Below are 57671 nucleotides of genomic sequence, written 5' to 3'. Positions count from 1 at the left end.
AATGGTAACATTAGATACTTAAAACGTACTAAAGCAGGTGTAACTACTCCAATGGACGAATTGATATATAGCTATACTGCTAACCAACTAAACAAAGTAGATGATAATGGAGATGTCAACCAACTATTTAAAGATAGAGCCTATGCCACTGATTATCTGTATGATGCAGCAGGCAATATGAAACAAGATAAAAATAAAGACTTAACAATACAATATAACCATCTCAACCTACCTGGTGAAATGACCCGTGATGATGGTAGTAGTGGTTTTAGGAAAAGTAATAGTACTGATAATAATGGTAACATAAAGCATTATTATGCAGGTGATGCTAAAGTAAGAATGGAGATTTATTATCTTAATACAGGTGTTATAAAAAAAGCGTACGATTATGTAGCGGGAATGGTATATATACAAGAAGGTCAAATAGGCCCCAAAACACTTGACTTTGTACCAAGCCACGAAGGACGTGCATTACTAACCCGTAAGGTACTGAATACACCAACCGACCCCGAGGAAGGTGATAAATTTAGATACGAATATAGTCTAAAAGACCATTTGGGTAACCTTAGAGTAAGTTGCCGTTGTGGCGAACCAAAACGTAATGCCTCGGGTACAATAATACCCGAAGGCACAGTAGGTGCAGGCATAGAAGCCTTAGCAGTAGTACAAGAAAACCACTATGACCCTTGGGGTTTAAGTTTTGGGGTAAATACAGAAGTACAAGCCAATGAGTTGACAAATAAATATCAATATAATGGAAAAGAAGAAATAAAAGACTTAGATATTGGTTTATATGAATATGGTTATAGATGGTATGATGCAACAATTGCAAGATTTGTACAAGTTGACCCATTAGCTGAAAAATATTCTTATAAAAGTGAATTTGATTATGCTGAAAACAGCCCTATAAGTGGCGTTGATTTAGATGGTTTAGAGTTTTACTATGCCGCCGATGGTAGGTTCTTAAATCAAGGGAGTGATAAAAATAACAAGGATGTATATTCACAAAGAGCAACAGGAGAAAAGAGAACCATTTCAATAACAACATATGCAGAAGGTGGTCAAGAAATAGTAACTGATGTTGAAGCAGATGTTTATGAAAATGTTAAAGTTTCAAGTAATCATGACGAATTTTTGAAATTTGCAGGTTTGGTGTTCAATGAAGACCCATCTACTAAAGAAGCAGCTTTTGCAACAGGTAGTGCAGTAATCAATTATCTTAACTTTAGGAATGAAAATAAAATTAAGACAACACTCGCAGATTTATTAAATGGACGTTTCAGTTCAGCTAAAAAAGATTTTACAGTTGATAATAAAAATGATAAAAAGAAAAATTCTATTGCTGCTGTTATCAATGCATTATCTGGTGGATTTGATTATTCGAATGGTGCTACTCATTGGGATGGATTTGATTTTGCAATGAAAGGCTTTGACCATGTTAAACCTACAAATCAAGGAGTAGATATTGCTGAAGATCACTTTAACCAATTTAAATTAGCTTGGCCAAGTAGTTTATTAAGGGCTTATAGTCAGAATAAAAATGCTACTTTTTCCTCGAACTTAACATCTGGTATTCATGAAGCAACAGGAAGTAATAAAGGTAGGGTTTTATATAAATCAGCTGCTGTAGTAGGAAAAACAATTTTTTGGAAACCAAATAAAGATGCTAAACAAAATGCAGGATATTCGTGGAAATACTATTAAAATTAGACTAATTGTAATTTTAAATCTTTTTTTTTCTATCATTAACTTATATGGTTGTTTTTCACAAAATAACCATATAATTAAAGGAAATGAAAAAATAGATTCAATGAAAAACGTATTAAAAAGTTGCCTTCCAAGAGATACAATAAATGAGAAGATGGGCTTTTTCGTTAAATATATATTATCAGACTCCACTTATAATATTCAAGTAAAAATAAAAAATAAAACTAAATATTTAGGGTATCAATTTGATTGTAATGTCCCCCTGTCAATTGTTCCATATTATGAATGGTCGAATAATAATATTTTATCATTGAGGAGGTCTTGTGGCACATTCTGTTCTATAAACTTATTTTTTCAAATAAAGAATAATGAACTGTATGAGTTTGAAAAACAAAACGTTCTATGTTATGATAAAGATAGAAGCTTAATCGCTTACATTTTAGATGATACTATTGTCATTGAAAATTTGATGAATGGACAAAAGAAAGTACATAGTTTAACTGGTGCAAGTGTTTGTAACTATTCGATTATAGAGTGTATTTCTGAATGCAAATTCATTAAGCACTATTTTAAAATTGAATATTCGGGTTTGAAAAAGAATATAAGGACAAAACTAATAAATAAGATTTTACTACCTCAAGCTTTATTAGATGAAAAGAGACGTTAAACGTACCAATCTATGAAGATAGATTAAATGTAATATTATCATCATAATATAAGAACTTTAACTATTTTAAAATTTGTAATAATCTATGGAACTTAAAAATATTGCAATACTAATATTTATACCATACACACTTTTGGCTCAAAAAGGTAAATGGGAGAACTATAGTGACCGCCAAAACCTGAATAAAAATCAAAACAAAAATGATTTTCTTCCTAATGCCAACAAAATACAAACGGCCGCTTCAATAACAAACCCCACCCCTCGAAATGCCTCTATCAATTGGCAAGATAAACAGGGCAATATCTACATATTTGGAGGTTTAGGAACAGATGATAATCTCAATGAGGGTTCGTTTGCAGATTTATGGCAATTTAGCTCTAAGGATTTAGTATGGAAAAACTTGAGCGGAAGTCGAGAAATTGAAAAGTTCAATAAAGATAATAACAAGAAATTGAATCCTACGGCTACAGCTCCCACAGCACGCCAAGGTGCGGCAACTTGGGCAGACAAGCAAGGAAATTTGTATTTGTTTGGAGGTAACACAGGTATGTTAGATGAATATTTAAGCGATTTTTGGATGTTTGACCTCAAAAAACAAACGTGGAGTAAACTATCAAATACCCAAGAATTTAATAAAAAAAGTCAATCATCAGGCAAAAACAAGAACAATACTACTAATTCACCCGCAGCAAGAGCAAAAGCTACAACTTGGGTAGATAATAAAGGGGATTTTTGGCTTTTTGGTGGCACTGCACACGATTATGCTCAAAGTAGGGATGTTTATTTCAATGATTTGTGGAAGTATGATACAAATAAAAATAATTGGGTATGGGTAAGTGGAAATTTGGATGGTAATACCAGGGTTTTAAAAACCGAAATTTCGCCATCTGCCAGAGCTTCAAGTGCTGCATGGTTCGATGATATAAACAATGTACTATGTTTGTATGGAGGATTTGGCCTAAATGCAGAAGTAACAGCTTATGGTGGTTTGTCTGATATGTGGATATTTGATGTAAAGAAAGAAAAGTGGACATTAAAATCTGGAGATGATAAATTGTTTCAATCTGCAAATATCAAATCCTTTGCCAAAGAAAATAGTGCTAATAATCCAGGATACAGATTTAGTAGCATTACATGGAAAGACAAGAAAGGAAATTTTTGGCTCTTTGGTGGGCAATACGGTTTTAAAAATGACACTTTAAAGTCAGATAGAATGCTTTGGAAATACAATAATAAAACATCTAATTGGAGTGCTATATTTACAAATACCGCTCCTCCAATAATGGCATCAGGTGCTGCAATGATTGATGACCTGAATAATGTTTGGTTATTATGTGGAGAGTTTATTGATAATAGTCTTAACATGAAGTACAGTAATACTATTTGGAAGTTTAATGAAGAATAACAACTTTTATATGAAAAAAATACTACTATTAATAATGTGTGCTATAAACGTGATAGCACAAACACCTAATAAATTTAGTGAAATTCCACCAGCACCTAATGCAGCAAATCTTGGTAAATATGGAGAAATTCCAGTGAATCAAAGTACTGGTGCATTAAACTTAAATATTCCATTGCTTTCAATTTCGGAAGGCGATATTAATTGGCCTATCTCACTCAGCTATAATTATTCAGGCTTTAAGCCAATGGAACACGCTGGATGGGTTGGTAGAGGCTGGGCATTAAATGGGGGAGGTGTAATTACTCGTACCGTTAGAGGCCTTGCCGATGAAACTCAAAATTTTGGTTTTTTAGCAATAGGTGCAGAATTTGCTAATCTACTCTTAGTTAATCCTATAGAATCTACAGTTAGTTCGAGTCCAATTTTCCAAAATAAAGATTTGGGAACTTATGATACCGAACCCGATATCTTTTATTTTAATGCAGGAAGTCTTAGTGGAAAATTCTTTTTTGGACAAGATGGAAATCCTCATGTTGTAACCAATAGAAAAATTAAAATAGAAAAAACTTTGGCTCTCAGTGGAACAAACCCCGACGACCACTCAACAAATGGTATAATTGAATCTTTCACAATTACTGATGAAGCAGGATTTCAATATTTTTTCAATGTAAAGGAATATTCTACAAGTGCCATGGGGTTAGGAAGTAGTTCGCCTTGGGAAATATCAACTTGGCATCTAAAACATGTATTATCTCCAACTGGTAAAAAGCTTGTATTTAACTATACTGTCGGAGGGGAAACAACTATAATATCTCCAAACTTTGTGGAAAAAGGGATATATGGTGGGTGTACTGGTTGCGAGGTGTCAGTTGGAGGTTCTAATTTTGTTAATGATATTTCATATAGTTTTGCAGAAGAAAAGTTTTTAACCTCAATTGAGGTTTCGGATGGTTTGTCTAAGGTTGAATTTAACAGTCAAATAATTTCAGACCAATTTTCTAATCAGACAAGTACAACCCGTAAGCTCAATTCGGTCGTTCTAAAAAGTCAAATAGACAATTCTATAATTATAAAGAAAAATTTCATTTATAACGATACATTTTCCGATTTATTGGCAAGTATCAAAGATGAAAGTAGCCTTGGTACGTTTTTAGAACCTCATAAATTTGAATATTTTGATGGTATTTCGGCCCTTAATCTGTACATGACAAAAGCAATTGACCATTGGGGTTATTACAATGGAAGTAATAACTCAAATACATTAATTCCTGAATTTGGAGCAAACAGAAACCCTAATTTTAATTCTGCAAAAAGAAAAGCTTTAAAGAAAATAACCTATCCAACAGGTGGTTCTTCCTTAATAACTTATGAGCAAAATGAATATAGTTTTACTTCAACTGCTTTTATAACAGGCGATTTGATTGATGTAGAAAATCATTATTTTGCTTATGAGGCAGCAGGAAATACTTTCTTACCAAGTACTCCCATTACTGTTAATTATCCATCAAATTATAACGTTACAGTTTACTGGGAATATATAGATGAAACCTGTTGCCCTAATAATCAATGTAGTGGTTCTTTTCTTCCCAGTTCTGGGGTTTTATCGCCAGGACAAAGTTATTCAGATGGATATTTTATCACTCAATCTCAAATAGCTGATTTAGGTGTTCCATGTAATGCTTCCTTGCATATTTTTGCCTATGTTACACTAAATAATGTAATTGGTTTGAATAAAAAGTATGGACCGGGTATTAGAATTAAAAAAATAGAAAATGTTGAGCCTGTTCGTGGTACAACAGAATCAAAAGAATATTTCTATAATAATAGTACTAATATTGACCTTTCAAGTGGAGGTATTAATCATAGTCCAGTTTATACAGGTGCTACTTATTTAACCGTAGAGAATTCAACTATCCCATTTTCATTTTATAGAAATTCTTCAATTTTACCAATAGGTTCACCAATGGTGATTTATGAAAATGTTGATGAAGTAATAGGTAATAACATCCGAAATAATTATACATTTACAACATATAAAGAACCTTATCTTGATATAAATTCCATGCCTGCAGTTCTCCAATCTAATGTAGAAGTAATAGGAAGCTCAGAGAACTATGACTTTAGTAGAGGGAAACTTTTGAGTTTAAAGAACTATAAAAATTTAAGTACGTTAGTGAGTAAGACTGATTACGTTTATAGCTTCAATAAAGTCACTGGAATTGGATTACAAAATAATTTTGAATACAAAATTCCTTCAATGTATTATGAGTCATTAGTATCAATAACACTTTCTAATGCCTACAATTCTATAAGTAAGAATTTATTTTGGAATAAGTTTTACTATAATGTAGCCAGCTTTTTAGAAAAAACAAAAGAAACTACTACTTTATATAATGATTCAGATAATATTGGAGTAGTAGAAACCAAAGAATATTTTTATGAAAAAGAAAATCATCTTCAATTAACCAAAACCTTAACAACCAAGTCGAATGGAGATAAGGTAGAAATGACCAGTAAGTACCCTCATGATTATCTATCAATCCCGTCGAGAGCAAGTTTTATTAATCAATTAATAGCTGAAAATCGAGTTTCAACACCTATTGAACAATTCACCGTTTTAGAAAAATCACCAACAAATAGAAAGGTGTTAGATGCTTCTGTTACAACATTTAAGTCATTTCCTGGTAATGCTAATAAGGCAACTTTGTTAATGCCCTATAAACAATTTGTATTTAATAGAGAGTTATCAGGAGTTATAAGTAATTCTTATGATGGAACTACTGACGATATTATTTCAAATAGTAGTTACAGAGAAATATTAAGATTTAATGATTATAATAATTTGGGTAAAATAGGGTCCGTTACAACAAATAAAAACGAAAATATTTCATATTTATATGCTTATAAAGGTGTTTATCCAATAGCAGAAATTAAAAACTCTCTTTGGTCAGCGGAATTATCTACTGCCGAAACCTTTATTTTAAATTCAACAAATTCACAAACTATTCAAAGTACTTTAGATGGATTAAGAACTGCACTACCAAATAATTTGATAACAGGATATACTTACAAATCTTTAGTTGGAGTAGAAAAAGTGATTTCTCCCAATGGTTTAATAACTTCTTATAATTATGATTCATTCAATAGGCTGAAAGAAGTTAAAGATACAAATGGTAAAGTTGTAAAATCTTATCAGTATAATTACAAGGCACAATAACCGAAAAAGCCCTCTTTCGAGGGCTTTTTCGGTTTCAATAATACCCAGAAGAAATATTTCGCCAAAAATCCTAAAAGATAAAAACCTAACACTATTTCAACCAGCATTAAGCAAGATAAAATATCCAAAATAAAAAGCAAGACCTTCAAAATTGCATTTGCCGGTTGAGTTCTAAATTTTAATTTGTTTAGTTAGTTCTCTTACAATCTTGAGTATGAAAGCTATTAATTGGCTGAGCAATGATTGTTTTTCTTGGTTTTCCATTTTCTTATTTGTCTATTTTAAGTAATTCACTCGCCAGAATCATTTTACACTCATGTTTGATTTTCTCAGCGATGATTTATACATCAATATCTTGATTGAACACAGGTATTTTTCGGTCAGAAGTATGAAATCTACCTTATTTCAAGATTCCAGACTTACATTTATCAGAAATAGATAGAATTTTGACTCTCAAACAAATAACTATTATGACTAACCATATCGGAGAACCACCCAATTAACGCAGATTAATTAACATTAACCTTGATTAACCTTGATTAACCTCAATTAACCCGAATTAACCTCTAAGTGGTTAATTCGGGTTTCTTATTTTTATATCAACATCAAAAACATAAAATACAATGCAAGAACTCAGAACAGGTAGAGCATTACAGTTGGAAGGACTTGAAAATGCTCGAAACAAAGTAACACTTGGCTTTAAATGCGATGCTGGTACAAAGATTTCGTTGGCACAAGAAGCCCGTCAAAGTGGAATGACTTTGAGCGAATATGTTGATACTATTATCTCAGCTCGACATTACCAAAACCAACAAAGTACAAACTCCTATTTCAACTCGGATTTCAAGTTAAGATTAGAGAAGGCGAAACAAGAAAATCAACAAATTTTGAGAGCATTAGAGTTTTATGAAAACAATACCAATCTTAAAAATCTACTCTTTCAACACCAGGGCAAGCAAATACAATTTCAAGATGCCTATGGAAGAAATCAAGAAATTAGAATCCAATCCGTAGCCGACATTTTCACAGTTATTGTTCATTCATTCAAAACCAATTAAAGCCATGTTAGAGCAAGTTTCATTCCCGTTTTCGGATACTAAACTACCAGTTTTCTCCAATTCTTTTGAAGGAGATAGAGAAAGTAATCCTTTTAAATGGTTAGGTATAATTATTTTCATCATTCTTTTTTTAGCAGGTGGTTTTCTGTACGTATTATATAAACAGAAGCAAAAAGAGCGGGAAGAACTCAAAAAGGCAGAGAGAGAAAAGCAGATAGATTCTAATGACAATGTTTAAACTATGTTTAAACCACTAATTTTAAACGCCAAATTTTAGCAATAAAAAATCCTGATAATCGTTTGATTATCAGGATTTTTAAGAGGTGGGCCCACTTGGAATCGAACCAAGCACCTACTGATTATGAGTCAGTTGCTCTACACATATAGATACTTATCAATACTTATATAACTTACTTATAATCAATTATATAACACATTTAATTTTATGAATTGTTTTGCAAATATATCAATTATTATTAAATTTGTTGTGCAAAATGTTGTGCAACAATATAAATAATAACCTCCAAATATGGGACTCTTAAAACCCACCTTTGCAATAATTCAAGACACAAGAAAAGCTAATATTGAAGGCAAATACCCTTTGAAGCTGAGGGTCATTTTCAATAGGCAAAATAGAACTTATAGTATTGGGATAGATTTGTCAAAAGAACAATTTGAAAAACTATTTTCTTCAAAGCTAAGAGATGAATGGTTGAAAGATGTAAGACTTAACTGTGAAGCCATTAAACAAAAAGCAGAAGAAGTTGGAAGTAAAATTGATGAATTCACTTTTGATAAATTTAAAGACACTTTTTTTGTCAACCCAGAAGAGCAGGTAAAATCAAAAGATGTTTACAAAAATTTTGAAAACTATATTTCTGCATTAAAAAGCCAAAGCAGGGTTTCTACTGCTGATTCTTACACCTGTGCATCAAATTCATTAAAGAAGTTTAAGAAAAAATTGACATTTGAAGATATTACACCAAAATTCTTAAATGATTATGAAAAATCAATGTTAAATGAAGGGAACTCATCTACTACTATTGGTATCTATTTAAGAAGTCTCAGAACAATATATAATCAAGCTATTGAAAATGGGATAATTGCAAAAGAGCTATATCCATTCAAGAAAAACAAATTTCAAATACCAGCCAGCAGAAACATCAAGAAAGCCTTCACAATATCTGAGATTGAGAAGATTTTCAATTATGAAACTATCACAGGAACATCAGAAGATAAAGCCAAAGATTTGTGGTGCTTATCATATTTATGCCAAGGAATTAATCTAAAAGACTTAGCAAGACTCAAAATTAAAAATCTTGAATCTGATAAAATTACATTCATTAGAGCCAAAACCCAACTTTCAACAAAAGCAAATCAAAGTGCCATAACAATTATATTGTCAGATAAAGCCAAAGAAATTATTGATAAGTGGAAGAATAGAAGTAATAATCCTGATGATTATTTATTGCCAATCCTTGAGCCAAAGGTTACTCCAAAAAGAGAAAAAGAGTTAATTCAATATACAAACAAGTTGATAAATACCTACATGAAGAGAATAGGATTAAAACTTGGTTTTGAAAAAATGCCCCTTTTCTACTCTGCAAGGCACTCATTTGCAACTGTACTCAAGAGAAGTGGTGTTTCAACAGAATTTATCTCAGAAGCATTAGGACATAGTAACCTTGCCACAACACAATCCTATCTTGATAGCTTTGAGGATGAAACTAAAAAGCAATATGCCAACCTTCTGACAAAGTTTAATTGATTTTTTTGATATGAAATGTGTCCAATTACATCTAAACAAGTCAAAATAGATGTTTCTTAATTTTTAAATTTGCCCACTCCAAGGGAAGCTATAAATACAATTATTTAAAAAAGCATGGATAAAATAGAAGACATGAATTCATTTTTCACTTTTCTTCAAGAACATATAGAGAAAGGTGGATATGAAAATATGAAGAAAAAGTATTCAATCTTAGATTTTGAATTAAGCACTTATAAAATAGATGAAGATGGCACATACATTTTTGAGCCAAGAAAGTATGATGATTATGTAGGTTATTCTGCACGCGAGGCTGATGGTGGAGAAATTATCTTGCATAAAAATTTCACAGATTACTTAATTATAAATCCTTCAAAACTTACTTACTACAAGAAAACTATTTACAGTGATAATGGTGAAATATTTGAAGAAGTAAAAGACTGTTTCCATGATGATTTAGTTAAGCTGTACAAATCTCAATTAGGATTTTTGAAAAAATGCTTTGCCAACTCCTTAATGAAAGATGTGACTGATGTCAATAGAAATAGCTTTAATGAAGGAATGTTACTAAAACTAAACTATTTTTTAGAATTATCAGAGAACCAAGATTATATAGTTCCAGCACAAGATGGAATTACTAAAAATTTACTCAATTTATTTTTACAAGATTCAGTAAATTGGATAAAGAAACAAAAAACTGGAGAAACACAAACCCAAAAGCCACTTGAAGAAATTATAGACATTGACTTTAATTGCATTGTTAGGTTTAATAATATGCCATTAAAAATGGTTTGGGAACACTTTAAACCCCTAACTACAACTAAAAGTAAGAATGGCAAACCCCATTTAACAGAAGAGCAATTTAAAACTTTTATTATAGAAATCTTTATTAATGATAATTATCCTCTTCCAAATAAAATTGAATTAAATGTAGAGGATGGAGAGAGACAAAGTGTAATATACAAATTTTACCAATTTTATAATAATGCAAAATTTGATTATGAGAGTACAAAAAATTGTAAACCCAAATATGTGAAACTTTTGACAGACAATTTTACAAAGTTTGACTATGATAAGGTTTTTGATAACTTTCATAAAAAGTCATAGATAACTATTTATACTACCACCAATACCACAAAAGTACTTTGTTAGTACTGTTAATATTTTGTTTTTACTGCCAATACTTCTTTAAAAAACACCATTTGTAGCCTACATAATTTTGGTACATAATCATTTATTTAATAAAAGTTATGTATCAGCAAATGGTGTTAATTACCCCCTCAGAACTCCAAACACTCATCCAGAATGCAGTGAATGTAGCAGTTCAACAGTTTAGCCTTCCTCAAAAAATAGACCCTTTGCCTGAATCAAAATATTTGACACTTGACCAGGCATGTACCTACTTAAATGTAGCAAAGCCAACCCTTTATGGATATGTTAGCAATAGATTCATTCCTTACATCAAGAAAGGTAAGAAGCTTTACTTTGAAAGAAAAGAGCTTGAATCTTGGCTACATGAAGGGAGAAAGAGTACAAAAAAGGAACTATTCAATAACTTAAAATTATCAAAATAATGAGTCAAGAGCAACTGCTTTCCACATTGTTGGAAATTGAAAAATTAGTCAAAGCAAGAGCAACACAAGAAATTAGAATTGCCCCTGCATTAATAGAAAGAGATGGGATTGGTATTATCAGAAAAGGAACTATTAATTCTATACAGGGTGGGTTTGGTTCTCACAAATCAAGACTTGGAGAAGGGCTTTGTTCTCTCTTACTTGATAAAGGTTGTAAGTCTGAATTTTTAGGCTTTAAAAAATTAGCCAGTGACCCAATAACTGTCTGCTATTTGGACACTGAAAGAAATACTATAGAAGAATTCCCACAATCAATAAAGAGTATTTTAGCCAATTCTTGTAACACTGATGGTACAAATTTTAGATTTACCAGCCTCAAAAAGGTAGAGAGAAAGGACAGATTAAACGCCCTAAAAGTATTTCTAAGTGATGTTAGAAGAACCACAACTAATCACCTGTTTGTAGTTTTAGATGTAGTAACTGACTGTATAAGCAATTTTAATGACCCATCAGAATCAATGGAGTTGTATGATTATATAGGCAATTTAGCAGAGGATGAAGATGCCACATTTCTCCTAATCATTCATCAAAACCCAGGTTCTGATAAAGCCAGAGGGCATCTTGGAACAGAAGGTACTAATAAAGCCTCAACAGTATTCAGTATTGGTTTTGAAAAGAACAAAAGCAATGAAGATACTGATTTGATTAGGCTGAAATTCATGAAATTGAGAAGTGCCAAGAAGCCTGAAAATATCTATATTAAATATGATGAAACTCAAAAAGGCTTGGTATTAGCAAAAGCTTCTGAAGTTAAAGCTGTATTATCAGATAGAAGACAAAAGGCTGAAAATGAAGAAGTTGCAGATTTCTTGGGTAGTTTCATGGAAGAGTCAAGAGAATACTCTCAACAAGAAATTCTTCAAGCTATCAATACACAATTTAATTGTACAGATAATACTTCAAAAGTTAGATTAAGAGAAATAGAGCAATGTAAATTGGAGTTATTGAATAGTGAAAATATCCCTTGCAGATTGATTAGTAAAACTGTAAATGGCAAACCAACAAGATACAATCTGGCTGCATTGCCACAAGAAGAATTAGAATTAATTTAAAACCAACCCAACCAATATCTTACTATATAGATATTAATGTGTTGGTTGGCTTAAATAATAAAACAAAATGAACTTTATTGGTGAAATCAAAGAAGTCTTTCCAGTAGTTGAAATGACTATAAATGAAGAAGTAAGTAAGAAAGTAGAGTTTTTACTTGAAATTGAATCAGGCAAATTCCCAAGAAGCATTGCAGTGGAAGTTTGGAATGACAAAATAAATAATCCAAATATTGTAGTTGGAAATCATGTATTAGTTGTAGCAAATCTGAAGGCAAGAAGAGTCAAGGATAGGTTTTTTAACAATATCACAGCCAGCAAAATTGATTTAATTAACTAAAAAAAGCCCCTAACCAATATATTTATATTAATATAATCATTGTTTTGGTTGGGTACTTACATCAATCTTTCTAATCTTTTCTTGGAGTTATCTACAAATAACAATTTGAAAATTTTACTTCAAGAGAATATGATGAAAGCACAGTTTAATCATTTAAAAACTCCAAAAACAAGGAGTTGAAAACAATAAATTTTATAAAAAAATGAAAATATTACAAATTCTAAGAAGTAAATTGAAATTTTGGGAGCTTGAAACTTTAATATTAATCACTGCTTCCTATAAAAAACAAAGGGTGCTGGGTGATAAAAATGAAAAAGAGATACATGCAAATTTATATACTCAAGCAGTAATATTCAGAAAAGAAATAGAGTGCCTAATTCAATTTATTGACTTTTTAAAGAAAATGCTTGTAGAGCTAATTAATGGAGAATTAGATATTGATGAATATGATGAGGATGGTAGAACCATTTATGACAATATCATTTATTTTTTTTTAGAGGATACATTTTCACCAATTAAGCACAATGAAGGACTTGTTGAATACATTGAAACTCGATACAAAATGGACTCAATTCAAAATGCAGGAATTAAACAAACCTTTCCAATGCTGAATATTTCTAATGAAGATGAATCAAGTCAAATTACCCAACATGACATTTTCTCTCAGTCAACAGAAGATGATTTATTAAGAATTGAAACTTTAAATCAACTGGAATATTTCAGAACAACTATGGAGGTAGCTTATGAGATGTTCAAAGCCCAGAATTCTCCATTAGAAATTTTAGACTTCCTAAAAGAAGAAGGCATTATAGAAGCTTAAAGTTAAACTCAATATCTTCTCTTGGAGTTGCCTTCAAATTAAATGTAATCCATCTCCAAAGAAAAGTAATAATCAGCCTCAATCAGTCAAATGGTTGGGGCTTTTTTGTACTATAAAATAAACCAATTTTACAAATGGCAGGAGTTTTAGTATATTGCCAATCTATTTAAAATATACTAAATTATACAATGACTAACCACCAAGAAATTTCTTCCTTTATCTGGAATGTGTGTGATGATGTACTCAGAGGACTTTTCAAACAACATGAATATGGAGATGTAATCCTACCTTTTGTAGTATTAAGAAGGCTGGACTGTGTGCTTGAACCTCACAAAGATAAAGTACATGAACTCTACAATACCTACAAAGATAAAATTGAAGACCCAAGCCCAATTATTCAAAATCAGATTGGTTTGAGTTTCTTTAATCATTCACAATATGATTTATCAAGGCTTACTGCCAATAGCCTAAAACTCAATTTTCAAAACTACCTCAATGGCTATTCTAAGAATGTCCTTGAAATTATTGAGAATTTCCAGTTAGAAAAACCCATTGAAAAACTTCTCAAAAACAATAGGTTATACTTACTTATCACTAAGTTCAAAGAGATTGATTTACACCCTGATGTAGTGAATAACCACACTATGGGGCAGGTTTTTGAGGAATTACTGAGGAAATTCTCTGAGATGAGCAATGAAACCAGTGGAGAACACTATACCCCAAGAGATGTAGTAAAACTATTGGTAGCATTGGTATTTGCAGAAGACAAGGAAGACCTACAAGGTGAAGGCAAAATAAGAAGCATCTTTGACCCTTGTTGTGGTACAGGTGGAATGTTGAGCATTGGTAAAGAATGGATTCTTGAAAATATTAATGCTGATATTGACATTAGGCTATTTGGGCAGGAACTCAATCCTCAAACCTATGCCATCTGTAAATCAGATATGCTCATTACAGGGCAAAACCCTAATAATATTCATTTAGGTTCATCTCTTTCAGAAGATAAACTCCAAGATAAAACCTTTGATTACATGATTACTAATCCACCTTTTGGAGTTTCATGGAAATCTGAGCAGGATTTTGTTGAAGCAGAAGCTCAAAACCCACAAGGAAGGTTTGCTGTGGGTACTCCAAGAAGCTCTGATGGTTCATTGCTATTCTTGCAACACATGATTGCTAAAATGGAAACCAAAGGTAGCAGAGTTGGGGTGGTCTTTAATGGCTCTCCTTTGTTTACTGGTGATGCTGGCTCTGGTGAATCTGAAATCAGAAAATGGATAATTGAAAATGATTGGCTTGAAGCTATTGTAGCTCTGCCTGACCAACTCTTTTTCAATACTGGCATAAGTACCTATATCTGGATAGTTACCAACAAAAAGAAAGCCAACAGAAAAGGTAAAGTACAGCTTATCAATGCTACTAATTTTTGCCAGACCATGAAAAAATCATTGGGTAGCAAAAGAAAGTTTATCACTGATGAGCAAAGAGATGAGATTATAAAGCAATACCACTTTCCTACTGATGAATCAATAGTTAAGGTGTTTCCAAATGAGTATTTTGGCTATACCAAAGTAACTATTGAGCAGCCATTGATGGAAAATGATGCACCAGTGTTAGATAAGAAATCAAAGCTACCTAAAGCAGATGGTAGCCTTAGAGATTTTGAAAGAATCCCCCTATCAACTGATGTAGAAACCTACTTTGAAACAGAGGTAAAACCACACCTACCTAATGCTTGGATGGACAGAACCAAAGATAAAGTTGGCTATGAGATAAACTTTACCAAGTATTTTTATCAATATAAGCCTCTCAGAAGTTTGCAGGAAATTACAGCAGATTTATTGAAGCTGGAGGATGAAAGTGATGGTTTGTTTCAGAAGATAATTAAGAGATGAAAAGGACTATGGATGTAATTAATTTAATAATTATAATCAATAATTGAACAAAAATTTAAAAATCTATTATATTCTGATTTTGTAATTGTTGATTTTGGAACATCACTTATTTTTCGAGATAAGAGATTTTTAATCCATTTTCTTTTAATCAAGAAGTAATAATTTGTTAATAATCTGATGTTTGAAAAACCATTTTCACTTTCAATCTTAGAACTTTCAACCTTACTTAAAAACTCTTTTAAAGTGACATTTGAGTTAATCATAATTTTTTTTATTTCATTAAAAAGTGCTTTTGATGAATATGTATAAACATCATCATCAAATAATTTGGAAACAATCACAGCTACTATTAATTCGATACCTTTAATATGAATTTCATTTGAAAAGAATTCATGACTCAATAGATAATTTTCAAAATATACAAACTTTTGTTCTTTATCAAAAATACTTTTTTCACCTTGTTTAATTTCTTTAATACTCAATTGTTTCAAAATATTGTAATAAAAAGGTATGTAAAATACTCCAATTTTTTTATTAATACCAGACCTTTTAAATAGAGATAAAACTGTTGGATAATAGCTTTCATTTATTAAAACAGACTGTGGTATTTTTAGATCAATGAATGTATTATAACTATTTTTAGAAACATTTGATTGGGAAACCCAAAAATTCTCAAGAAACTTATCAGGATTGGTATTTTTTAAATTTACATTTATACCAACCCCTTTCAACTCAAGGAGTTTGCTATATAATAAAACACTCTCATGGGTTGACTTAATAAAGGTAACCTTACTGTGATTAAATTCTTGTAACTCTTTAGAAAATATAAAAACATTATCTTCAGTTTTTTTTATTTCAATTAGTGAAGCTCTATAAAGTAATCCTTTTTTTATAAGACTATCTTGCAGGCTGTTTAAAACATTTATCAAATCATCTGTACATGTTGTAAATAGATATAAAAAATCTCTAAAAAAAAGGACTTCAAAAGATTTATTATCTGTTATTCCATTAAACTTTTTCTTTAATGAAATAAATATTGAATTTCTGAAATCAGACAAATCTCTCTCATACTCAATATGGTCATATTCAGCTTTATCTCTTACTCCAAATAATTCAACAATACATCCTAACATATATTTACTATACTTATAAATTGTGAGATAGAATTCAATTCATAATATTTACTGACTTCAAAGGCTTTTGTAGCTCCTATTTTATAAGTACCAAAAATTCTTCTTAATGTTTCTTCTTTTAATCCTCTTTCATGTGCTTTAATTGTACTTTTCGTAATCTTTATTACAAACTTCCTATCATCAAAGTAGTTTGCCAACAAAAACTCAATAAATTTATTTAAAATATTTTTTAACATGTTAGTGCTAATATCCATATGATTTAATGATATTCGAGTTAGCGATGCCAGTGATATATAGTTTATATCAATTTCTGAAAAATCTAAACCATATGATTTTCTCATCTCTTGTTTTGCAAATGCTACTTTCATTTTTGAGAAATTTAATCCCAAGTTTGATTCAATAAATAAAAGAGGGAAAATATTATATTTGTAAAATATTATTCTATCAATTGTAATATCTACTAATATATTTATTACACAATCTACGAAATACTTAATATTACCAACCTCTTTGCTCATACCTATCTCATATGTCAAGTCAAAATTAGGGTTTTTAATTATTCTATTTTGGCATTCATTAAAATTTGCTACTATTGAAATTGAATGTGAAATACTATCTTTTGAAAAAGTACTCCATTTAGAATCCAAATTTATAAAGTAATTTGTGGGGTCTATAACTACCCTCAAATGGTTATTGTTATAGGGAGACTCATCAAGAGCATACATTAATGGATTAACTCCATCTTTAATTAGGTCTTTAACTATTTCATAGTAAGTTAATTCATTTTCACTAATAAAATTGGGATGTTTTAATAAATCTTGAATTATTTCATTTACTTTATTAATCAACTTTATATTCCATTGTGGCAATAGTTGGTAATTGATATCTTCTAAATTTTCATCACTAATAAGTAATGACCATCGTTTATTTATTTGTGAATTAGTATTATTTTTAATTCTAATTACATGTCCATTATCAAATAAATTATTGTAAATGTTTTCATGTCTATAGACCAAATGTTTGTTGAAATATTTAGATATCTTTTTTATTGATTCAATAGTAATTCCAAACAATACTTTTTGCTTTGGGTCAAAATGTGTTTGAATGGCAAGTACCTGCTTTTCTCCATTAATTATACAAGGGCTACCACTCATTCCATTGGCTGGAACCTCTTGATTCCCATCCACTGATATTTGAACAAAATTATCCCTTATTTGGCCTAAAATTCTTACTGGCAAAAATCTTGGGTCATTCATTAATGTATCTGAGGGATATCCCAAAAGGATACAATCTTTTTTAGCATAAGTTGCACTACCTAATTTCAAAAAGCTTTCATTTTGCTTATCTACTTTTAGTATTGCAAAATCTATCACTTCTTTTGGTTTTTCAATTTCATATCTTTGTTCCACAACTATGGCATATGAAACAAAATCATTTTCAATATATATTTTGATAACACTTTGACTCTGGTTTTCTGTGTTTCTCTTCTCCTCAGAAAAAATTTCAGAATTTATAAATGGATGACCTACAGTTAAAATTAATTGTGGTGCAAAATAAAACCCAGTGAAACTACTTTTTACTTTATTGTTATCTAATATTTCAATTTTACAAATTGATTTCTTCAAATTATTATTGATTACAGACATCTTATATGCTATGATTTAAAGCTGTTCTTTTCCAGACTATTTTAATTTTTGTGCTAAATGTACCTTTAGCACCTAATATCCACATCTTCAATTCTTTTTCAAATCCAAGACTTATCTCAATTTCAACCTCAGAAATGCCACTTTTAATTTCTTCAAAAGTGTTGCTAAATGATTTAGTGATAGCAGCAATAACTTCTTTAAGAGTAGCTATTTTTTCTTTAACTTCTATTGATAAAGTTTCATTAGAATCATGTGCTGAAGTTGGATAATATTCCTGATTTTTTTTTTCTTTAGTCTCTAATACTTTGAGTTCTTTAACATCTTCATGAATGGAAAAATAAGCAATGTCAGGCTCTAAAATGACAGGAATATCCTCAAAATACTCTATTAAGTAGCTCATAAATTTTCAATTAGGTATGTGTTGGTATTTAATTAAATAAATCTATGAAATCTCAAATTTTTTAACAAACATATTATACTATATTTATTATACGGTATCTCTCATCTAAATTCTTGTAAAAAAACAGTAAGTAATTATCTATATTTGAAATTAAAAGTTGAAGCAAATAACTTGATTACTTGCTCTATTAAAATATTATGAAGTAAAATAGTTGTAACTTTATACCTAAAAATACACACAACCACATCAAAATAGATGACAGATGACTGAATATAACACTCAATTTAAAGACCTATTAGAAAACCCAATACTGAAAGAAACAACTACTCCAAAAGAACCCAATATTTTAGCTATTGGAAGAGGAGTAAAAGAACTAACAATCAGTAATCTTTATGCTTACTTTCTTGACCCTAAAGAATCTCATGGACTAAGCACTCTATTTCTTGATGCACTTAAAGAATTAGTAGGATTAGAAACAGATTTTGACCTAACTACAATCAGTATTCATAGGGAAGTGCATCACCAGAAAAAATATATTGACATCATCATTAGAGATGCCTCAAACTTAATTTTAATTGAGAATAAGCTCTTTGCAGATATTTACAACAATTTAGAAGTATATGAATCTTATGATAGTGAAAAAAGAGGAAAATATTTGATTCTTTCAGTAGTGAAGTATTATGAAAAAATTAGAGAATGGCAAGTAAGTACTCATCAACAGCTATTTCAGATTATTGAAAAAAAGTTTGAAATACTGACACCTAAACTTAGCACAAGACAGTCAGAAAATTTTCAAACTTTCATTGACATACTAAAAAAACAATATAGCATTGTGGAAAACCTAACAGAAAAACTGGCTTTCTTATCAAATAATAATGAGCAAATAATCAACTTGTTTAGGCTTGTAAATGAAGTAAAATCAAGTTATCTCCAACAAGTTAGTTCTATTGTAAGAAGTACTCTTGACAAACAAATTAAAGTAACTATTGAAAGAAATGCTTCAATGAACTTTAAAATAAAAGATAAATCTTTTTATGGATATGTGTTTTTTAATGATGAAAACACCAATCAACTTCTTATATCTCTCTGGATTGCAGGTAGTGAGCATTGGTATAAAGAATGGCATAAAGAAAATAGTGGCATTTTCAGTGAGCTTGTAAATGAATACAGGAATAGTGGTAAATTAATGGTAGCCAAAGAGAAAAATAATGGAAGAGACTGGACTTCTACTTTCTACCAAGTATATGAAATTAATAAACCAGATTTTGAAATAAACTTTACACAATCAGTGAAAGAAGTTTGGCAACCACTTATTACAGCACTACAAAACCTCTAAGCCATGCAAAAATACCCCACATACAAACCCTCTAACATTGATTGGATTGGTGAAATCCCAAGCAATTGGAGTGTTTCTAAGCTAAGATTTGTAACAAATGAAGTTCAAACAGGCACTACTCCACCTACTGATAATGAAGAATATTTTGAAAGTGGTGATTTTAATTGGTTTACACCTGCTGATTTTTCATCTGAGAGTGTAAAGCTTAATGATTCTAAAAGGAAAATAACAGAATTAGCTGTAAAAGATGGAAAAGTTAAGGTTTTCCCCAAAAGCTCTGTTTTAATGGTTGGTATAGGTGCAACTTTGGGTAAAATTGGAATTGTTAATTACCCTTGTTCATCAAATCAACAAATAAATGCAATAGTATTTAATGAAAAAATTAAACCATATTTTGGAGCATTATTTTTATTTACAAATTCAGTAAATATAGTTAGTCTTGCAAATTTTGCAACCTTACCCATATTAAACCAATCTCAGACAAAAGATATACCAATAGTAATCCCATCACTTTCAGAACAACAAGCAATAGTAACCTATTTAGATGAAAAAACTACTTTGATTGATGAGTTAATTGCTAAAAAAGAAAGAAAAATTGAGCTACTCAAAGAGCAAAGAGCAGCCCTCATCAATCAGGCTGTTACCAAAGGGCTTGATGAAAATGTGTCCATGAAAGATTCTGGTTTAGTTGATATTGGTTTAATTCCATCTCATTGGCAGATGAAAAAAATAAAATATGTAGGTATATTAAAAAGTGGAGATTCTATAACTTCAGAAGAAATAGATTATGAGTCAAGCTATCCTGTTTATGGTGGAAATGGATTTCGTGGATTTTGTGATAAGTACAATTATGAAGGTCACTATGTCTTGATTGGAAGACAAGGGGCGTTATGTGGTAATATTAATTATGCAAAAGGGAAATTCTGGGCTTCTGAACATGCTGTGGTAATAACAATGATAAAGGAGGATGAAACAATTTGGCTTGGAGAATTATTAAGAAAAATGAACCTTAATCAGTATTCTCAATCAGCAGCACAGCCAGGATTAGCTGTTGATAAAATTAAGAATTTATCTATTCCAGTACCACCACTTTCAGAACAACAAGCCATTGTAGCCTACTTAGATGAGCAAACAGCATTGATTGATAAAAATATTGAGCTGGAGAGCCAAAAGATTTCAACACTCAAAGAATACAGACAAAGCCTTATTTCTAATGTAGTAACAGGGAAGATTTGTGTAGCTTAAAGAAACCTAAAACTTTTAATAATTTTCTCCAATAAAAATGATTGTAAATACTAACACCCACAAAATGAAACACACACCATTAGTCAGTATTATATTTAGTGTATTATTTATAGGTAGCTTATCTGCTCAACCAATAGCCAAGTATCAGTATGCAAAAAGAATCGTTGATGCAGTAGAACAAAAAAAAGAAATTTGTTTTTTTACCAATTTTGATATTAGAATAACTGACAAGAAGTATCAGCTAAAAGAAGTACTTGGCTCTGAAAAAGGATATGATTTCAACATGATTACAAGTGTTGAAAAGGGTAAAAAAGGGCAAATATTTGTTGGCACAGTAAGTGGACTTTGGTTATTGCACAACAAAAAACCAACTTTTATCAAAACCTTTGAAAACACAGTTATTACCTGTCTTTCATACAATCACACTACCAATGAACTCTGGGTTGGCACTACTGGCAAAGGGGTTATGCTATTGAAATCAAATGGAAGTGTCAGTTACTATGATAAAAAAGATGGACTTGATAACAGTATTCATAAGCTATTTGTTGACTCCAAAAGTAGAGTTTGGGTTTCCTATCCATTCTCATACTTTAAGATGTTTGATGGTAAAGAATGGATTGATAAAACCAAAGAATTCAGCTCAATACTATGGGCCAAAGACATCAAGGAAGATAAAAGCAATACACTTTGGATAGGTACACAAGCAAGTGGATTAAAGACACAGAAAGAAGATAAATGGACAACCTTTATAAAAGACCCTAAAACCTTTGCAGGCTTTATTGTAAATACTATAATTGTAGATGAAAAAGACACTAAATGGATTTCATCAGAGAGTGGCATTTTTAAATATGATAATGCTACATGGACACAATATTTTGTAGATAGTTTAAAAGCTAAACAAAATAAAGGTCATGTTTTTAAGATATTAAAGTTTGGAGATGATATATTGGCAAATCTTTTTGAAGAAACAATCATTATCAATGATGGCAAACAAATAGCCACTCTTGATGTGAATATGCCCAACGATATACCATTTACAAATTTAACTAAGCCTTTTTTCTCAAAAGAAGGAGACATTTACCTCATCAATACTAAGTTAGGAATAGTAAAGTTAGAAGGAGATAAATTTACAACTATCAAACAACCATCAAAAGATACTACTTGTAGTAATTGTCCTGCCATAATTGATAGTTTAGGAAATATCATAGTAGGAACAGAGAAACATGGACTTTTAAAACTTATCAATGGTAGTTGGCAAAAACAAACCATTGAAATCAAGAAGAATATACTAACCCTCTTTCAAGACAATAACACCCTTTGGGTTGGAGCAGTACAAGGTATTTATGAATACAACTCTGGAAAACTCATTGAGCATTCTTTAAATGACCCTGTACTGAAAAACGTTGGAGCAAATGGCATAGTAAAAGATAAAACCAATAATATTTGGGTAAATGGATATAATGCAATTTATAGGTATAGCAACAATAAATGGGAGAAAATAGAATCTGAACTGCTGAAAGATAATGACATTAATGATATCCAATTTGATGCAGAAGGCACTCTATGGGTAGCAACATACAAGGGCATTGCCTATTATAAAAATAATGAATGGCAGATAATCAGAAATGATGAGAATAATAATTCATTATGGGGCTTCAGAAAAATTATCATAGACCCTCAGACAGATAAAAAATGTTTTTATGGTTCAAGTGGTATTTTTGCCTATACCAATAGCAACACCCTCAGAAAAATGGAATTAGGAGTACCCTTAAATACTAATTTTGCTATCTCACCACAAAATGAAATTTATTATTATTTGAACAATGCTTTAGTAAAAATGAACAAAATAATCCATCCATAACAGAAGGTTAGCCATGACTGAAAAAAGATTTGAGGAACATATTGAAAAATACCTCATTAGCCATGAAGATGGTGGTCTGAAATACCATGCCACCAACCACAACCAATACAATAAAGACCTTTGTGTGCTACCCACAGAGGTGATTGATTTTATAAAAACCTCACAACCAAAGGCTTATGAAAACTGGCAGGTTCAGTTTGGAGAAGATTCAGAAGAAAAACTACTTAAAAGGCTTGCCATTGATATACAAAAAAGAGGAGTAATTGATGTACTCAGAACTGGCATCAGAGAGAGAGGAGTTTACCTTGATTTGGTGTATTTTGAGCCAAAAAGCAGCCTAAACCCTGAGCATCAAGCCAAATATCTCTGCAATAAATTAAGTGTAGTAAGGCAGCTACACTACTCCAAGCAAAACCCCAAGAAATCAATAGATATGGTGCTGTGTATCAATGGCATACCCATCATTGGCATTGAACTCAAAAATCAACTCACAGGGCAAGATATTTCTGATGCAATCAAACAATTTAAGTTTGATAGAGACCCTAAAAATGAACCACTACTACAATTCAAAAGAATGTTGGTGCATTTCATTGTAGATAATGACACAGTAGGCATGACCTCAAAGCTCAATGGAGCAGATACCAGATTTTTGCCCTACAACAAAGGTATTATTAATCCAATAGTGGAGAATGATTATAAAGTTTCTTATCTATGGAAGGAGATTCTAAGCCCAAGTTCAGTATTAGATATTATTGAAAATTTTGTGCTTGAAACCACAGAAATAGATAAAGAATGGGATGATAAAGCAGGAAAAGTAGTAGAAAAGAAAAAGGATTTGTTAATATTTCCAAGATACCACCAACTGGAGGTTATCAGAAAACTAAGAAACCAAATAAAGGCAGATGGTACAGGGCAATACTACCTCATACAACACACCACAGGCTCTGGCAAAAGTTATAGTATAGGTTGGCTGGCACACACACTTACTTCATTGTACAAGAATAGTACTGATAAAACCAGAATCTTTGATACAGTTGTAGTAATTACAGATAGAAAGGTATTAGATAAGCAACTCCAAAAGACATTAAGAGAATTAGAGCAAACAGCAGGGGTAGTAAAAGCCATTGATAAAAACTCTGACCAACTCAAAACAGCCCTTGAAAAAGGTAATGACATTATTGTTACAACCATTCAAAAATTTGGAGTGATTGCAGATTTCATGTCAAAGCTAAAGGGCAGAACCTTTGGGGTTATTATTGATGAAGTACATTCTTCACAAACAGGAGAAACCTCAAAGAAACTCAAAAAATCCTTATCACTCAATGAAATTGAAGTAGATGAAGAAAATACTGAGGAAGATTATGAAGATATACTAAACAAAGAAATAACTGCCAGAGGCAAACAAAAACATATCTCATTCTTTGGGTTTACAGGCACACCCAAAAACAAAACCTTAGAGCTTTTTGGTAGAAAAAATCCAGCAGGACAGTTTGAGGCTTTTCATACCTATTCTATGAAACAAGCCTTAGCAGAAGGCTATACCTTGGATGTGCTGGAACACTACATGACCTATAAAAGATGGTTTAAGCTAAAACAAGAAGATGAGCAAGATGATTTAGAGCTACCAGAAGGCAAGGTAAAGAAAGAGCTGGTAAACTATGTAGATTCGCACCCAGAAACCATCAGACAGAAAGTATATATCATACTCAACCAATTTGTGCATCATACCCAAAAGCAAATCATGGGTAAGGCAAGGGCAATGGTGGTGGTTAGGTCAAGAAAACATTGTGTATTGTTTCAGCAAGAAATGGTTAAGCAAATGAAGGCTCTAAGGCTGCCTTACTCTTGTTTGGTGGCATTTAGTGGAAGCATCAAACATGAAGGAGAAGAACACACAGAAAGCTCATTAAACACTGCTAATGGCTTACAAAATAATGTTTCAATACCTGATGGGTTGAAAGACCCAAGATTCAGGATTTTGATAGTGTCCAACAAGTTTCAGACAGGATTTGATGAACCTCTCATTCATACCATGTTTGTAGATAAGCTATTGGGTGGGGTCCAATGTGTGCAGACCCTTTCAAGACTCAACAGAAAGACAAGTGGCAAGACAGATACCTTTGTACTTGATTTTGTGAATGAACCAGAAGCTATATTAGAAGCCTTTCAGCCATACTATACCTCAACACTACTCACAGGAGAAACAGACCCACATAAACTCTATGATTTAGACACAGAAATCAAATCATTTCATTTGTTTACAAAGTATGAATTAGATGAGTTCTGCAAGGTATTCTACTCAGAAAGAGAAGGCGATGGAGCATTACAGCCTTATTTGAATAGAGCAGTTGAGAAATGGCAAGAGATTGAAGAAGAAGATAAAAGAGAAGAATACAGGTCATTGATAAATTCCTATTGCAGATTATACAGCTACATTGCTCAAATTATGAATTTTACTGATGCTGAGTTAGAAAAACTGTACATATTCTTAAAATACCTCAAAAAGAAGCTACCCAAAAGAAAAGGCTCAAGTATAGATATTACAGATTCCATTGATTTAGATTCTCTGAGAATTCAGAAAATAGGTGAGCAAAAACTTAGTTTAGAAGATAAGCAGGGAGAACTTGACCCAATGACAGAAGGAGGTACAAAAGGAACTGGAGAAGAAGAAACAGACTATTTATCTGAAATCATTAAGAAAGTAAATGAGATACATGGCATTCATTTAAAAGATGAAGATAGAATCCATTTGAATAATGTATATCTAAGAATGAGCCAAAGTGCAGAGGTAAAGAAAGTAATGGAAGGAGATAACTCAGAAGCCAACAAAAAGCAGTTTTGGACAGAGATGATGAGCAAGATGTTTTTGGAGTATATCAATGATAACTTTGATTTCTATAAAACAGTAGAGTCAGCAGATAAAAAACCTATTATTGCAGATATGATGTATCAGCATTTTAAAAGGAGTAGCCAAACCAAATAAAGAGAGGGGATATGAAATTTGGGTTGATTGAGTTAGCTCAAGGGATAAAATTAGTTTTCTAAATCTTACAAACAAGCAATAATAAATGGACTTAATTTAAAATTATAATCTGCTGACAATATCAGGGAAGTTTAGTATTGCTATGTAAATTATTTGCCATTGAAGTTAAGTTAAATGAATGTAGGCTTTACTAATTGAAAACAGCTCACTTTATAAATTTAAGGATATAATGAACAGAATAAATATTTTAAATGATGTTAAAACATATCTTGGGAGATTTACACAAGAGGTTAGAAATCATACAGCTTCAAGTACTTATGATATAAATATTCATGCTGAAACTGTACTAATACCCTTACTTAATAAAGTATTTAGAGTTAATCTAAAAAACTATAATTCTGAACAAAAGAATTATCCTGCTATTGATTTGTATGATTATGAAGCAAGATTAGCAATCCAAGTTACATCTGACTCAGATAGTAAAAAGATAACTGAAACCATATCAAAATTTGTAGAGAAAAAGCAATATGTGACATTTGATAGACTTATAGTTTATATCATTTCACAGAAACAGGATAGTTATAGAAAAGACTTTTCTGAACTAACAAAAGGACATATTGATTTTGATGTAAACAGGGATATTATTGATAATGCAGATTTATCTAAAATTATTAGTGATATTATAAACACAAACTATGTAAAAGAAGTAAATGACCTATTAATGGGTGAATTCTCAGAACTGAAAATAACAGAAAGAAAAGTAAGGTTAAATAGTAAAGAAAAAATACTCTCAGAAAAATTGATTTTAAACTTTATCAAATTTAGACCACCTCAAAAATTGTATTTTGCAATAACAGACATTAATGATGAAAAACTTAAAGAAGTAGTTATTCAATTAAGGAAAGAAAGATTTTTGCCATATAGAAGAGGTGGAAGGCATAATATTAAAGGGAAAGATTTAGTTTTTGCAAAACTTCATAATTTAGGTAAGGAATCAAAAGAGGACTTTATTCTTTTCCAAGATAAGCTATTTACTTTTAGAGACCTAAATAACTCAAATGAATCATTAAGAGAAATAATTGATACAGGTACAATTGATAATATTGATGCCAGTGATTTTTATGAAGTAGATGAGAATTATTTAAGGAAATACAAAGAACTTTTGAGAAATTCAATAATACCATTATTGAAAGAAAAGGGTATTGAATGGGTAAATGATGATAGAATATTTAGATTTAGTGCATTTGGTAGTAGCAGTATAATCCCTAAAGAACGTAAAGTGAGTTGGACAAAAGAGACAAAAGAACAACCAAGAACTGTTGTATTTGAAATGAACAATAAAGAAAAAGCAAAAAAGAATGAAGTAATTTTGATTTGTTTCAAGCATTTAGCTTTCTTCTTAGAAATTGAAAAGTATGATGAGTGGTATCTGTCAATAAGACCTACTTGGAGTTTTACAAATCCAAGTGGAAGCTATAAAAGCCGTTTTGAATCAAAGTACCTTACAGGAATCAAAAGACAAGAAAATAATGAAGCTGTTAATAATCACTTCTTGTTTATTTCTAACTGTATTTCTACTGATTTAGCAAAATCAGACCTAAACTATACTCCAAGTGTTCCATATAAGTTTGATTTTATTGAGCCAGTTACTTTTCAGAAATTTTCTCCAGCTATTAAAGATGAAGATTGGTTACCAAGAAAATCCAATGATAAAAATAAATCTACAAATCAAATTTTAATTGATTTTTAAGTATGAATATAAGATATATAGAAGAACCAATATTAAAGTTTGGACTTGGTGAAGATGTTTGCCCAAAGAATGGTATCAGAAGATTATTCCCCTATGATATTGATAAAGTCAGACCCCAAATAATAAAATTAGGCATAATAGGAAAAAGTATAAGTATTGAACTTATTTGCTCATGGTTAGATGATTGTAAAAATCATATCCCATCCAAAGAAAAAAATAATAAACCAAGATTGTTTACTGATTTTATGGGATATAAAGCAGATGAAGGATTTGCTTCTCAAATACTGTATGATGAAAGTTACATCAGAAAAATCAATAACTCAGATTTTGAAGATACAAAAAAGAATGTGACTTATGAGAAATTAATTGAAAATATAGTTCAACTTTATTTGAATGAGATAGAATGGCTATCTAAAAATAAAAGCCCAGATGTGATCCTGTGTGTTTTACCAGAAGATTTTACAAAAATTCTGTTGCCAGAGATTGTTGATAATAATTCTCCTGAAGAGGATGGAATTGAAAAAATAGTGGATGAAGATGTCTTAGATAATGAAGAATCTGAAATTGAACAAAATTTTAGAAGATTGTTAAAAGCCAAAGCTATGAAATTTGGTAAACCAATTCAATTAGTAAGAGATAGAATTGTAAAACCAAGTGGTGAAATGCAAGACCCAGCTACAATAGCTTGGAATTTTTTTACAGCACTTTACTATAAAGCATCAGGTACACCTTGGGGAATTGTAAAGAAAGACTCTTCAATTGTTTGTTATGCAGGGATTAGTTTTTATAAGAGTAGAGATAGAAAAACTACACAAACAAGCATTGCTCAAATATTTGATGAGTTAGGTAAAGGGGTAATTCTTAGAGGAGATGAAATTCTTGAGAGAAAAGATGATAGGATACCTCATCTTACAGCAGAGCAGGCCTTTAATCTTATTGATAGAGCATTAACAGAGTACAGTTTAGCAGTAAAAATAAGCCCACAAAGATTAGTTATTCATAAATCTTCAAACTATAATGAGGAAGAAGAAGAGGGCTTTTTGCAGGCTGCTAAAAAACATAAAATAGATGCTTTAGATTTAGTTACTATACTTAGTAGGACAAATTATAGATTATTTAGAGAGCATAATTACCCTCCATTGAGAGGTACACATTTGGCATTTGATGATAAAAATCATTTGCTTTATACAAGAGGTTCTGTTTTATATTATGAAACATCAACATCAAAATATATTCCAAATCCTTTACAAATAAGACTATATAGGTTTGATGAATCTCCCAATCTGATTTGTGAAGAAATTCTTGCATTAACTAAAATGAATTGGAATAATACACAATTTGATAAACGTTCACCAATTACTATAGAATGTTCCCATAAAGTTGGTGAAATACTTAAATACCTTGAAGAAGGGGAAGACCCACAATTAAAATACTCTTTTTATATGTAAGATTTTGGACTATTGATGTTTAGCTGTTTAAGAATTCCACTCTTCAAAACCTCTACTTGAAATAAAGTAATCACTAATGTTTTGTAGTTTCTTTATAGAGGTATCTTCCCAATCTGAGAAAGAATTAGTACCTAAAAGAGTAATTTGAATCTCTTTCTTAAATCTGTGTGGCTGGCACTCATTGATTAATCCCCAATAGTGAATTATCATATCTTTTCTACTTTCAATTAACCCAGCAGAGGGTATTTTATCTCTCTTTTGATTATTCATACTACTCATAGAAGGTAATAGATTCCATAAGTCATTGTTTTTCCAAATAGAGAATGGAATTACATGGTCAATATCATAATTTGTAATTGCCTTGCCAGTCCAAACACAGAATACTTTTCCTTCCTTTTGTAAAATATTTTTGTAAAGCTTTTTAGACAATGCAACATCCCTCTCAGTGATGGGGCTTTTCAATACCTCATTAATAACCTTTTCTATTGATATATTTTGCTTAGATGCACCAACAGAAAATGAAGCCCATTTAAAAAGAATTGAATCTTGCCCACAAATAAAACTACCTAAAACTTTAAATGCTTCATAATAATCAATTGGTATTGAAAAATTACCATAATTCTCAATTAAGAATTGTATATCAATTGATGAAGTATATTTCTTTGAGGTTGGACTTTCTAACCTGAAAATAGAATAATATTCCCTATTAATTGAAGTGCCTATGTATTTCATTGGCATCATTGATATTGTATTCTTTAATTTGTTGGATAATGCAATAAAGTCTTTCTCAATATATTTTGGAATTCCCTTATTCTTCAAATCATTATAAAAAGCTGATAAACCACCTAAATCTTTATAGAAAAAAATAAGTCTCTTAAATTGATTTTCAAAAGCTAAATTATTTTCTCCATTAATTTGTGGGATTGTAGTATTTGATTCTAAAATTGGGTAATAATAAACCAACCATTTTTCAATCAATAATCCAAAAGAAAAGTAAGCTCTCTCATTTGAAAATGTGATGAAAGGAGAATTATCTTGAATGATGTCAATTACACCTCTTAACAGAGCAAACTTATAAGTAGTAGTCTTGCTATCTCTTTCTATTATCTTACTGATGTTGGAGAATATATAATCTTTCATCAAGTTAGAATTTTAGGCTTCATTTTATCAATTTAAACTAATTAGAACAGAGTTCAACTCTTCATACTTACTTTTGTATCCTTCAACTTTTGACTTAAATTGAAAAGATGGAAATGGTACATAATGGAATTTTGTATTTTGGTCATAATATTTCATGCCCACCAAATCTTTTGCTTTTGTACCTACACAAATTACCAATTTAGGCTTTAAAAGTAAAATTTCTTGTTTTATAAATTTTCTATTTTTTTCATCATCACTTTTACCATTTTTATCTGAAAATCTCACAGAATCAGTGATGTATGAATTCTGAATAACCTCATTTGATATATTAAGATTGTCTTTAATAAATCTATAATTATTCTCATACCACCACTTTCCTTTGCCACAAAACTTGTTGATAATATCCTCTTCTGTTGTCAGCCACAGGTGAGATAAAACAGTAATACTTAGTTTGGCTTCTTCTGCTAAACTGCCCTCAAAATAGAAAATAAATTTAACCTCTTGCTTTTCCAAAGCATTTTTACCAATGAAGGGTAGGTCTCTATTTGTTGAATATCTACTAACTGCTTGAGTATCCTTTATTATACCAAAATAATCTTTATACACTTTATAAAATTCAAAAAGATAGGCATATTCTGGAAGAGTTGAAAGTACCTTTAATATACTCAAATCTTTATCAAAATCTTGTGATGAAAAGAGTTGAAATTGAGAATGGAGGTTTGATATACTTTCTTCAAGAGTCATATTAATAAAATATTTATTGAAATTTTTAACCAATTTGGGTATACTTTTTGAAAAACTATATATTTGAGAAAAGTAAAAAAAATTGAATAACTTTTAAATTAAGATTTTTATCTTAAACTACTGTTATTTCAGTACTCTTATAAAAATAAGCTAATAAGTAATGTATAAAAAAACAATCACATTTTTATTCCTTATCATAGGAATTAATTCATTTGCTCAAAATGATACACTAAAAGCTGAACAAGCTAAAAACTATTTAGGTAAAGAAGTTATAATTAAGGGTTACATAACAAGTACAAGGCTATTTGATAAAGATGGTAAAAAGACATTTTTAATCAATTTAGATAAAAGGTATCCAGAAAATCCATTAACTGTTGAATTGTATGATGCAGCCTACAAAGCACTAAATTTAAAAGCTGAAATTGAAGAAAGAATTTAGTTGTGAAAGGGTTGGTAGTATTATATAAGGATAAACCTCAAATTGTGGTGGAGGATATTAAAAATCTTAAAATATTTTAGTAAAAATATAATATTGTTTTGGTTGGGGTTAATTTTATCTTTTCTTGGAGTTACCTAAAAAACAATTGTTTCTGAATCTACTCCAAAGGAAGGTAATAAATGATATTATATATTAAACTTTATTAAACCTTTTTTATTCTTAACTCACCCAACCAAGAAAATTGTGTATATGTATAAATGTATTGGTTGGGAAAATAATTGTAATAATTAAATCATTTATGAAAAGAATTCTTTTGAGCTGTTTTTTAGTCATTTTTGCTAATCTATGTATGTCACAGAAAATGACATCCTTCTTGAATACCCAATTGACCTCAGATATTTTAATAAATCAGGATGAAGTTTGGATTTGTAGTACAAGTGGGATAAAACGAACAGATTTAAAGGGTAATTTACTCAATCAATTTGAAGATTTCAATTATCAAGTTAATTGCTTAAAAAAAGATAAGAAAGGTAAAATTTGGATAGGCACTAATGATGGTGTGTTAACTTATTTTAAAGGTAAATGGGATAATATAAAAGAATTAAAAGGCAAGTTTATTTCTACTATTGCAATAGGAAATAAAGGAGAAGTTTGGTTTGGCACAAATTCAAATGGAGTGTTTAAGTCAAAAAGGGGGGAAATAGAAAATTTTAATACTAAGAATTCTAAATTGAAATCTAATAGTATTTCTTGCTTATTTATGGATTCCAGTAATCTACTTTGGTGTGGTCAAATGCTTGTTGGATTATTAACTTTTGATGGTAAAATTTGGAAAGAAATTGAGCAAATTGATAAAAGTAGTGTGTGGGTAACAAGCATTGTTGAAGGACAGAATAAGGAAATATGGATAGGAACTTTAATTAATGGTATTTATCAATATAAAGATGATAATTGGCAGAATTTTAGTAATATTCCTGATGGATTTTCTGCCTACATGGTTTCAGATATTATAGTTGATTCTCAAAATACAACTTGGGTAGCAACCAGTTCAGGTCTTTTCTGCTTTGATGGATTGAATTGGAAAAAATACAACACATCAAACTCTTCATTAAAAACCAATCATATTAAAAAATTAGCATTTGATGGTAAAAACCTTTGGGTTGGTGGAGCATCTGGTTTTTATCTTTTTGAAAATAATCATTTCAAATTATTGAATTTACCTTCTAAAAATGAAGTTAATATTTCAAGGATAGTAAATGCTACTTTTGATAATGCTGGAAATATATGGGCAGTTAATCAGGGAATGAAACTTATACAATACAATGGAAATTCATTTGAATATTCAGCAGTAGATACAACAAAGGAGATTGAATGTGTAAAATGTCCATTTGTAATAGATTCACTTGGCAACAAATGGATTGGAAGTCAAAATACTGGTTTATATAAATTTGAAAATGGTATTTGGAAAAATTATAATACTAAAAATAGTGGGATAATTGGTGATATTATATTTGGATTAGATTTTGATAAATCTGGTGCCTTATGGGTAAGTACAGGTTATGGTGAGAGTAGATTTGATGGAAGAAATTGGATAAATTATACCAATACTAATAGTGGGCTATGTACCAACTTTGTAAATACTGTTAAATTTGAAGAAAATGGAAAGCAGTGGTTTGCTACAGCAAAAGGAATCTCTTCATATTTCAATAATACTTGGACTAAATATGACATTTCAAATGCAATTATTCCAGATGATAGTTTTAGAGATATGCTTATTGATAGAAATGGAGACAAATGGTTTTGTTCTGGGAAGGGAGTCTCAAAATTTGATAATGTTAGTTGGATAAAATATGATTTAACAAATAGCACCATTGGTAAGCATGAAGTTACTTGTATGGCAATAGATAAAAATGGTATAAAATGGTTTGGCACTTACAATGATGGTTTATTTAGATTTGATGGTTTAGAATGGAAGCATTTTACAACAAAAGATAGTAGAATTGCTTCTGATGATATAAGGAAAATATTGGTAGATAAAAATAATGTAAAATGGCTTTTTTGTGGAGTTGGTATAACAAAGTTGGAAGAATAAAAGCTTCAATTAGTTGATAAAAATATATCACATGACCTTTTCAAAAATATATAATTGAAGTAGTTGTAGCTTACTCAAATTTGAATAAATCTATAATTTCAATTTGAAGAGATTTGGCTAAGGCAAAAACAGTAGAAATTGTTTCATTTACTTCACCTCTTTCAATATTGCCAATTTGATTTTTTGAGATATTTGCAAGATAACATAATTCTTCTTGACTAATACTTGGTTTATCTGTTGAAGTTCTACCCAAACCAATAAATACAGCCCTTATATACCATCATTTTATATTAAGTAAATAGGGGAAGTAAGATTAATGGAATACTATTTATTATATTTAGTTTTGAATTGAACCAATTAAAACTTTTTCTCAATTTATTACCATGATAACACTTGAGCAACGTCAGAATTTTTATAAAGAATTATTTTATAAAGAAGTAGATAGAAGAAAAGATTTTAATAATTCAATAGTTGTTCCTATTACCCTATTGACAGGTGTGTTTTCTATTATCTTTTATTTGATTTCAGCTTATAAATTTATAAATTGGGTCTTTATTGATTACTGTTTTATTGTTCTTTTTTCCTTTTCAACTATTTTTTTTATTATATGTGCATATTATACTGTAAAGTTTTATTCAAATATTGACTCTGGTTTCAAAACAATTGAACTTCCCAGACCAGATGAGATTGAAGAATATAGAAAGGAACTGTGGTTATTCCATGATAAAGCAGATGTGGCAAATGAAGCTTTTAATACTTGGCTAATTGAGCAATATATTACTGCTACAGTCAACTATCAAACAAATAATGATTTAAAATCTACTCATTTTTTTCATTTTAAAAAGTATTTTTTTTATGGGCTAATAGGATTATTTATGTGTGGAATTTTTTTCATAACAAACATACTTTTAAATAAAAGTGAAAAAGAAGACAAAATAAATTTTCATATTGAGTTAAATCTTTCTAATCCAAAAGATAAATATAATATTATTGATACTACTGTTTTTATAAAAAAGGATTCTTTAAAAATTGATGTAATAAAACCTACCTTGAAAGACAAATAAGATGGAAAGTATAGACAATGAAAATAAAGATAAAAATCCAGAAGTTCCAAAATCTCCTGAACCCCCCAAAATTAGAACTTTAGTTGATGCTGTAGGGGTTATTGCTGTGGGTGCTATTATTGGTTGGAAACTATTAGAGAAGTTTGTAAAGGATAAAGATAAAAAAAAGGATAATGGTAAGAAATCTATTCCTAAAACAATAGCAACTGAAAGTACACCCAATTTGATGATAGAGGACCCTGATGAAAGTAAAGCTATTCAAAGCAAAATACAGGGACTTAAACCTAAGTGGGAAGTAAAGAATGTTGATGATGATAATAAGGGTGGTGGTATGTTAGTAAGTGAATAATTCAAAAAAGGATTGTAAAATAATATGATTATCAAATTTTGTAATTAATTATTCAAACCATGAAAAAGCAGAAGAAAAATAATGGCAGAATCAGAGGGTGAAAATAAATTACCAGAAGTACCAAAACCTCCTCAAAATAGGGTGCTGATGGACTCTAAATATTCAGATGATGAGTTAGATATTGACTTTAGGATGGGTAGAAAAAACACATTTGATTATATTTCTAAAGAAGCAAGAGAAAGTTATATATTCACTGAAATTTGTAAATGTATTAGTATAACTTTAGAACTTTTTGATAAAGTTACAGATGATTATTTATTGAAAAATTACATAAAATTGACATTTTCCATTTTTCTATCTAAAAGTAATCTTTATTCTAATTTGACTAAAAGTGAATCAATAGACGTTATTACTTCTTTCATAGAATTTTTAGATAATATCATTATTAAGTTCAACTTAGAAGAAGAAGAAATAGATAGGTTATTGAAACTAATAAATCAACTTTTTAATGAATACAAAGGGGACAATTCAAGCACAATAATGTTTGAACAAAAATGGAAATTTTAAAAGTAATCTCATTTCATAATATAGTAAAATCCATACTTTAACTTTTTGTTCCATTAGGTATGTGATTTTTTTACAAATTAATCAATTATTTACTAATTAAGATATTCATTTTTACAGGTAATTTATGTTGGTTAAGTCAACTATCATTTTTTCTTGGAGTTACCACTTTTAAAGCTGTTTGTTTCTCCAACTCCAAAGGAAGGTAATAATTATTTCAATACCCAACCAGCATATAGATATATATTACAAGAATGTTTTGGTTGGGTGTTGCAGGTGTGGATAATGCACTTACAAAAAACTATTTTTCTTGGAGTTTTTCAATAATCTTCTTTAGTGTAAGAACCTCTTCTTTAAGTTGATTAATCATGTCTTCATAAAGCTTTTTTTCATTGTCAGAAATAGAATTATGATTCACAACATAGCCATTGGTAATACCTGTCTGATTGTGCATTACATTAAATACAAGGCTTTCATTAAAACTTATAATATCCTCCACCTTAATACCAAGCACCTCAGCAATTTTCTCTAATTTCTGATAACTAACCTCAGATTCATTCCTCTCAATCTTCCCATACCCTGATGGTGTCATCTCTAAAGAAGCTGCCATAAACTCCTGTGTGAAGTTTCTTAACTCCCTCAACTTCTTAACTTTTGTTCCTATTTCCATATCTTAAATTATTGTATCCCTCAAAGTTCAAAATTAATCCTTACAGTACCAAAATCAGACTTGAAAATCTGTGCATTGTAGGTAGTTTTGAACTCGAAAATTAACCTAAATATCATGAATATTAAACAAACCTCCTTAGTTTTTTTAAGCATTTTTTCAATAACTTTTTTTGGATGTGAATCAAAAAAACAAAACAATGCTAACGTTAATAATTCACCAAATGAAGAAATAACCAAACCATTAGAAGACCCAGATTATCTATATGCTGTAAATGCAACTAAAGAAAGTTTTGATTCCAATAACTTGGTAGCCTCTTATGATGGATATGGTGTTTTCAGAGTTCCTACACAATCTGCCAATTTTGGCACTAATGATAGAACTACGATTACATATAATTATGCTAAAAATACTGTTAAGAAAGTGCAATTTATTTATGTCAATAGTGATGAAAAGGCTAAAAATAAAATGTTTTTTAAAGTTCTTGGTTTGCTTCAAAGGAAGCATGGCAAGTTTAACATTGCAGAAAATCAGAATTTAACAGTTTACAAATATCATTATAATCCCAACTATACAATTAGATTAGAAACAATAGAAAGCCTTCCTGAAATTTATCTAAATTATGAATTTGAGTAAATTAATCAATTTGTAAATAAAGTGAAAGTATATTAACTGATGTATCTCAAAGGGCTATTCATAATTTACTTGTGAATAGTCCTTGCTTTTTCACATCAATTTTAGGAAAACACTCACAGATTTAACCATTTTTCATTTATAAACATTTAAAATCATGCAATTCTCACATTTATTTAAAAAAGTAACAGTAGTAGTTTTGATAGTTCAATTACAGCTACACGTTTATGCACAAGATGGATTAGCTGGAGACCAAGACTCTGATAGTCCATCTCCAATAATTACCATTATCTCTTGGGCTCTTATTCTATATGCAGCCTACAAAATGTACTATCATAATGACAGAAATGATAGAAAATGATTAATAATCTTTCATACCCCACATCTTGATAACTTCATTTTATCCCCCCTTTGGTTCAAGGCTTACAAACAGCCCCCCATATCCTTCTCCAAAGAAAAATAATACCTATAAATGATAAAGGCAGGTTACATTTCTATTCCCCCACTTATCCAAGGCAGTGGTCTTACTCCCCATAAAATGAATTGATAGATATGAGAAACAACCAATCCAAATCTTGACTTTTTCTTGGAGTTACCTCATTATTAAATTCAATAGCTATAAATATAATATAGCTTAACTTAAAGTGTACCACTTACTGCCACTTCAAAAATCATTCTTCAATTAAAACCTTTATCAATTATGGTAACTATAACAGCTTATCAAGAACGTACCTCAACTGAGGGAAAACCCTACATTGCCCTTGAACTTCAATCTGATGATATGGAGTTTGTTGTATCAAAAGTTACTGGCAGACACTATGTCACAGTAAGAAAATGCTGGATTTCTTCTACCTTCAATGAAGTTTTAGCCAAGAAAATGCTTGGCAAAGAAATGCAAGGAAGTATTGTAAAAACTGCCTGTGAGCCTTATGAATTTACTATTCCAGATACAGGGGAAATCATTACAAGACATCATCGCTATGATTATTGTCCTTTAGAAAATGGTACTATGGAAGAAGTGGTAAACCAAACCAATGAGCCAGCCTTTGTATAATCTTTCATTTATCTGCAACCAACCAAGGGCAGTGTCATTGAGGCACTGCTTTTTCATTTTCTACTCAAATTTAATTTCAATCATGCAATTACAACAAGCAGAAAGAAAAAAAGCCTTTATAAAGATGGCTTTACAATCTTGTGCAGGTGGAGGTAAGAGTTACTCAGCACTTCTTCTTGCTCATGGATTATGTAATAACTGGCAAAAGATTGCTGTCATTGATGCTGAAAATAATTCAGCCAGTTTGTATGCACACTTAGGGGCTTATAATGTCCTTGACCTGCAACCACCTTTTTCTCCTGAAAGATACATTCAAGCTATTCAAACTTGTATTGAAGCAGAAATGGAGGTTATCATCATAGATGGTATAAGTCAAGAATGGGATTACATCATCGAGGAGCATTCTAAACTCACAGGTAATAGTTTCACTAATTGGAGTAAGTTCACTCCAAGGCATAATGCCTTTATTCAGAAAATGCTTCAAACAAAGGCTCATATCATTGCTACCATCAGAACCAAACAAGATTATGTCTTGAATGAAAAGAATGGTAAGATGATACCTGAGAAGGTTGGTTTAAAGGGTGTTATGAGAGATTCTACTGATTATGAGTTTACACTGGTTTTTGATTTGGATGTCAAGCACTATGCCACTGCTTCCAAAGACAGAACCAGTTTGTTCATGGATTTACCTGCTTTTCAAATTAGTCAAGACACAGGCAAAATTTTAGCTGCATGGTGTAATCAGGGAAAAGCACAGGTGCAAGAAAGGGAAGATACATATATTGAACCAGATGCACTTTTAGAGCAGATTTATGCTTGCCAAGATGTAGATACCTTGAAAGATTTGTATATGTCTTTGGATGTCATTACTCAAAAGGAGTATAATGCAGATTTCAGCACCAGAAAAAACCAATTAGTTTATGTCCCACCTCAAACCTACTCTACCAATGGAACTCATCGCAGTTAATAAACAGCCAATCATTAGTCTTGAGGAAACTATCTTTGAAGGTACAATTTCCACTGCTAAACCCTTCATTGAGGCAAATACAATTCCTGTATCACTTCAAGAAATGCAACACAAGCACATCATTCCTGTATTTGTCAAAGATAATGAACCTTTGATTTCTCATATTGATTTCATTGAATCTGTTGAGCAAGTGGTTCACCACCTCTACTCCAAGGAAAGTATATTAATGCCCAACATAAGAGTTTCACATCCAATCAAGGGCAGGATTCCAGAAGCAAGACACAAACCTGCCAAGGAGTTATTGGAGCATGAACAAACACTTTACTATGAAAGAATGGCTTTTGTTATTGAAATTCCTACAATTCATGAAACTATTGATGGCAACCTACTAACACTCACTGTTGGTGGAGTCAAAGCATATAATTTGGATAATATCTATTCAAAAAAAGGTGCTGAGGAAGTTTTCAAGATTTTCATTGGTTTTCAGAATAAAGTCTGCACCAATTTGTGTGTGTGGTCTGATGGCTACACTGGAAATATCAAAGTGAGGTCCATGAAAGAACTCAGTGATAAGATTTTCCAAGCAATTTGTCAATTTAAAGCAGAGAGTTACCTCAAAGCTATGGCATCATTCACACAGTTTAGTTTGACTGAAAGACAATTTGCTCAAATGTTGGGTAAGTGTAGATTGTATCCATTTTTAGGGAGTGAACAAAAGAAGGAATTGCCACCACTTTTATTTGGAGATACCCAAACTGGATTCATAGCAAGAGACTATTACAAAGATGATTCATTTTGTAGAAATGATGATGGTAGTATTTCACTCTGGAAGGTGTACAACTTATTTACAGGTGCAAACAAAAGCAGTTACATTGATACCTTTATTGATAGGGGTGTCAATGCTTTTGATTTTACCAATACACTTGTAAACACATTGCAGACAGGCTCAGAAAGTTGGTTTTTGAATTAGTAGAACAAAATAGGGTAGTCAAGTGGCTACCCTTAAATTTTTATACACATGGCAAAAAATTTTGAACCAAGAATAATCATTGACCCATTTTCAATTTTGGTGGTTAATCCACAAGGAGAATTACAACGAGTGTATTGCCCTTTTCTGGCAAGGTGTATGATTCCAAGAGATGATTTAATAGAAAATCAAATTTATTCTGTGGAGATGGTGAAAACTGAGCTTTCAGAAGAAATCTTTTTTATTATTAGAGGAAGGGTTTACTCACACCACAGATTTGTATTAGTGTTGTAGCTACAATGAGGTTATATTGTATTTTGTTGTCCACATCTTTTGAGACTGTTCCCCTCATCCAAAAACTACTGAAAATGTATGTGGAAATTTTAGTTTTTTTACATTCAAAACCAATAAAAGAACTGAGATGTTGTGCATTTTGTTGTGCAATAAAAAAAACAGAGAATTCCAATAGTTGAAATTCTCTACATAAAATACTGACTACCAGCTATTTACAATGTGGGCCCACTTGGAATCGAACCAAGCACCTACTGATTATGAGTCAGTTGCTCTAACCGAATGAGCTATAGGCCCTAAAACCATTTTTGTGGTTTCGTGATGCAAAATTAGGCATTTCTTAATTCTCTACAAAATTTTACACCCATTTTTCTCCTCTTCACAACTAAAATTTTCTTCTTTGTGTTGTTGTAAATAAGCATCGAAAAATAAAACGCTAATTTTGAACATCGTTAAAGCCTGCCCAGTAGCATGACTAATAAACGTAAAATATTCAATGACCCCGTCTATGGATTCGTCAGTGTGCCTTCTGATTTAATTTATGATTTAATCGAGCATCCTTTTTTCCAGCGTTTACGTCGTATAAAACAATTGGGTATGGCCGAGTATGTTTATCCTGGGGCTTTACACACTCGTTTTCATCATGCTTTGGGTGCCATGCATCTCATGGGTCAAGCCTTGCAGGTTTTACAAACCAAAGGTCATTATTTGCTTGATGTAGAGATTGAAGCCGCACAGATTGCTATTTTGCTACACGATATTGGTCACGGACCATTTTCGCATGTACTCGAATATACAATATTGAACGATGTGCATCACGAGCATATTTCGTCTTTACTGATGGAAAAGCTCAATCAAGAGTTTGGCGGACAGCTTGATTTGGCCATCGAAATGTTTAATGGTACTTATCATCGTGAGTTTTTTCACCAACTGATTTCGAGCCAGTTGGATATGGACCGCATGGACTACCTCAACCGAGACTGTTTCTTTACGGGTGTAGCCGAAGGAACAATTGGCGTTGACCGTATCATCAAAATGCTCAATGTAGTTGATAACCAATTAGTTGTTGAAGAAAAGGGATTACTCAGTGTCGAAAACTTTTTGAACGCCCGACGGTTAATGTATTGGCAGGTGTATTTGCATAAAACTTCGATTTGTACCGAAGCAATGCTCATTCAAATCATCAGAAGAGCCAGAGAATTAATAAAATTAGGCGAAACTTTATTTATCACACCCTCATTTTCGTTGTTTCTGAAAGAAGAAATTTCGCTCGAAGCATTCAAAAATGACGAAAAGTATTTAAAGGCATTTACCGAAATTGACGATTATGATATTTGGGCGTGTATAAAAACTTGGCAGCACCACTCGGATAAAATATTATCGACAATCTGTAAAGACCTACTCAATCGAAATTTGTACAAAGTCAAGATTTCAAATTTCCCGATTGAATATTCATTTATCGAAAACATCAAACAATCTTTACTCGAAAAAGGCATCACCGAAGATGATTTAGACTATTTTATTACCGAAGGTGATGTAAGCAACAAAGGCTATGTTTCGGGCGATGAAACCATCAACATCTTAACAAAAAAACGCAATGTAGTAGATATTGCCGATGCTTCGGATTTACCAACTATTAAAGCTTTGAGTAACATCGTGAAAAAATACTATGTATGTTGGGGCAAAAACGTATCTTTGCAATGATTTTGCGAGTAAAAGATAGCTTTTTGTATTATTTGAAGATTATTTTTAAATAAAACCATTGAGTTGGGAAACATATAAATAGTTTGTACAACTAAATGGAAAAGTACTAACGCAAATACTTCAGCAAGGGTATCGACTTGCACAACACCAGAAATATGAAATTTACGGTTAAGCAAATAGCACATCTACTGAACGGTGAAGTTAAGGGAGACGAAAGCCTCACCATCAGTCAGTTAGCCAAAATCGAAGAGGGTTCTACGGGCGATATTTCATTTCTCGCAAACGAAAAATACGAACCATTCTTATACACTACCAACGCAACGGCCGTAATCGTAGGCCGCAACTTCGAACCTCGCAAAGAATATAGCACAACACTCATACTTGTCGAAAACCCTTACACGGCTTTTACCCAACTTTTAGAAGAATATCAAAAGATGCTGGATGCTTCTAAAAAAGGCATCGAACAACCATCGTTTGTTGGAGAAGGTACTACCGTTGGCGAAAATATCTATCAAGGAGCATTTTCTTACATCGGTAAAAACTGTAAAATCGGCAAAAATGTAAAGATTTATCCGCAAGCATACATCAGTGATAACGTAAATATTGGCGACAATACAATTATCTATGCTGGCGTAAAAATATATGCTAATTGTGTAATCGGTAACGACTGCGTAGTTCACTCAGGGGCAGTAATTGGCAGCGATGGCTTCGGTTTCGCTCCACAAGCTGATGGAACTTACAAAACAATTCCTCAGTTGGGTAACGTAATACTTGAAGATAACGTAAGCATCGGCTCAAACTCAACCATTGACTGTGCCACAATGGGTTCAACGATTCTTCGTAAAGGAGTAAAAATTGATAATTTAGTACAAATTGCCCATAATGTTGAGATTGGAGAAAACACCGTAATCGCCGCTCAAACTGGCGTAGCTGGCTCAACTAAAATTGGCAAAAATTGTGTGTTAGGAGGCCAAGTAGGTGTCAATGGACATATTACCATCGCCGATGGAACAAAAGCAGGAGGCAAAGCAGGAATCACCAAAAGTGTGAGAAAAGCAGGAACGGCACTTAACGGCAATCCAGCCTTCGATGCAACCGAATATTTGCGTTCTATGGCAGTTTTACGCAAACTTCCTGCTCTTGAAAAACAAGTAAAAGCACTTGAAGAACAACTTTTGGAGTTGAACCAACAAGGAGTTTTGGCATAAAATCATTATATAAGCAATTCCTCTATTCAAAATAACAATTACATTTGCCTAAGAAAATAAGTAGAATTTACAATGAATGTTAAACAACAAACCCTCAAAAAAGTAGTGTCAATCACAGGTGTAGGCTTACATACTGGAGAGAAAGTAACCATGCTTTTACAACCTGCAGCAGTCAATCACGGATATAAATTCCAAAGAATCGACTTGCCAAACAAACCTATTGTAGAAGCTGATGTTGATTATGTGGTAGATACTTCGAGAGGTACTGTCTTAGAAAAAGAGGGTGTAAGAATACATACAACTGAGCATATTTTATCAGCTTTAGTAGGTCTTCAAATTGATAATGTTTTGATTCAACTTGATGGCCCAGAAATTCCGATTGTTGATGGAAGTGCAATAAAATTCGTCGAATTAATCGAAGAAGCAGGTGTTGAAGAACAAGGAGCATTGCGTAATTATTACGAAATCGAAGAAGCGATACATTTCCGCAACGACGACCAAAGTATTGAATTAGCGGCATTGCCACTTAATGACTATCGCCTAACGGTAATGGTTGATTATAATTCAACCGTTTTGCATAGCCAACACGCCCAATTACACGATATTAATCTATTCAAACAAGAAATTGCTCCTTGCCGCACTTTTGTTTTCTTGCATGAATTAGAAGCACTTTTCAAGGCAGGCCTAATCAAAGGTGGCAATATTGATAATGCAGTTGTAATTGTTGACCGTGAAATTTCGGAAGAAGAAGTTGAGAATTTAGCTACTTTACTCAATAAAGAAAAAATTCAGGTTGGTAAAACTGGTATTCTGAATGACATGCCTTTGCGTTTTGCTAATGAGCCTGCTCGCCACAAATTACTTGATGTAATGGGTGATTTAGCATTAGTTGGACGCCCACTAAAAGCACATATTTTGGCTGCACGTCCTGGGCATACGCCTAATGTGGCTTTGGCCAAGAAAATCAAGAAACACATCACCGATTCGGCAAAAAGCACACCTCAATACGACCCAAATACACCTCCTGTATTTAATGTTAGTGAAATTGCACGACTCCTACCCCACCGTTATCCATTTGCTCTCGTAGATAAGATTGTTTATCTCGATGGCCAAACCGTTGTGGGTATCAAAAATATTACAATGAATGAACCTCAGTTTACGGGGCACTTCCCCGAAAATCCTGTAATGCCAGGCGTTTTACAAATTGAGGCAATTGCACAAACTGGCGGAGTTTTGGTACTCACTACCACTGGTGACCCAGAAGCTTACTGGCCATATTTAGTTGGAATCGACAATTGCCGATTCTATCGCAATGTTTTACCTGGCGATACGTTAATTATCAGATGCTCACTTCTTGCCCCTATTCGTCTCGGTGTCGCAAAAATGCACGGAGAAGCATGGGTTGGCAAAACCCTCGTATGTGATGTTGACATGACAGCCCGATTAGTAAAAAAAGCGAAATAAAAATCTAATCTATCAGATTTAGACAAAGCTAATCTCCGTCATTGGCTCTTGTCTGTTTACGAAACAAATCTCAAAAATGAATCAACCATTGGCGTACATACACCCCGATGCAAAGGTTGCACAAAACGTAGTAATCGAGCCGTTTGCTGTAATCCACAAAGACGTAGAAATAGGCGAAGGAACTTGGATAGGTTCGCACGCCATCATCATGGAAGGTGCCAGAATTGGTAAAAACTGTAAAATTTTCCCTGGTGCGGTTATCTCTGCTGTTCCACAAGACTTAAAATTTAAAGGTGAAAACACTGTTACAATTATTGGTGATAACACAACCATTCGTGAGTGTGTGACGGTCAATCGTGGTACTGTTGATAAGCACCGTACCGAAATTGGTGCAAACTGCCTCATTATGGCCTACGCTCACATTGCCCACGATTGTATTGTTGGCGACAATGTAATTTTGGCCAACTGTGTGCAGCTTGCAGGACACATCACAGTGGGTGATTTTGCTAATATTGGAGGAATGTCAGCCGTACAGCAATTTGTCAAAATCGGTAAGCATACGTATATCGGCGGTTGCTCGCAAATCCGTAAAGATGTACCTCCGTTTATTAAGGCAGCTCGTGAGCCACTTTCTTACGCAGGTATCAACTCGGTTGGCTTACGCAGAAGAGGTTATTCTGACGAGAAAATCGCCGAAATTCAAGGTATTTACCGCTATATTTATCTTCGTGGATTGAATAATACCGATGCTATCACACAAGTTGAGTTGGAGTTTCCAGCTACTCCTGAGCGTGATGATATTTTGAATTTTATCTCAAATTCGGAGCGAGGAATCATCAAAAGTCCAGTTAAAAAAGGAGCGGAAGAATAAAATAAGTCAACTGACAATAGTCAACAGGCAATAGTATATAGTGAAAAAGATTATTATTCATTAAAGCCAAAACTGTTGCTTTTATTTTCCTAAATCTCAGTTGACTGTGGTCAGCGGACTGTGAACTCATCACATGAATATTCAATTAGAAAATCTTGGTAAGAAATTTCGTAAAGAATGGATTTTCCGAAATGTCAATTTAAGTTTCGAGGCAGGTAAAAATTATACCTTCGTCGGGCCAAATGGCAGCGGAAAATCTACTCTTTTGCAGGTTTTGATTGGCGTGATGCCACACACCGAAGGCAAAGTTTCGTACAGTAGTAATAACCAAGAAGTTTCGGTTGATGATATTTATAAAAAAATCGTAATCGCAGCTCCTTATCTCGAATTAGTTGAGGAATTTACATTGCTCGAATCGGTCGAATTTCACCAAAAATTTAAACCTTTCAAAGATAATATTTCGGCAAACGAACTTATCGAAAAAATACAGCTTGCACCACATAAAGATAAAACTGTCAAGAATTTTTCGTCTGGAATGAAACAACGTCTTAAACTCGGTTTGGCATTTTATTCGGAAGCTCCCATCATTTTACTCGACGAACCAACTTCAAATCTTGATGCACAAGGAACGGCATGGTATCTCGAGCAAATCGAAAAACATACACCCGACCGACTGCTAATTATCTGCTCAAATCAACCAAATGAATATACTTTCTGCAAAAACATCGTTGATATTAGAGATTATAAGTAGTCCATGGTCGATAAAAGAAGGTCAACAGAAATTCAGTTACCTTAATCATATTCACTTAAATTCTCCCAACTTTCGTAAACAAGGGAAATTCTACTCGTTGTTCCCCTTGCCAATATTCTCGCAGTTTATCAATCACTTCATTGACAGGATTTTTGCCATTTTTCTTGATATAGTTTTGAATTGATGACCACGAATTAAAGTACCCCTCTGCCATTTCGAGTGTCCAAAGATATTCATTTTTAAAAATAGGACATTCCATTCTCTCAAAAGGAAAAGGAATCGAATCATACTGATTATCAATGTGCTTTCGCTCAGCATCCCAATATGGCCCTGTGATATTCCAATAAAAATCCTGCAAGATTTCGTCAATTTTTCCCTCAAAACGAGGCATCGAATAACCAATTACAAACAAAATCGCTCCCGATTTCGCTACTCGGTTTACTTCGGCATAAAATTTCTCAAAATCAAACCAATGAATGGCTTGAGCAACCGTAATCAAATCAAAAGTATGGTCAGGAAAATGAGTTTCTTCTGCTTTTGCTATCGAATACGCTATGTTTTCAGCTTGAAAAGCATTATCCAGTTGTTTTTGGCTAATGTCAGTTGCATACACCATATCAAAAGTTTTTGATAATTCTCTTGCCATTTGCCCGTTGCCAGTGGCACAATCCCAGACAGTTTTTTTGTTTTTTACGACCTTATTCAGGTAGTCAAAAACCGCCTTTGGGTACGTTGGGCGAAACTGTGCATAAATGCTTGCTTGATTAGAAAAATTATCTTTTGCCATTATCTTTCACTTTAAATTGTATTGCAAATTATTCATAAATTGTTTTACTTTCGTAAAAAAACAAGAATATGGTAAAGCCTGTAGCAGAGAAAATTAAAAGCCGTACTCGTAAAATTCCAGAAAAGTATATTCGTGAGATTGTCAATGGCAAGCCTTATTATTACAAAGGTTATAAAAGCGTATTAAATGGCTCTAAACAAATTGAAGAAATCATGGGGAGTAGTTCGTTGCAATCATATTTAGTGGGGCTCATTTATGGAATCCTTTTTTCAAAAATAAATAGAAAAAATTATACTATCACAACAAACGAAACAGGTCTTCATTTAGGCCATAAAAACAATCTTTCGACAGATATAGGAATATTTTTAAAGGAAAAAGTCATTTTGAGCGATAATTACTTTGAAGTCGCACCCGAAGTTGCGATAGAAGTTGATGTAAAAATTGATACAGAAGACTTAGATTATGTATTTTCAAAGTCAGAGGAAATGATGAATTTTGGTACTCAGAAAATACTGTGGGTGATAACAAAACACAGAAAAATAATGGTTTTCTCAAAAAATACCCCTACACAAGTCTTCGATTGGAATAACGATATAGCTGTCATGGAAGGAATAACTCTTAATCTTCAACAATTACTTGATGATGAAGGAGTTGATACTTTAGGTGTTTAATTTTCAGTAAAAAAGTCCCCAATTATCAGGAATGTCATCTGATTTATCAAAGCAATTGACCCATTCAACAAATAAAACTCTGAACTCTTCTATTTCCGAGCGAAGTAAATCTAAATAATCACTACTCGAAAGGTTTTCATGTTTACAAAAAGACGTTTGTGCAAGTAATTCACGAGCATGAATTTTAATAATCACCGCACTTTCCATACGCAATGTATATAAACTCCCTGCTTCGGCTCTACGAATTTTTGCGGGAATAATCATGGCATTTTCTAACATCAGATGCCTCATTTCGAGCATATCATCTTCCTCGTTGATTGTGCCTACAATAGCATTGGTGGTTTCATAAATTTCGTACGCTTTTTTCAGAATCGGTAAATTATCTACTCGCTTATTCTCCTCCTCCATCTCTCTTTTTAGTTCTTCCGAGTCATAATCTTCATCAAAAAAATCTTCAAAATTATCGTCATCCATCATTTTTTATAAAGTTTAGTTAGGCAATAAGATGTGTCTGTAACAGCAAAATAATTATATACAAGCCCATTAACTTTCTGTGGACTTGTCGACCATTGACAATGAACTACTTAGGCTTCACAAATTCAATATTTCGCTTTAATCCTTCCAATTTTGTGCGTTTTACGGCACTTCTTCGGAAAATTTCTTGAAAAACTTCGTGCGAAATCTCTTCCCAGTCAGTTCTTGTAAATTGCTGTAAATCAGCGTGTTGCTTAAAGTCTGAGGTTTGAGTTGGTCGAGAAAAACGATTCCACGGACAAACATCTTGACAAATATCACAACCAAAAATCCAATTTTCAAATTTACCCTTCACTTCATCGGGAATTGCTTCTTTTAGCTCAATCGTAAAGTAAGAAATACACTTCGAGCCATCAACTACATACGGTTGCGTAATGGCATCAGTGGGGCAAGCATCTACGCATCGGGTGCAAGTACCACAATAATCTTTCATGGCAGTATCGGCTTGAAGCTCTAAATCACAAATGATTTCGCCTATAAAGAAAAAACTTCCAATTTCTCTCGTTATCAAATTTGTGTGTTTTCCGACCCAACCAATTCCACTTTTTTTTGCCCAAACTTTATCCATCACAGGAGCAGAATCTACAAAAACTCGTCCGTTTACTTCGCCAATTTCTTCCGAAATATAAGTCATCAAATCTTTGAGTTTATCTTTCAGCACAAAATGATAATCTGTGCCGTAAGCGTATTTCGAGATTTTGTAAGATTCATCGTTTTCGGGTAAAGTTTGTTCAGGAAAATAGTTCAGAATGACCGTAATAACCGATTTTGCTCCATCAACTAATTTACGTGGGTCAAGGCGTTTATCGAAATGATTGGCCATGTAGGCCATTTTTCCGTGATAATTCAAGTTGAGCCATTTTTCTAAACGTGGAGCTTCTTCTTCCAAAAATTCAGCTTTTGATATACCGCAGGCATCAAAGCCCAATTCAGTAGCTTTTGCTTTGATGAGTTCGGAACGTTTTATTTGCAGGAAATCTATCAATTTTTGTAGAAAGTTCGGAGAGTCGAATTTTGAGCAATTAATTCAAAATCGGTATCATTATGGACGAGTAAAACGTTGTTTTCGATAGCTACTTGGGCAATCAAACAATCTGTACTTTTTCTAATTGTGACACCCTTTTTTCTTAAATCGAAATAAAGTTTAGCCGCAGCAATGGAAGTTTTTTCCCAGTCGGGTTTCAGAATATTAAAACTTTCCAATACCAACTTTTTTTGAATAAAGTCTTTTTCAGTCTTAACTCCTTGTAAAATTTCTTGAATAATCGTTGGGGTTAATAAAAGATTTTGAGAAGCGTATTCGACATATTCTTCTAAAAGTATTGATTGTTTACTTTTTGTATTTTTAAACAAATCAATCCAAACGGAGGTATCAAAAATTGCTTTTTCCATTAGTCTAAACGCATTTGTTCTAAATCTCCTTCCCAAGCGTTTGAGCCTTTCCAAGTTAAAACTTGTTGACGTAAAAGATTTTTTAAATACTCGTTCAGTGCCTCATTTACAGCTTCTTTTTTAGTTTTAAACTGCTTCATTGACATTATTTGTGCTAATTTTTCTTGGTCAATATCAATATTTGTAGCCATAAGTATAATTTTTACACACAAATATAATCATTTTTTTGTGCAGAAATTAAAGTCTAAATTCTTTTTCTGATTAGTATTTAGAAATGCTACCGCTTAAAAAGTAGAATCCAAAAACTGATAATACTCATAAAATTACGGAAGGCAGTGGCACTAAAATTGTTTACGTATAGTCTATAAAATCATGCTTTTCAATGAAAAAATTACTATATCTTCCTCTTTTTTTAGTTTTCGCTTGTAGTCAGAAAGAGACAATACTTACGGCTTCATCCATCGACACCGAACTTGAAACAATCATTTCGACTGCCGCCAAAGGCAAGGGAAAAAGTAGTTTTTTGCTCCCTGAAAGTACCGAATTTTCAAAAATTCCACAAGACCCAAAGAATGTAATTACTCCCGAAAAAGTCGAACTCGGTCAAATGCTTTTTCATGAAACCGCCCTTGGACGCAACCCGCTCAAAGATGCGAGTCTTCAAACGTATTCGTGTGCAAGTTGCCACCACGTAAAGGCTGGTTTTCAGGCATGTATGCCTCAAGGTATTGGCGACGGCGGTGTTGGATTTGGCGTTCAAGGAGAAAAACGTGCCAAAAGTACTCTCTATAAAGCCGAGGAAATTGATATTCAGCCGATTCGTACACCTTCGGCACTAAATATTGCTTATCAAACCAATATTTTGTGGAATGGTCAATTTGGAGCAACCCATCTCAACCAAAATACTCAAAGTAGCTGGACGGCAGGCACTCCAAAAGAAAAGAACAATTTAGGATTTCAAGGCACCGAAACGCAAGCTATTGCGGGGCAGGATGTTCACCGATTATTTATTAGCAAAACTTTCTTAGAGCAAATTCCAGCTTATAAAGATATGTTCAAGAAGGCTTACCCAACGATGGATTTGAATGATAATTTTCAACTAAAAATCAATGCAGGTTTGGCTATTGCAGCATACGAACGTACACTTTTGGCCACCGAAGCTCCATTTCAGCAATGGTTGAAGGGTAATTACTATGCTATGACTGATGACCAAAAATTGGGTGCAAAATTGTTTTTCGGTAAAGCTAATTGTACAAGCTGTCACAATGGGCCTTCGTTGGCTGCGATGAATTTCTACGCTTTGGGAATGAACGATTTACAGAACGGTAATTACGGAATAAATACCGTTTTTGGCATTACTGATTCAAAAGCTGAACACAAAGGTCGTGGTGGATTTACGGGCAAAGCCGAAGATATGTATAAATTTAAAGTCCCGCAGTTGTATAACCTCAAAGACTCACCATTCTATGGGCATGGAGCTTCTTTTACTAAACTTGAAGATGTAATTAGCTATAAAAACACAGCAAAACCTCAAAATGCGAAAGTGCCTACTACTCAACTTGCTGCTGAATTTAAGCCATTAAATCTGACTACAGCTGAGCTTGCCCAGCTAACAGAGTTTATCAAAAACGGGCTTCACGACAAAAATTTGCAACGATATACACCGAAACAAATCCCATCTGGTTTGGCATTTCCGAATAATGATACGCAATCAAGAAAAGATTTGGGTTTTAATTAGACCTAAAAATAAAGGGAGAAGTCCTTTATAAACATTCTCCCTTTATTCTCTATTTTTTGATATTCTCTGGCGAAACCCACTCGTCATATTCACTATCATATTCGGTGTAGTGAATATAGTGTAAGCACGAAAACTTCTTCAAAACCTTTGCTGGATACCATTTTTCGTCACTCGTTGAATATACTTTTACGCTTGTACCAATCGGAAAATCACTGGCACACTTAAAAGGTTTCACCCTCGAAGGCTCAACGATATCAACTTCATTATTGGTGTAGCTATAAAACCTGACTTTCAGTTTTTTATCTACTTCAACGCCTTCGATAAATCCGAGCCAATCGGTTCCGTCATAATCTACCATTACTCGCTCGCCAATTCTGCTATTTTTCTTGGCAGGAATACCACTACTCAAAGTCCAATTTTTCATACTTGCTGGCACAAAATATGACGCTTTTTGACCTTCTACCAAGGCCATTTCGGTATCAATATAACTCGCCAATTCTGCCAACTGCACAGCTCCATTATTATCAGTATCAACAAAATTTCGGCCTTCGAGTGCGTAAAGCAGGGCATTTGAGAAAGTCCAGTTTCCAGTCGAAACATTGGTTGGCACAACCGAATTGAGTGCGGCATAATTTCGAGTTTTGTATTTCTGCACTTCCATAGCCAGCCCACCCGAATTACAACAATCGGCAGTAAATAATGCGGTATTTCCTGCAAAATTATCGTTTACGGTCTTTACAATTTCTTCGGCAGTCCAATCTGCACCTTTATAATTGGCAAAACATACCTTTCCACCATCATTTTTATAGCCGTGTCCGCAGTAATAAAAAAACAAAATATCACCTTTCTTGGCTTGTTTCAAGAATGGCACAAAAGCCTCTCTCACAGCACTTGTTGAGGCCTTTTGGTCTTTTATATAAAGCATCTGATTGGCTGGTACACCTTGTTTTTCAAAAAACTTCATGATTTTGGCATCAACTCTTCCCTTTTTATCGAACGACGCAAAAGTATTAGCATCGGCCCATTCCAAAACCCCAACCATAAAAACCCAAGTTCGTCCGTAATCCAATTTTTCTTGACCAATACCTTTTAAGCTCAATATCGTAAGTGTAAATAATAGAAATATTTTTTTCATTAATGGCTAATTTTTTGGTAAAATGAATGTATTTTGGAATTGATTAACGTATCAAATGTAGTTTTATTTTCAATCTCGATTTCAATAGGCACATAAAAAAAACGTTTTATCTCGTTCTCCGAAAGTTGTGGTTTTAACTTTACCATGTCTTTTTCGGTCGTAATAAGTTGTAAGCTTTCGTGGCTTTCTCCCAAAACTTTATCAATATCTTTTCTCGTAAAAGCGTAATGGTCAGGAAAATCAAAGATTTTTCCTATTGACAAGTTTTTTTCTGAAAGATATTTTACGAAAACTTCGGGTTTGGCAATAGCGGTCAAAACACCAATGTTTTTTGTAGTTTCAAATACATTTTTAGTAGTATATCCAGTAATTTCTTGATAATGGATTTTTGAGAAAAATACAGGAATATCGGCTTTTGTGTAAGCCAAAACTGCATTCCGAATCGTTGCTTTTTCTTGTTTAGTAAGCAAACTTGGACATTTGGTAATAATCACTGCATCGGCACGTTTGGCACTGTTTCTAATATCTCGCAATCGCCCGAAAGGCACTAAACTGTCTTCATAAAAAGGTTTATTATAATCTGAAAGTAGTAAATTGAAGTACGGAGCAATCTTGCGATGCTGAAAGGCATCATCGAGGATAATTAACTGATTATCTCCCAATTTCCTCCCAATTTCCTCAACTCCTTCTACCCTATTTTCACAAACCGTAACATTGATTTTATTCTTAAACTTCAAATAATATTGCATCGGTTCATCGCCAATAGTTTCGGCACTTGCTTGGTTATCGGCCACTATAAAACCTTTTGTTTTGCGGCCGTAACCTCTGCTAAGCGTGCTAACTTTATACTTATCGCTCAAAAGTCTGACTAAATATTCTACATGTGGGGTTTTGCCAGTTCCGCCCAAACTCAGATTTCCGACATTGATTGTCAGCACTTTAGGCGAAACCGACTTCATTATACCAACATCAAACAACCAATTCCGCAAGAAAATCACGGCATAATAAAGCCCATATAACGGAAAAAGTATTATTTTTAGCAACAAGAAAATAACCTTCATTTGGTTCGATTTTTGTAGATTTATTGGTTCTTTCAAAAGCAAACTGCTCGAAAAGCATATAAATCGCCGATTTGTGTCATAAAAAACAAAAGTTTCTGTACTTTTGCCAAAATTAAGCATTTTTCAATGGGTCTGAAAGTCAAATGGTTGAAGCACACTTTAAAGTTCAAGTTTGAGGCTGGAACTTCACGTGGTGTCTATACCGAGAAAGATACTTTTTTCTTGAAAATCTTCGATTCTGAAAACCCATCGGTTTTTGGCTTGGGAGAAGCTGCCCCATTGAAAGGTTTGAGTATTGATGATTTGCCCAACTTCGAGGAAATTCTGCAAGAAATCTGCGATACCTTCAATAGCCTCGACCTTGAAGTTTTTGAATGGAATATCAATATTATTCTTTCTCAACTCATCGACGACCGCTTCCCTTCAATCAAATTTGGTTTTGAAACCGCCCTACTCGATGTAATGAACGGTGGACGAAGGGTCATTTTCGATAATGATTTCTCAAAAAGTCAGAAAGCAATCAATATCAATGGTTTGGTTTGGATGGGAAGTAAAGAGTTTATGACTACCCAAGTCGATGAAAAACTGGCGGCAGGCTTCGATACCATCAAAATGAAAGTTGGGGCGATAAATTTTACGGAAGAATTAGAAATTTTAGCGAGCATTCGTCAACAATTTTCGGCCGAACAAATCACACTTAGAGTAGATGCCAATGGAGCGTTTTCGCCTGAAGAAGCTTCTGAAAAACTCTCGCAACTCGGTAACTATCAAATACATAGCATTGAACAACCTATCAAACAAAAGCAAGCAGAAGCAATGGCCGAGCTGTGCCAAAATAGCCCAGTACCCATTGCTCTCGACGAAGAATTGATTGGTGTAAGCGATTACGTGCAGAAAATGCAATTGCTCAAAAAACTTAAACCGACTTACATCATTCTGAAACCCACGCTTTTGGGTGGTTTGCAACACTGCCGAGAATGGATTGAGATTGCATCTCGCCTGCACATTGGTTGGTGGATGACCTCGGCACTCGAGTCGAATATTGGGCTAAATGCCATTGCTCAATTTACGGCCGAATACAAAAATCAGTTGCCACAAGGTTTAGGTACGGGGTCTTTGTATCATAATAATATTGCCAGCCCTCTTTTGGTCGAAAATGGTAAGCTGCATTACCAATCCAACATTGATTGGGATTTAAGTTTGATTCAAAATTTATAATTTACTGCCTATTTTTGAAGTAATTAGATATTTTCTAACTTCGTTCTGAATTGTTCTCTCGCTTTTTTCGTATCTTTTATAAAAACTAACCAACACTAAGATACACTACTATGAATCTCGAAACTAAATATTGGCATTTGCACAATCATAAGTTGATGAATGTTTTGAGTTCGGCTGAACTAAAAGAAATTTGCCTCATAACTAACTTCAAAACTGCAAAAAAGGGCGAAATCATCTACTTTTCGCATGATGAGTCAAGTCGGGTTTACACATTGAAACGTGGTACTATAAAAATTGTAGAAATTGATGCCAAAGGCAACGAAATCGTAAAAGATATTTTGCAAGAAGGCGATTTATTCGGGCAGTTTACACTAACCGACCAAACGCTTGACGAATATGCCATTGCCGTTTCTGACTACGTAACTTGTTGTAGTTTCCGAATGGATGATTTTGAAAAAATCATTGAGCGAAACCCCGCTTTGGCACTTCGCTACACCAAATGGATGGGTTTTAGGCTCAAACGTCTCGAAAACCGTTATGCCAACTTAGTTTTTAAAGATGTTCGTACCCGCCTCATCGAATTTCTGAAAGATTGGGCGTCAAAAGAAGGCACAAACACACAAGACGAAATCATCTTAAAAAATTATCTTACACACCAAGACATCGCCAGTCTGATTTGTAGCACTCGTCAAACAGTTACATCGCTCTTCAACGACCTTAAAGAAAAGGGCGTTTTAGACTATACTCGCACCGAAATCATCATCAAAAATAATGCTCTCTTAGCACTATAATAACCTCTTACATAAATATTTCTCCATAGAATCGGGTTTGCAAACCCGATTCTATGGAGAAATCAAATACCTTCTTTTCGGTTTTGGTCATCCAGCCGACATTTACTCTTTTCAAGGCTTTCTACATTTGTATCAACAAAATAAGAAAGCAATATGAAAAACATCATCTGCATCTCCGCTTTATTAATATGCACTTTGGCTTGTCGAAAAGATAGTGTCATAGATTCGGTAGTTATGAATATGCCTATGCAGGAAACCACCGAACCGAAAGAATCGTCTGCTCCGACTTCGCAAGTAGTCAGCATGACCGACCTTCAAAATCAAACTATTATTCTACAAGGCACTTTTACTTCTGGCGTACATACCACGAGCGGAAAAGTATTTATCTACGAAGACAAAAACAAAAATTACAGTTTGGTTTTTGAAAACTTCAAAACTGATGCTGGCCCCGACCTGAGAATCTATTTGGCGGAAGATAAGGTACTGACCAACTTCACTCAAATCACTGATAAAGTGAATACCAACGGTAGTTATATTTTGCCTATTCCTGCTTCTGTTGACCTAAAAAAACAAACAACTGTCGTGATTTGGTGTAAGGCCTTTTCGGTATTGTTTGGTAGTGCAAGTCTAAAATAATATTTCATCAACCACCCAAATAACATGAATAAAGTAACAATTTTATTAGTAATTATGCTGTTTATCAGCCATTTATCATTTTCACAAACTAAAAACCAACGCTATGCCGATTTATCCATCGCAGCCGTTGGTGGGTTTTCGCCAGCATTATCTTATAACTATAACTGGGGATTGGGCAAAAGAGGGAAATTCAAGATTGGCACAGGCATTCGTTTTACATACTTTTCTAAAGGCAAGACCGATTTAATTACTGCTCCAGCATCACTCACATCGGGAGAAAAAGGCCCACAGGTACTTTTTACAGAAAATATCTTGAGCAATTTTGATACGCTCAAAGTATCAAAAATCGGTGCTGGCTATATCAATATTCCGATTCATTTGCAGTATAGTTTTAATCAAAAATTTGAGATTGGTTTTAATATAGATGCTGTTGGTCTAAGTTTTGGTAGCAAACAAAGTGGCACTTTCTATGCAAGCGACTCACGAAGTTTGAATAAAACTACCCAAACAGCTAAGCCCACCACATTTAATCTGCTCTTAGTGAGCGATAATGATTTGGGCAGTCTCAATTCAGAACTTTACGCCCGCTATTGGGTTAATGATAAAATAGGAATAAGAGCAGGTTTGAGTTTTCAGTTTGTAGAATATACAACCGATAAAATCCTTACTTTTGAAAATGACCGTTTCCGTACCAAAAGTTTGCTACCAATGGTGGCTATTTCTTACAAATTCTAACCTACAATATTCATGAATCGAAAAATAATTCTCTATATTTCTCTCATAATAAGCACTTTAAGCTATTATATCGAGACCAAAGCTCAAAGTTGGAAACCAGTAACAGCAGCCATTACTTTCAAAATCAAACACTCATTAGGTGCAACTGCCGAAGGTTCATTCAAAGGTTTTGCGGGTTCGATAAATTTCGACCCGATGAATTTGGCAACAGCATCTATAAAAGCAACCATTGATGTAAAAACCATTGATACGGGCATCAATCTCCGAGATAATACCATGCGAAGTAATGATTATTTTGGTGCAGAAAAATATCCAAGAATTTCGATGGTTTCGACCAAAATAGAGAAAGCCATCAAAGAAAATGAGTTTATTGGCTATTTTAATCTTACGATAAAAAACGTAACAAAAAATGTCAAAATTCCATTTACTTTTACTCAGAATAATGCACAAGGGGTGTTTAAAGCCAGTTTTTCAGTCAATCGAACTGAATATGGAGTCGGAGAAAAGAGTGCCTTATTGGGTGATACTGCCACCATTTTTATAACTATCAATACGCAACAATGAAAAATACGGTTTATATAGAAGTAATCAAACAACTCACCGATTTACTCAAGCAACTAACTCCCGAAAAATACACCCAGTCAC

Annotated in this window: 57 protein-coding genes and 1 tRNA gene (2 of these 58 running past the window's edge); 43 read left to right on the top strand and 15 right to left on the bottom strand. The window is 32.6% G+C overall.

What is annotated here, in order from left to right:
* The 13 genes from IEX65_RS18115 to IEX65_RS18055 all read left to right on the top strand — a co-directional run.
* Nucleotides 1-1704, top strand: the 3' portion of a protein-coding gene (locus IEX65_RS18115; RefSeq protein WP_188767943.1) for an RHS repeat-associated core domain-containing protein. 498 nt of this gene lie to the left of the window's left edge; only the last 1704 of its 2202 coding nucleotides appear in the window; its start codon lies off the left edge, out of view; it ends in the stop codon at nt 1702-1704.
* A 106-nt stretch (nt 1705-1810) separates the two neighbouring features.
* On the top strand, nt 1811-2374 hold the full coding sequence (locus IEX65_RS18110; protein ID WP_188767941.1) for a hypothetical protein: 564 nt from the start codon (nt 1811-1813) through the stop codon (nt 2372-2374).
* An 85-nt stretch (nt 2375-2459) separates the two neighbouring features.
* Complete coding sequence (locus IEX65_RS18105; protein ID WP_188767939.1) at nt 2460-3779, top strand: Kelch repeat-containing protein; 1320 nt, start codon at nt 2460-2462, stop codon at nt 3777-3779.
* A gap of 10 nt (nt 3780-3789) precedes the next feature.
* Entirely contained in the window at nt 3790-6996 is a 3207-nt protein-coding gene (locus IEX65_RS18100; RefSeq protein ID WP_188767938.1) for an RHS repeat protein, read from the top strand.
* Between the two features lie 623 nt (nt 6997-7619).
* Nucleotides 7620-8054: a hypothetical protein gene (locus tag IEX65_RS18095; protein ID WP_188767937.1), complete on the top strand. Its 435-nt coding sequence runs from the start codon at nt 7620-7622 to the stop codon at nt 8052-8054.
* A gap of 4 nt (nt 8055-8058) precedes the next feature.
* Entirely contained in the window at nt 8059-8292 is a 234-nt protein-coding gene (locus IEX65_RS18090; protein WP_188767936.1) for a hypothetical protein, read from the top strand.
* 291 nt (nt 8293-8583) lie between these two features.
* A complete protein-coding gene (locus tag IEX65_RS18085) occupies nt 8584-9822 on the top strand; it encodes a site-specific integrase (protein WP_188767935.1) in 1239 nt (412 codons plus the stop codon).
* Nucleotides 9823-9936: 114 nt separating this feature from the next.
* Nucleotides 9937-10926, top strand: a complete 990-nt coding sequence (locus tag IEX65_RS18080; RefSeq protein ID WP_188767934.1) for a hypothetical protein — start codon at nt 9937-9939, stop codon at nt 10924-10926.
* 143 nt (nt 10927-11069) lie between these two features.
* Nucleotides 11070-11393: a helix-turn-helix domain-containing protein gene (locus IEX65_RS18075; protein ID WP_188767933.1), complete on the top strand. Its 324-nt coding sequence runs from the start codon at nt 11070-11072 to the stop codon at nt 11391-11393.
* Nucleotides 11393-12505 (top strand): hypothetical protein, encoded by a 1113-nt coding sequence (locus IEX65_RS18070; RefSeq protein ID WP_188767932.1) that lies wholly within the window; start codon nt 11393-11395, stop codon nt 12503-12505. The genes IEX65_RS18075 and IEX65_RS18070 overlap by 1 nt, the downstream gene beginning before the upstream one ends.
* A 67-nt stretch (nt 12506-12572) precedes the next feature.
* Entirely contained in the window at nt 12573-12842 is a 270-nt protein-coding gene (locus tag IEX65_RS18065) for a DUF3127 domain-containing protein (RefSeq protein ID WP_188767931.1), read from the top strand.
* A 202-nt stretch (nt 12843-13044) separates the two neighbouring features.
* On the top strand, nt 13045-13662 hold the full coding sequence (locus IEX65_RS18060; RefSeq protein ID WP_188767930.1) for a hypothetical protein: 618 nt from the start codon (nt 13045-13047) through the stop codon (nt 13660-13662).
* Between the two features lie 188 nt (nt 13663-13850).
* Nucleotides 13851-15557 (top strand): type I restriction-modification system subunit M, encoded by a 1707-nt coding sequence (locus tag IEX65_RS18055; RefSeq protein ID WP_188767928.1) that lies wholly within the window; start codon nt 13851-13853, stop codon nt 15555-15557.
* A gap of 23 nt (nt 15558-15580) precedes the next feature.
* On the opposite strand, the gene IEX65_RS18050 is transcribed toward IEX65_RS18055, so the two are convergent.
* The 3 genes from IEX65_RS18050 to IEX65_RS18040 are packed head-to-tail and all read right to left on the bottom strand — an operon-like array spanning nt 15581 to nt 18736.
* Nucleotides 15581-16690, bottom strand: coding sequence for a hypothetical protein (locus tag IEX65_RS18050; protein ID WP_188767926.1), 1110 nt, complete (start codon nt 16688-16690; stop codon nt 15581-15583).
* Nucleotides 16684-18336 (bottom strand): S1 family serine peptidase, encoded by a 1653-nt coding sequence (locus IEX65_RS18045; RefSeq protein WP_188767924.1) that lies wholly within the window; start codon nt 18334-18336, stop codon nt 16684-16686. Before IEX65_RS18045 ends, IEX65_RS18050 begins: the two co-directional genes overlap by 7 nt.
* A 1-nt stretch (nt 18337) precedes the next feature.
* The gene (locus tag IEX65_RS18040) at nt 18338-18736 is read right to left on the bottom strand and encodes a CU044_2847 family protein (RefSeq protein ID WP_188767922.1); all 399 of its coding nucleotides are present in this window, start codon (nt 18734-18736) and stop codon (nt 18338-18340) included.
* A gap of 262 nt (nt 18737-18998) precedes the next feature.
* On the opposite strand from IEX65_RS18040, the gene IEX65_RS18035 reads away from it, so the two are divergent.
* The 6 genes from IEX65_RS18035 (at nt 18999) to IEX65_RS18010 (ending at nt 29359) form a co-directional block, all read left to right on the top strand.
* Nucleotides 18999-20072, top strand: coding sequence for a PD-(D/E)XK nuclease family protein (locus IEX65_RS18035; RefSeq protein ID WP_188767920.1), 1074 nt, complete (start codon nt 18999-19001; stop codon nt 20070-20072).
* 3 nt (nt 20073-20075) lie between these two features.
* Nucleotides 20076-21317, top strand: coding sequence for a restriction endonuclease subunit S (locus IEX65_RS18030; protein ID WP_188767919.1), 1242 nt, complete (start codon nt 20076-20078; stop codon nt 21315-21317).
* A gap of 64 nt (nt 21318-21381) precedes the next feature.
* Complete coding sequence (locus tag IEX65_RS18025) at nt 21382-23178, top strand: ligand-binding sensor domain-containing protein (protein ID WP_188767918.1); 1797 nt, start codon at nt 21382-21384, stop codon at nt 23176-23178.
* Nucleotides 23179-23191: 13 nt separating this feature from the next.
* A complete protein-coding gene (locus tag IEX65_RS18020) occupies nt 23192-26161 on the top strand; it encodes a type I restriction endonuclease subunit R (RefSeq protein ID WP_188767917.1) in 2970 nt (989 codons plus the stop codon).
* A gap of 229 nt (nt 26162-26390) precedes the next feature.
* Nucleotides 26391-27911 (top strand): SMEK domain-containing protein, encoded by a 1521-nt coding sequence (locus tag IEX65_RS18015; RefSeq protein WP_188767916.1) that lies wholly within the window; start codon nt 26391-26393, stop codon nt 27909-27911.
* Nucleotides 27912-27913: 2 nt separating this feature from the next.
* The gene (locus IEX65_RS18010) at nt 27914-29359 is read left to right on the top strand and encodes an argonaute/piwi family protein (protein WP_188767915.1); all 1446 of its coding nucleotides are present in this window, start codon (nt 27914-27916) and stop codon (nt 29357-29359) included.
* Between the two features lie 27 nt (nt 29360-29386).
* Here IEX65_RS18010 and IEX65_RS18005 read toward each other — a convergent pair whose 3' ends face one another.
* Both IEX65_RS18005 and IEX65_RS18000 read right to left on the bottom strand, forming a co-directional pair.
* Nucleotides 29387-30499 (bottom strand): DUF8808 domain-containing protein, encoded by a 1113-nt coding sequence (locus tag IEX65_RS18005; RefSeq protein ID WP_188767914.1) that lies wholly within the window; start codon nt 30497-30499, stop codon nt 29387-29389.
* Between the two features lie 27 nt (nt 30500-30526).
* On the bottom strand, nt 30527-31243 hold the full coding sequence (locus IEX65_RS18000; RefSeq protein ID WP_188767913.1) for a uracil-DNA glycosylase family protein: 717 nt from the start codon (nt 31241-31243) through the stop codon (nt 30527-30529).
* A gap of 160 nt (nt 31244-31403) precedes the next feature.
* On the opposite strand from IEX65_RS18000, the gene IEX65_RS17995 reads away from it, so the two are divergent.
* Together IEX65_RS17995 and IEX65_RS17990 are read left to right on the top strand one after the other, a co-directional pair.
* Complete coding sequence (locus IEX65_RS17995) at nt 31404-31682, top strand: hypothetical protein (protein WP_188767912.1); 279 nt, start codon at nt 31404-31406, stop codon at nt 31680-31682.
* A gap of 298 nt (nt 31683-31980) precedes the next feature.
* On the top strand, nt 31981-33774 hold the full coding sequence (locus IEX65_RS17990; RefSeq protein ID WP_188767911.1) for a two-component regulator propeller domain-containing protein: 1794 nt from the start codon (nt 31981-31983) through the stop codon (nt 33772-33774).
* A 70-nt stretch (nt 33775-33844) separates the two neighbouring features.
* Here the strand turns inward: IEX65_RS17990 and IEX65_RS17985 are convergent, their stop codons facing one another.
* Nucleotides 33845-34027, bottom strand: a complete 183-nt coding sequence (locus tag IEX65_RS17985; RefSeq protein WP_229250752.1) for a helix-turn-helix transcriptional regulator — start codon at nt 34025-34027, stop codon at nt 33845-33847.
* A 130-nt stretch (nt 34028-34157) separates the two neighbouring features.
* Here IEX65_RS17985 and IEX65_RS17980 point away from each other — a divergent pair, with 130 nt between their 5' ends.
* From IEX65_RS17980 to IEX65_RS17970, 3 genes are all read left to right on the top strand, one after another.
* The gene (locus tag IEX65_RS17980; protein WP_188767909.1) at nt 34158-34838 is read left to right on the top strand and encodes a hypothetical protein; all 681 of its coding nucleotides are present in this window, start codon (nt 34158-34160) and stop codon (nt 34836-34838) included.
* A 1-nt stretch (nt 34839) separates the two neighbouring features.
* Entirely contained in the window at nt 34840-35187 is a 348-nt protein-coding gene (locus IEX65_RS17975) for a hypothetical protein (RefSeq protein WP_188767907.1), read from the top strand.
* Between the two features lie 81 nt (nt 35188-35268).
* The gene (locus IEX65_RS17970) at nt 35269-35754 is read left to right on the top strand and encodes a hypothetical protein (RefSeq protein WP_188767905.1); all 486 of its coding nucleotides are present in this window, start codon (nt 35269-35271) and stop codon (nt 35752-35754) included.
* Between the two features lie 298 nt (nt 35755-36052).
* Here IEX65_RS17970 and IEX65_RS17965 read toward each other — a convergent pair whose 3' ends face one another.
* Entirely contained in the window at nt 36053-36421 is a 369-nt protein-coding gene (locus IEX65_RS17965) for a helix-turn-helix domain-containing protein (protein ID WP_188767903.1), read from the bottom strand.
* A gap of 114 nt (nt 36422-36535) precedes the next feature.
* Here IEX65_RS17965 and IEX65_RS17960 point away from each other — a divergent pair, with 114 nt between their 5' ends.
* The 6 genes from IEX65_RS17960 to IEX65_RS17935 all read left to right on the top strand — a co-directional run bounded on the left by IEX65_RS17960 (nt 36536) and on the right by IEX65_RS17935 (nt 40333).
* The gene (locus tag IEX65_RS17960) at nt 36536-37054 is read left to right on the top strand and encodes a hypothetical protein (RefSeq protein ID WP_188767901.1); all 519 of its coding nucleotides are present in this window, start codon (nt 36536-36538) and stop codon (nt 37052-37054) included.
* A 154-nt stretch (nt 37055-37208) separates the two neighbouring features.
* The gene (locus IEX65_RS17955; RefSeq protein WP_188767899.1) at nt 37209-37412 is read left to right on the top strand and encodes a hypothetical protein; all 204 of its coding nucleotides are present in this window, start codon (nt 37209-37211) and stop codon (nt 37410-37412) included.
* Nucleotides 37413-37751: 339 nt separating this feature from the next.
* Entirely contained in the window at nt 37752-38105 is a 354-nt protein-coding gene (locus tag IEX65_RS17950; RefSeq protein ID WP_188767897.1) for a hypothetical protein, read from the top strand.
* A gap of 82 nt (nt 38106-38187) precedes the next feature.
* The gene (locus tag IEX65_RS17945) at nt 38188-39072 is read left to right on the top strand and encodes an AAA family ATPase (RefSeq protein ID WP_188767895.1); all 885 of its coding nucleotides are present in this window, start codon (nt 38188-38190) and stop codon (nt 39070-39072) included.
* Entirely contained in the window at nt 39053-40042 is a 990-nt protein-coding gene (locus IEX65_RS17940; RefSeq protein WP_188767893.1) for a DUF3871 family protein, read from the top strand. Before IEX65_RS17945 ends, IEX65_RS17940 begins: the two co-directional genes overlap by 20 nt.
* Before the next feature lie 48 nt (nt 40043-40090).
* Entirely contained in the window at nt 40091-40333 is a 243-nt protein-coding gene (locus IEX65_RS17935) for a hypothetical protein (RefSeq protein ID WP_188767891.1), read from the top strand.
* Between the two features lie 220 nt (nt 40334-40553).
* On the opposite strand, the gene IEX65_RS17930 is transcribed toward IEX65_RS17935, so the two are convergent.
* Nucleotides 40554-40627 (bottom strand) — tRNA-Ile (locus tag IEX65_RS17930).
* Nucleotides 40628-40801: 174 nt separating this feature from the next.
* On the opposite strand from IEX65_RS17930, the gene IEX65_RS17925 reads away from it, so the two are divergent.
* From IEX65_RS17925 to IEX65_RS17905, 5 genes are all read left to right on the top strand, one after another.
* The gene (locus IEX65_RS17925) at nt 40802-42034 is read left to right on the top strand and encodes an HD domain-containing protein (protein ID WP_188767890.1); all 1233 of its coding nucleotides are present in this window, start codon (nt 40802-40804) and stop codon (nt 42032-42034) included.
* Between the two features lie 155 nt (nt 42035-42189).
* On the top strand, nt 42190-43242 hold the full coding sequence (lpxD, locus tag IEX65_RS17920; RefSeq protein WP_188767889.1) for a UDP-3-O-(3-hydroxymyristoyl)glucosamine N-acyltransferase: 1053 nt from the start codon (nt 42190-42192) through the stop codon (nt 43240-43242).
* 72 nt (nt 43243-43314) lie between these two features.
* The gene (locus IEX65_RS17915) at nt 43315-44706 is read left to right on the top strand and encodes a bifunctional UDP-3-O-[3-hydroxymyristoyl] N-acetylglucosamine deacetylase/3-hydroxyacyl-ACP dehydratase (RefSeq protein WP_188767888.1); all 1392 of its coding nucleotides are present in this window, start codon (nt 43315-43317) and stop codon (nt 44704-44706) included.
* Between the two features lie 76 nt (nt 44707-44782).
* A complete protein-coding gene (lpxA, locus tag IEX65_RS17910; RefSeq protein WP_188767887.1) occupies nt 44783-45577 on the top strand; it encodes an acyl-ACP--UDP-N-acetylglucosamine O-acyltransferase in 795 nt (264 codons plus the stop codon).
* A gap of 133 nt (nt 45578-45710) precedes the next feature.
* The gene (locus IEX65_RS17905) at nt 45711-46328 is read left to right on the top strand and encodes an ABC transporter ATP-binding protein (RefSeq protein ID WP_188767886.1); all 618 of its coding nucleotides are present in this window, start codon (nt 45711-45713) and stop codon (nt 46326-46328) included.
* A gap of 55 nt (nt 46329-46383) precedes the next feature.
* Here the strand turns inward: IEX65_RS17905 and IEX65_RS17900 are convergent, their stop codons facing one another.
* The gene (locus IEX65_RS17900) at nt 46384-47115 is read right to left on the bottom strand and encodes a class I SAM-dependent methyltransferase (RefSeq protein WP_229250750.1); all 732 of its coding nucleotides are present in this window, start codon (nt 47113-47115) and stop codon (nt 46384-46386) included.
* Nucleotides 47116-47183: 68 nt separating this feature from the next.
* On the opposite strand from IEX65_RS17900, the gene IEX65_RS17895 reads away from it, so the two are divergent.
* Nucleotides 47184-47786, top strand: a complete 603-nt coding sequence (locus IEX65_RS17895; RefSeq protein WP_188767885.1) for a Uma2 family endonuclease — start codon at nt 47184-47186, stop codon at nt 47784-47786.
* A gap of 3 nt (nt 47787-47789) precedes the next feature.
* On the opposite strand, the gene IEX65_RS17890 is transcribed toward IEX65_RS17895, so the two are convergent.
* The 4 genes from IEX65_RS17890 to IEX65_RS17875 all read right to left on the bottom strand — a co-directional run bounded on the left by IEX65_RS17890 (nt 47790) and on the right by IEX65_RS17875 (nt 49903).
* Complete coding sequence (locus IEX65_RS17890) at nt 47790-48263, bottom strand: hypothetical protein (protein ID WP_188767884.1); 474 nt, start codon at nt 48261-48263, stop codon at nt 47790-47792.
* Between the two features lie 103 nt (nt 48264-48366).
* Nucleotides 48367-49302 carry a tRNA epoxyqueuosine(34) reductase QueG gene (gene queG / locus IEX65_RS17885; protein WP_188768054.1) on the bottom strand — a complete coding sequence of 312 codons (936 nt, stop codon included), beginning with the start codon at nt 49300-49302 and terminating at the stop codon, nt 48367-48369.
* A complete protein-coding gene (gene vapC, locus IEX65_RS17880; RefSeq protein WP_188767882.1) occupies nt 49302-49712 on the bottom strand; it encodes a type II toxin-antitoxin system VapC family toxin in 411 nt (136 codons plus the stop codon). The genes queG and vapC overlap by 1 nt, the downstream gene beginning before the upstream one ends.
* The gene (locus tag IEX65_RS17875) at nt 49712-49903 is read right to left on the bottom strand and encodes a type II toxin-antitoxin system VapB family antitoxin (protein WP_188767880.1); all 192 of its coding nucleotides are present in this window, start codon (nt 49901-49903) and stop codon (nt 49712-49714) included. Before IEX65_RS17875 ends, vapC begins: the two co-directional genes overlap by 1 nt.
* Before the next feature lie 191 nt (nt 49904-50094).
* Here IEX65_RS17875 and IEX65_RS17870 point away from each other — a divergent pair, with 191 nt between their 5' ends.
* Nucleotides 50095-51450: a cytochrome-c peroxidase gene (locus tag IEX65_RS17870; protein ID WP_188767879.1), complete on the top strand. Its 1356-nt coding sequence runs from the start codon at nt 50095-50097 to the stop codon at nt 51448-51450.
* 49 nt (nt 51451-51499) lie between these two features.
* On the opposite strand, the gene IEX65_RS17865 is transcribed toward IEX65_RS17870, so the two are convergent.
* Both IEX65_RS17865 and lpxK read right to left on the bottom strand, forming a co-directional pair.
* The gene (locus IEX65_RS17865; protein WP_188767877.1) at nt 51500-52585 is read right to left on the bottom strand and encodes a Tudor-knot domain-containing protein; all 1086 of its coding nucleotides are present in this window, start codon (nt 52583-52585) and stop codon (nt 51500-51502) included.
* The gene (gene lpxK / locus IEX65_RS17860) at nt 52585-53646 is read right to left on the bottom strand and encodes a tetraacyldisaccharide 4'-kinase (protein ID WP_188767875.1); all 1062 of its coding nucleotides are present in this window, start codon (nt 53644-53646) and stop codon (nt 52585-52587) included. The genes IEX65_RS17865 and lpxK overlap by 1 nt, the downstream gene beginning before the upstream one ends.
* A 126-nt stretch (nt 53647-53772) precedes the next feature.
* Here lpxK and menC point away from each other — a divergent pair, with 126 nt between their 5' ends.
* From menC to IEX65_RS17830, 6 genes are all read left to right on the top strand, one after another.
* Nucleotides 53773-54864, top strand: a complete 1092-nt coding sequence (menC, locus tag IEX65_RS17855) for an o-succinylbenzoate synthase (protein WP_188767873.1) — start codon at nt 53773-53775, stop codon at nt 54862-54864.
* 110 nt (nt 54865-54974) lie between these two features.
* Nucleotides 54975-55655, top strand: a complete 681-nt coding sequence (locus IEX65_RS17850) for a Crp/Fnr family transcriptional regulator (RefSeq protein ID WP_188767872.1) — start codon at nt 54975-54977, stop codon at nt 55653-55655.
* A gap of 153 nt (nt 55656-55808) precedes the next feature.
* A complete protein-coding gene (locus tag IEX65_RS17845; RefSeq protein ID WP_188767871.1) occupies nt 55809-56291 on the top strand; it encodes a DM13 domain-containing protein in 483 nt (160 codons plus the stop codon).
* A 24-nt stretch (nt 56292-56315) separates the two neighbouring features.
* Nucleotides 56316-57026: a hypothetical protein gene (locus IEX65_RS17840; RefSeq protein ID WP_188767870.1), complete on the top strand. Its 711-nt coding sequence runs from the start codon at nt 56316-56318 to the stop codon at nt 57024-57026.
* Between the two features lie 12 nt (nt 57027-57038).
* A complete protein-coding gene (locus IEX65_RS17835) occupies nt 57039-57590 on the top strand; it encodes a YceI family protein (RefSeq protein WP_188767869.1) in 552 nt (183 codons plus the stop codon).
* A protein-coding gene (locus IEX65_RS17830) for a DinB family protein (RefSeq protein ID WP_188767868.1) crosses the window boundary here: on the top strand, nt 57587-57671 show its 5' end (the start). 416 nt of this gene lie beyond the right edge of the window; the window shows 85 of its 501 coding nt (coding positions 1-85); its start codon is at nt 57587-57589; its stop codon lies off the right edge, out of view. Before IEX65_RS17835 ends, IEX65_RS17830 begins: the two co-directional genes overlap by 4 nt.

It is taken from the genome of Emticicia aquatilis, from assembly GCF_014644295.1.
Lineage (GTDB): Bacteria > Bacteroidota > Bacteroidia > Cytophagales > Spirosomataceae > Emticicia > Emticicia aquatilis.
The sequence above is the reverse complement of the archived record's forward strand: the minus strand, read 5'-3'. Positions and strand labels throughout refer to the sequence as shown.

What these genes read in the sequence shown, in the direction of transcription:
- lpxK (WP_188767875.1), bottom strand. Translation starts at nt 53,646, where the DNA reads ATGAAGGTTATTTTCTTGTTGCTAAAAATAATACTTTTTCCGTTATAT.
- IEX65_RS18045 (WP_188767924.1), bottom strand. Translation starts at nt 18,336, where the DNA reads ATGTCTGTAATCAATAATAATTTGAAGAAATCAATTTGTAAAATTGAA.
- IEX65_RS17950 (WP_188767897.1), top strand. Translation starts at nt 37,752, where the DNA reads ATGGTAACTATAACAGCTTATCAAGAACGTACCTCAACTGAGGGAAAA.
- IEX65_RS18075 (WP_188767933.1), top strand. Translation starts at nt 11,070, where the DNA reads ATGTATCAGCAAATGGTGTTAATTACCCCCTCAGAACTCCAAACACTC.
- IEX65_RS17955 (WP_188767899.1), top strand. Translation starts at nt 37,209, where the DNA reads ATGCAATTCTCACATTTATTTAAAAAAGTAACAGTAGTAGTTTTGATA.
- lpxD (WP_188767889.1), top strand. Translation starts at nt 42,190, where the DNA reads ATGAAATTTACGGTTAAGCAAATAGCACATCTACTGAACGGTGAAGTT.
- IEX65_RS18010 (WP_188767915.1), top strand. Translation starts at nt 27,914, where the DNA reads ATGAATATAAGATATATAGAAGAACCAATATTAAAGTTTGGACTTGGT.
- IEX65_RS18005 (WP_188767914.1), bottom strand. Translation starts at nt 30,499, where the DNA reads ATGAAAGATTATATATTCTCCAACATCAGTAAGATAATAGAAAGAGAT.
- IEX65_RS17865 (WP_188767877.1), bottom strand. Translation starts at nt 52,585, where the DNA reads ATGAAAAAAATATTTCTATTATTTACACTTACGATATTGAGCTTAAAA.
- IEX65_RS18095 (WP_188767937.1), top strand. Translation starts at nt 7,620, where the DNA reads ATGCAAGAACTCAGAACAGGTAGAGCATTACAGTTGGAAGGACTTGAA.
- IEX65_RS18100 (WP_188767938.1), top strand. Translation starts at nt 3,790, where the DNA reads ATGAAAAAAATACTACTATTAATAATGTGTGCTATAAACGTGATAGCA.
- IEX65_RS17895 (WP_188767885.1), top strand. Translation starts at nt 47,184, where the DNA reads ATGGTAAAGCCTGTAGCAGAGAAAATTAAAAGCCGTACTCGTAAAATT.
- IEX65_RS17915 (WP_188767888.1), top strand. Translation starts at nt 43,315, where the DNA reads ATGAATGTTAAACAACAAACCCTCAAAAAAGTAGTGTCAATCACAGGT.
- IEX65_RS17900 (WP_229250750.1), bottom strand. Translation starts at nt 47,115, where the DNA reads ATGGCAAAAGATAATTTTTCTAATCAAGCAAGCATTTATGCACAGTTT.
- IEX65_RS17870 (WP_188767879.1), top strand. Translation starts at nt 50,095, where the DNA reads ATGAAAAAATTACTATATCTTCCTCTTTTTTTAGTTTTCGCTTGTAGT.
- IEX65_RS18060 (WP_188767930.1), top strand. Translation starts at nt 13,045, where the DNA reads ATGAAAATATTACAAATTCTAAGAAGTAAATTGAAATTTTGGGAGCTT.
- IEX65_RS17965 (WP_188767903.1), bottom strand. Translation starts at nt 36,421, where the DNA reads ATGGAAATAGGAACAAAAGTTAAGAAGTTGAGGGAGTTAAGAAACTTC.
- IEX65_RS18080 (WP_188767934.1), top strand. Translation starts at nt 9,937, where the DNA reads ATGGATAAAATAGAAGACATGAATTCATTTTTCACTTTTCTTCAAGAA.
- IEX65_RS18025 (WP_188767918.1), top strand. Translation starts at nt 21,382, where the DNA reads ATGAAACACACACCATTAGTCAGTATTATATTTAGTGTATTATTTATA.
- IEX65_RS17905 (WP_188767886.1), top strand. Translation starts at nt 45,711, where the DNA reads ATGAATATTCAATTAGAAAATCTTGGTAAGAAATTTCGTAAAGAATGG.
- IEX65_RS17990 (WP_188767911.1), top strand. Translation starts at nt 31,981, where the DNA reads ATGAAAAGAATTCTTTTGAGCTGTTTTTTAGTCATTTTTGCTAATCTA.
- IEX65_RS17890 (WP_188767884.1), bottom strand. Translation starts at nt 48,263, where the DNA reads ATGATGGATGACGATAATTTTGAAGATTTTTTTGATGAAGATTATGAC.
- IEX65_RS17970 (WP_188767905.1), top strand. Translation starts at nt 35,269, where the DNA reads ATGGCAGAATCAGAGGGTGAAAATAAATTACCAGAAGTACCAAAACCT.
- IEX65_RS17995 (WP_188767912.1), top strand. Translation starts at nt 31,404, where the DNA reads ATGTATAAAAAAACAATCACATTTTTATTCCTTATCATAGGAATTAAT.
- lpxA (WP_188767887.1), top strand. Translation starts at nt 44,783, where the DNA reads ATGAATCAACCATTGGCGTACATACACCCCGATGCAAAGGTTGCACAA.
- IEX65_RS17980 (WP_188767909.1), top strand. Translation starts at nt 34,158, where the DNA reads ATGATAACACTTGAGCAACGTCAGAATTTTTATAAAGAATTATTTTAT.
- IEX65_RS18040 (WP_188767922.1), bottom strand. Translation starts at nt 18,736, where the DNA reads ATGAGCTACTTAATAGAGTATTTTGAGGATATTCCTGTCATTTTAGAG.
- IEX65_RS17935 (WP_188767891.1), top strand. Translation starts at nt 40,091, where the DNA reads ATGGCAAAAAATTTTGAACCAAGAATAATCATTGACCCATTTTCAATT.
- IEX65_RS18020 (WP_188767917.1), top strand. Translation starts at nt 23,192, where the DNA reads ATGACTGAAAAAAGATTTGAGGAACATATTGAAAAATACCTCATTAGC.
- IEX65_RS17875 (WP_188767880.1), bottom strand. Translation starts at nt 49,903, where the DNA reads ATGGCTACAAATATTGATATTGACCAAGAAAAATTAGCACAAATAATG.
- IEX65_RS17840 (WP_188767870.1), top strand. Translation starts at nt 56,316, where the DNA reads ATGAATAAAGTAACAATTTTATTAGTAATTATGCTGTTTATCAGCCAT.
- IEX65_RS17925 (WP_188767890.1), top strand. Translation starts at nt 40,802, where the DNA reads ATGACTAATAAACGTAAAATATTCAATGACCCCGTCTATGGATTCGTC.
- IEX65_RS17835 (WP_188767869.1), top strand. Translation starts at nt 57,039, where the DNA reads ATGAATCGAAAAATAATTCTCTATATTTCTCTCATAATAAGCACTTTA.
- vapC (WP_188767882.1), bottom strand. Translation starts at nt 49,712, where the DNA reads ATGGAAAAAGCAATTTTTGATACCTCCGTTTGGATTGATTTGTTTAAA.
- IEX65_RS17975 (WP_188767907.1), top strand. Translation starts at nt 34,840, where the DNA reads ATGGAAAGTATAGACAATGAAAATAAAGATAAAAATCCAGAAGTTCCA.
- IEX65_RS17845 (WP_188767871.1), top strand. Translation starts at nt 55,809, where the DNA reads ATGAAAAACATCATCTGCATCTCCGCTTTATTAATATGCACTTTGGCT.
- IEX65_RS18030 (WP_188767919.1), top strand. Translation starts at nt 20,076, where the DNA reads ATGCAAAAATACCCCACATACAAACCCTCTAACATTGATTGGATTGGT.
- IEX65_RS18065 (WP_188767931.1), top strand. Translation starts at nt 12,573, where the DNA reads ATGAACTTTATTGGTGAAATCAAAGAAGTCTTTCCAGTAGTTGAAATG.
- IEX65_RS18055 (WP_188767928.1), top strand. Translation starts at nt 13,851, where the DNA reads ATGACTAACCACCAAGAAATTTCTTCCTTTATCTGGAATGTGTGTGAT.
- IEX65_RS18015 (WP_188767916.1), top strand. Translation starts at nt 26,391, where the DNA reads ATGAACAGAATAAATATTTTAAATGATGTTAAAACATATCTTGGGAGA.
- IEX65_RS18110 (WP_188767941.1), top strand. Translation starts at nt 1,811, where the DNA reads ATGAAAAACGTATTAAAAAGTTGCCTTCCAAGAGATACAATAAATGAG.
- IEX65_RS17960 (WP_188767901.1), top strand. Translation starts at nt 36,536, where the DNA reads ATGAATATTAAACAAACCTCCTTAGTTTTTTTAAGCATTTTTTCAATA.
- IEX65_RS18090 (WP_188767936.1), top strand. Translation starts at nt 8,059, where the DNA reads ATGTTAGAGCAAGTTTCATTCCCGTTTTCGGATACTAAACTACCAGTT.
- menC (WP_188767873.1), top strand. Translation starts at nt 53,773, where the DNA reads ATGGGTCTGAAAGTCAAATGGTTGAAGCACACTTTAAAGTTCAAGTTT.
- IEX65_RS17850 (WP_188767872.1), top strand. Translation starts at nt 54,975, where the DNA reads ATGAATCTCGAAACTAAATATTGGCATTTGCACAATCATAAGTTGATG.
- IEX65_RS18035 (WP_188767920.1), top strand. Translation starts at nt 18,999, where the DNA reads ATGACTGAATATAACACTCAATTTAAAGACCTATTAGAAAACCCAATA.
- IEX65_RS18000 (WP_188767913.1), bottom strand. Translation starts at nt 31,243, where the DNA reads ATGACTCTTGAAGAAAGTATATCAAACCTCCATTCTCAATTTCAACTC.
- IEX65_RS17945 (WP_188767895.1), top strand. Translation starts at nt 38,188, where the DNA reads ATGCAATTACAACAAGCAGAAAGAAAAAAAGCCTTTATAAAGATGGCT.
- IEX65_RS18085 (WP_188767935.1), top strand. Translation starts at nt 8,584, where the DNA reads ATGGGACTCTTAAAACCCACCTTTGCAATAATTCAAGACACAAGAAAA.
- IEX65_RS18105 (WP_188767939.1), top strand. Translation starts at nt 2,460, where the DNA reads ATGGAACTTAAAAATATTGCAATACTAATATTTATACCATACACACTT.
- IEX65_RS18070 (WP_188767932.1), top strand. Translation starts at nt 11,393, where the DNA reads ATGAGTCAAGAGCAACTGCTTTCCACATTGTTGGAAATTGAAAAATTA.
- IEX65_RS17940 (WP_188767893.1), top strand. Translation starts at nt 39,053, where the DNA reads ATGGAACTCATCGCAGTTAATAAACAGCCAATCATTAGTCTTGAGGAA.
- IEX65_RS18050 (WP_188767926.1), bottom strand. Translation starts at nt 16,690, where the DNA reads ATGTTAGGATGTATTGTTGAATTATTTGGAGTAAGAGATAAAGCTGAA.